Raw genomic sequence first — 48017 nt, 5'->3', positions numbered from 1 at the left:
CTCACCAACAACACCGAATTCGTTGGGTGGCACCCCGGAGTGCATTAGCCGAGTGTCTGCCGCAGGGATGCGGCAGCCAAGTCTCCAGGGATGGATTCACGACGTCTCGGATAAGGCACTCCGGGGTGACACCTTTGCACCGATCCGGTTTTGACCTGTGTGAACACCAGGCCAGCCAGCAACACTGAATTTAACGGGTGGCACCCCGGAGCACGTTAACCGAGTGTCTGCCGCAGGGATGCGGCAGCCAGGTTTGCGCTAATGCCGCGCAATATATCAAAGTTAACATTTCGCACTGCGACGTCCCGGATAGCGTGCTCCGTAGTAACACCTTACCACCGCACCCGCTTTTAATTTTTTATCACGGCTTTGGGACGACGCTTACCGCTGCCCAGCGTTTTGCTTTCCAAAAACAGTCTCCGCATTCATTGCAACCCCTCACTCCCTTTTCACTTTCTTAGCACTAATTTTACGATTTCTCTTATCAAGTCTTCTGCCACACCGACCGATAACCGTACTGGTCTATTACACAGGAGAGAGCGATGACAACAATCAATACCAACTCCACCACTTCAATTGGCTCCGGAAGCTCAGGCGGCGGGTCAACTTCTCAGATCGCCAGCCTTAACAAGCAGATTACTCAGCTACAGAATCAGCTGAAGTCGCTGGGAACGGATGACACGCTGACGACGGAGCAAAAATCTGAACAGCAACAGCTGATAGAAACCCAAATCCAGCTGATTGAGGCGCAGATAGCTCAGATTGAGCAACAGCAGGCTGAGAAAGCGCAGGAGCAGCAGAGTAACAATAAAGCTGAAACGGCCGTCACTGCTAAATCGGGTGACGGCGTTAACCGTCCAACGGCAAGCAATGCGCTGGATGTGTATATTTAAAACGCTGGTGTAATTTCCCGTTGCTGCGTCAGCAGGGCAGCCTGCTGGCGCACTTCCTGCCAGATAGCCTCTGCGGCGGGCGTCAGCGAACGATTTTTCCGTCGTACCAGCATAATAGTTCTGTTGATCTCCGGCACCATTCGCCTGACCAGCAACGCTCTGCCCTGTGGTAAGGGGAGTGCAAGCGCCGGTAAAATACTGATGCCAATCCCCGCTTCCACCATCGGATAGAGCGTGGCGGGATGACCAATTTCCTGCACAATCTCCGCCTGTACCTGCTGCACCCGCAGCGCTTCATCAATCAGTACACGACTGCCGGAAGCGTAATCCTGTAAAACCAGTTGGCGCTTATTAAGCATATTCCAGTGAATTGTCTGTTGTGCCGCCAGCGGGTCATCCTGCCGGCAAAGCAGTAGAAAGGGTTCATCAAGAATGGCTTCACAGGCAAAATCTTCCACCGGCAGCGGCCCGATAACAATGCCGAAATCGACTTCAGCATTGCGGATGCTTTGCAGTACCCACTGTTGCGGGCGGTCTCGCAACATCACTCTGATTTCCGGAAAGTGCACCTGACCTGCGGCCAGACACTGCGGCATAAGATGGGCTGAGATGGTCTGGCTTGCCGCGACACGCACAGTGCCGCTTCTTTGCTGCCCATAGCTGCGTACGTCCAGTAAGGTGGTGTTAAGCTCTTCCAGCAGCCTTTCAAGACGACTGGCAAGTTGCTCGCCCGCTTCAGTCAGCAGCACTTCGCGCGTGGTCCGATCCAGCAGACGAATGCCCATTTCCCCTTCCAGCTCTTTAATACTGTGGCTGACTGCCGACTGGCTAAGCCCAATCAGCTGCCCGGCCTGACTGAAGCTACCCTGATGGGCTACGGCGACAAAAACACGAAGCTGCCTGAGCGTATAATTCATCTGATTTATTCATATATGTATTCAATAAATCAATTTTATTTCTAAACCCACCTGCCGCACAATAGCGATCATTATTTATTTAACCAGGCATTAACAATGGGCATTTTTCGTATTGATCCACTGATGTTGAAACTGATTATCACCGTGCTGCTGGCAACCTTTCTGCCTGCGCGTGGGCACTTTGTGGATTTCTTTGAATGGCTTACAACCGCTGCCATTGCGCTGCTGTTTTTTATGCACGGCGCAAAGCTTTCACGCGAAAAGATTATTGCCGGTGGTGGCCACTGGCGCCTGCACCTCTGGGTGATGTGCAGCACGTTTGTGCTGTTCCCACTTCTCGGCCTGCTGTTTGTATGGTTGCATCCCCTGCCTGTTAGCGCAGAAATTTATACCGGCTTTCTCTACCTTTGTATTTTGCCAGCTACTGTTCAGTCCGCCATTGCCCTGACGTCACTGGCAGGCGGAAACGTTGCCGCTGCCGTATGCAGCGCATCCGCCTCCAGCCTGCTTGGCGTCTTTATTTCCCCTCTGCTGGTTGGTCTGGTGATGAACGTGCATAACGATGCGGCCAGCGGTAACCTGGAGCAGATTGGTAAAATCATGCTGCAACTGCTGGTACCATTTGTGCTGGGGCATATTTCACGCCGCTGGATTGCTGGCTGGGTAGAGAGAAACCGTGGACTGATTGGTAAAACTGACCAGGCTTCGATCCTGCTGGTGGTGTATTCCGCCTTCAGCGAGGCGGTGGTGAACGGCATCTGGCATCGCGTGGGCGCTGCTACTCTGCTCTATATCCTGGTGGGCAGTCTGGGCATCTTGTTTGTGGCTCTGGCTATCAATCTGCTGGTGGCGCGTCTGTTTAAGTTTAACCGTGCGGATGAGATCACCATCCTGTTTTGCGGTTCGAAAAAGAGCCTGGCGAACGGTGTGCCAATGGCGAATATCCTGTTCCCCACCGCATCTGTCGGGATTATTGTGCTGCCGCTGATGATTTTCCATCAGGTACAGTTGATGGTCTGTTCAATGCTGGCACAGCGATATAAAAAAGCGGGTGAGAAGCGGGCGGCAAAACTTCAGGAGGGCAAAGGCCCGGTGGTTGAGTCGCAGAAATCACTTCACTGATTGCTCAGTACCCGCTAACAGAAAACCAGCAAGGAGATCCCTTAGCTGGTTTTCCATTTTATGAAGCGGCGGTTGAGTTTACTTAACGTTTCAACGGTCTGACCAGGCCTTCCAGTCCCTCAACCTTTATTGCCAGGGTGAGCTGTAAAAGCTCACCCAAATGGCCCGCCGGGAATTCACCCTTGCGGGCGAACCAGAGCAGATACTCTTCCGGCAGATCGATCAGCGCCCTGCCCTTGTATTTGCCAAACGGCATCAGGGTGTTGGCAATTTCCAGCAGATTCTCTTTTTCCACTTTAATCGCTCAGCAAACGGATCATCTCCGCTTCATCAATGACCTCAATGCCCAGCTCCTGCGCCTTATCCAGCTTGGAACCCGCCGCCTCGCCCGCTATTACCAGGTCGGTTTTCTTCGAGACGCTGCCGCTGACTTTGGCACCCAGCGCCGTCAGGCGATCTTTGGCTTCATCGCGCGAGAGAATATTCAGCGAACCGGTAAGTACCACCGTTTTACCGGCAAACGGACTGTCGATCTCTTCCGCATTAACCACTTCCACCGCAGGCCAGCTAATGCCCGCCTCTTCCACCAGCTGACGGATAACCTCGCGGTTGCTCTCTTCATCCATAAAGTTTCGGACATGGCTGGCTACCACCTTACCCACATCCTGAACGGCAATAAGCGCATCGAGATCGGCGGCAATAATTTTTTCCAGTGAGCCAAAATGCGCAGCCAGGTTTGCGGCGGTCGCTTCACCTACTTCCGTGATACCCAGTGAGTAGAGGAAACGGGCCAGCGTGGTCTCTTTGGCTTTTGTCAGCGCGTTGACCACATTCTGCGCCGATTTCGGCCCCATGCGATCCAGCCCGGTAAGCTTGCCTGCAGTCAACGTGAACAGGTCTGCCGGCGTTTTGACGTACTCTTTCTCCACCAACTGATCGATAATTTTATCGCCCAGACCATCCACATCCATCGCCCTTCGGGAGACGAAATGCTTAAGCGCCCCTTTCCGTTGCGCGCCGCAGATCAACCCGCCCGTACAGCGAGCCACCACTTCGCCTTCCACGCGTTCAACGTCGGAACCACAGACCGGGCAATGCGTCGGGAAAACCACTTCCCTGGCATCCTGCGGACGTTCAGAAGCCACCACACCGACTACCTGAGGGATAACGTCGCCAGCACGACGGATAACGACCTTGTCGCCAATGCGCAGCCCAAGACGATCGATCTCGTCGGCGTTGTGCAATGTGGCATTACTCACCATCACACCCGCAACCTGAACCGGTTCCAGCCTCGCTACAGGCGTGATAGCGCCGGTGCGTCCCACCTGAAACTCGACATCACGTACTGTGGTCATCTGTTCCTGCGCCGGGAATTTGAAGGCAATCGCCCAGCGTGGCGCTCGTGCCACATAACCGAGCTGCTCCTGGAGATCCTGCGAGTCGACTTTGATCACCACACCATCAATATCAAAGCCCAGCGTGGCGCGATCCTGCTCAACCTGACGGTAGAAAGCCAGCACCTCATCACTGCTGTGACAGAGGCGAATACGGTCGCTTACCGGCAGTCCCCACGCCTTAAACTGCTGCAAACGCGCCATGTGACTGCCTGGCATTTCGCCGCCTTCAAGCAGCCCCACGCCGTAGCAGAAAAAGGTCAGCGGACGTTTAGCGGTGATACGGGGATCGAGCTGGCGAAGCGAACCTGCGGCCGCATTACGGGGATTAGCAAAAACCTTGCTGCCGGTGCGGCGTGCTTCCTCGTTTAATGCTTCAAAGCCAGCCTGCGGCATAAAGACTTCACCACGTACTTCCACGCGAGCAGGAATATTCTCGCCATGCAGGCGAAGAGGAATGGCGCGGATGGTGCGCACGTTAACCGTGATGTTCTCTCCGGTGGTGCCATCGCCGCGCGTCGCCGCCCGGACCAGCAAACCGTTTTCATACAGCAGGCTGACGGCCAGACCATCTAACTTCAGTTCGCAGCAGAAGGTAATGTCGTCGCTGTTTTTCAGGCGGTCCCGCACACGCTTGTAGAAGGCAAGATAACTCTCTTCATCAAAAACGTTATCCAGCGACAGCATCGGCATCTCATGCCGTACCTGCTCAAACGCACCGAGCGGCGCGGCCCCCACCCGCTGGGTAGGCGAGTCCGGCGTAATCAGCTCAGGGTGGGCCGCTTCCAGGTCGCGCAGTTCACGCATCAGCCGATCGTATTCAGCGTCCGGCACCTCAGGGTTGTCCATCACATGGTACTGATATTCATGATGACGAAGCGTGGTCTGCAGCGCAGTAATTTTGTCTTGTAAGGATTCCATAGCGGCACCATAGAGATAAAAAACCCCCGACTGGCGGGGGCATTGAAAGGGGAAGCTTACCTTAAGACTCAACGCGTCAGGCGTTGGCCTCAATGACGTCACGAATACGGTTTTTATAGGTTTCCAGCTTCTGCGGCGTCATCATCCGACGTTCATCATCCAGCACCACGCCGCCGACATCATCCGCGATACGCTGTGCGGATTGCAGCATCAGCTTGAAGTTCTGATTCGCATCGCCATAAGAAGGCACCATCATAAAGATAGAGACGCCAGGCGTGGAGAAATCAGACATCTCGTCCGGGTTGAAGGAGCCAGGCTTGACCATATTTGCCAGGCTGAACAGCACCGGGCCGCTACCGGCAGGACTCAGGTGGCGGTGGAAAATGTTCATCTCACCAAACTGGAAACCCGCCTGAAGCACGCCCTGCAGCAGCGCTTCACCATTCAATACGCCACCTGCATGTGCCCCCACGTGCAGAACCAGCACCGTTTCTTTCGCCCGTTCAGGCTTGGGCGCTACAGGCTGTGCCGCCTCAGGCGCAGGCTCTGGTTTAAATTCAGGAGCTGGAGCAACCTCTGGCTTCACGCCAGCCGCATTTTCTGCAGGCTGACGCGGTGCTTCTGGCTGCGGCTGACTAACCGGTTCCGGTTCCTCATCGAAATCATATTCCGGTTCAGGTGCATGCGGCAGCTCGCCGCCAAACAGCGGATCAAGCTCGGGCTGTTCATCAACCGGATGCTGATGACGCACTGGCTCAGGCTGAGCACGAGGTTTGGTCGGGCGCGGCGGCGCTTCATCAGCCCCAAAAGCAGGCGGAGAAACCGGCTCTTCTGCACGCGAACGTTTCACACGCACTTCACCTACGCCATCATCGGCGTCGTCAAATGCCTCTTCTCTATCCTGTTTTAAACGCTTGTGAGGGCGATCGCGAAAAACGGATGAGCGCTCTTTACGGCTGGTCCACAAGCCGTGAAGTAAAAGCGCTATTATGGCGATCGCGCCAACAACGATTAATATCAGACGCAAATCCTGCATCATTGTATTCTCTGTTGTTCCAATACCTTGCCACCGCGGCAAACTTTATCCTCTAACTGTATTTGCCCTGGATAACAAGTGCAAGTCCGTGCAGTATTTTCTGACAAATAAGCGTGTATCAACACGGTTTTTTGCTGTTTTTTCGTTCAAAAGCACACTGGTACGCGTAAATAGCCATGCTACCGAAGCGTCTGTAAGGAGAAAATCAGGCCATGACCTCTAATTTCAACCCGAAATCCGGCAACGGCATACACTATTTTGCCCAAGGCTGGAAACTGATCCGGCTGCCAGGTATTCGCCGTTTTGTTATCGTGCCGCTGCTGGTTAATTTTTTGCTGATGGGGGGTGCCTTTATCTGGCTTTTCTGGCAACTGGGGCAGTGGCTCCCGGCGCTGATGGCGAAAGTTCCCGACTGGCTGCAATGGTTAAGCTATTTGCTCTGGCCGCTGACGGTGATTTCCATCGTACTGGTCTTCAGCTACTTCTTCTCTACCCTTGCTAACTGGATTGCCGCCCCGTTTTGTGGCCTGCTGGCGGAGCAGCTTGAAGCCCGACTGACGGGAAAACCGCTGCCGGACAGCGGCTGGTCTGCCCTGCTCAGGGACCTGCCCCGCATCATGAAGCGTGAGTGGCAAAAGCTCGCTTACTACCTGCCCCGCGCCCTGATCTTACTGATACTCTACTTTGTGCCTGGGTTTGGTCAGACGGTTGCCCCTGTACTGTGGTTCCTGTTCAGCGCCTGGATGCTCTCCATTCAATACTGCGATTATCCGTTCGATAACCATAAAGTCAGCTTCCAGCAGATGCGGGCCGCACTGCGTCGTAACAAAACTGACAATATGCAGTTTGGGGCGCTGGTCAGCCTGTTTACCATGATCCCTATACTGAATCTGGCGATTATGCCGGTAGCCGTCTGCGGGGCGACAGCGATGTGGGTTGACCGTTATCGCGCCACGCTGGGACGAGTAAAGTAAGGCCTTATGCCTTTTCAGTTGCCCTTATTGCTGCTTAACATATATATATACGATTTCATCACTTCCTTGAGAAACTGAAGCGGGTATGCTCGTAGCGTTTCCCAAATTTCACACAGTTAAGGACGGGCTATGAGCAAGATCTATGAAGACAACTCGTTAACAATCGGCCATACGCCGCTGGTTCGACTGAACCGCATCGGTAACGGACGCATTCTGGCCAAAGTGGAATCCCGTAACCCGAGCTTCAGCGTGAAATGCCGTATCGGTGCCAATATGATATGGGACGCCGAGAAGCGTGGCATATTAAAACCCGGCGTTGAGCTGGTGGAACCTACCAGCGGTAATACCGGCATTGCACTGGCCTATGTCGCTGCGGCACGGGGTTACAAGCTGACCCTGACCATGCCAGAAACCATGAGCGTGGAGCGCCGCAAGCTGCTGAAAGCGCTGGGTGCTAACCTGATCCTGACCGAAGGCGCTAAAGGGATGAAAGGCGCAATTGCCAAAGCGGAAGAGATTGTGGCGGGAAATCCGGACAAATTTGTTCTGCTTCAGCAGTTCAGCAACCCGGCAAACCCGGAGATCCATGAGAAAACCACCGGCCCGGAAATCTGGGAAGATACCGATGGCAACGTAGATGTCTTTATCGCTGGTGTTGGAACAGGCGGAACCCTGACCGGGGTTAGCCGTTATCTGAAAAACACTAAAGGCAAAAAGGATCTGATTTCCGTTGCGGTAGAACCTACCGACTCGCCGGTTATCGCCCAGGCGCTGGCCGGTGAAGAGATCAAGCCCGGCCCGCATAAAATTCAGGGCATCGGCGCTGGCTTTATTCCGGGCAACCTTGAACTGAATCTGATCGATCGCGTAGTCGCTATTACCAACGAAGAATCTATCTCTACCGCCCGTCGCCTGATGGAAGAGGAAGGTATTCTTGCCGGGATCTCCTCCGGTGCTGCCGTTGCCGCCGCGCTGAAGCTGCAGGAAGAAGAAGCATTTGCCAACAAAACGATTGTGGTGATTTTACCCTCTTCCGGCGAGCGTTATCTGAGTACCGCTCTGTTTGCCGATCTCTTTACTGAAAAAGAGTTGCAGCAGTAAGCTTACTGACCCAGATTTGTCTAAAAAAGCACCCAAACGGGTGCTTTTTTGTGGAGCATGTCAAAGTTTTACCACGCTACAGATTGCTTTTACCCGTGGGTGTCTGGTATCAAAGCCACCATTATTTCGATCCGCAAAATTAATCGTACTGTGCGATGGATCAAGCTGAATCGATTTACTCATTTGGCGCGGCAGCGTAATTCGCGGCATAATGGGAAAAGGAAAGCGAGACGAAAGCGGCAAAGTGGCGCGGCCTCCTTTCTGCCCTTAACAGCGCATTTTTTGGCGCGTCTTAGTACGCATGCCAGCGCGACTCATCCAGGCTAAAGTCCTGTCACCAGGCTAGACTTTAGGTCGATAACATCTAACCAAATTAAGTTGGGGAAAAAGAATGTTCCAGCAAGAAGTTACTATCACCGCACCTAATGGCCTCCATACTCGCCCTGCTGCACAGTTCGTGAAAGAAGCGAAAGCTTTTGCATCAGATATCACCGTGACCTCTAACGGCAAATCAGCCAGCGCCAAGAGCCTGTTCAAACTGCAAACCCTGGGTCTGACTCAGGGAACCGTTGTGACTCTTTCTGCTGAAGGTGAAGATGAGCAGAAAGCGGTAGAACATCTGGTTAAGCTGATGGCAGAGCTCGAATAAGCTCCCCTTCTCAGGCTGAGCCAGCCAACTGAATGCAGACATATTGATCGCGGACAGCACGTCCGCGTTGTTGCTTTCGTAGAGTACCTTCCAGTACAGAGTGGGGCAGCCAGCGCGAGACGATGGCAGCTGATAACGCTGGCTCGCTGAGTGGATTAGCCAACAGTTTCTGGGTTGATCGCCTCAGGTGATTACTAGTCATTAAAAAGGTAGGGTTATGATTTCAGGTATTTTAGCATCACCGGGTATCGCTTTTGGCAAAGCGCTTTTGCTGAAAGAAGATGAAATAGTCATCAACCGGAAAAAAATTGCTGCCGACCAGGTTGAGCAGGAAGTTCAGCGTTTTCTTGATGGCCGCACCAAAGCTGCCGCGCAGCTGGAAGCGATCAAAATCAAAGCCGGTGAAACATTCGGTGAAGAGAAAGAAGCGATCTTCGAAGGCCACATTATGTTGCTGGAAGATGAAGAGCTGGAACAGGAAATCATAGCCCTGATTAAAGACGAGCTGGCTTCTGCCGATGCGGCTGCCTTCTCGGTGATTGAAGGTCAGGCTAAAGCTCTGGAAGAGCTGGATGATGAATACCTGAAAGAGCGCGCCGCCGACGTACGTGATATCGGTAAGCGTCTGCTGCAAAATATTCTTGGCCTGCATATTGTTGATCTCAGCGCTATCGCTGACGAAGTGGTGCTGGTGGCGAAGGATTTAACCCCTTCAGAGACCGCGCAGCTGAACCTCAACAAGGTGCTGGGCTTTATTACTGATTTGGGTGGCCGCACCTCGCACACCTCAATTATGGCACGCTCGCTGGAGCTGCCCGCCATCGTTGGCACCGGCAGCGTGACCAGCCAGGTGAAAAACGACGATTACCTGATTCTGGACGGCGTTAACAACCAGGTTTATGTGAACCCGACCCCAGAGCAGATTGAAGAGCTTAAGGCTATTCATAATCAGTATGTGACAGAGAAAAACGATCTCGCGAAGCTGAAAGATCTGCCAGCCATCACGCTGGACGGCCATCAGGTTGAGGTTTGCGCCAACATTGGTACCGTGCGTGATGTTGCCGGTGCAGAGCGTAACGGTGCTGAAGGCGTGGGCCTGTACCGTACCGAGTTCCTGTTTATGGACCGCGAGTCACTGCCAACTGAAGAAGAGCAGTTCCAGGCTTATAAAGCGGTGGCGGAAGCGATGGGCTCTCAGGCCGTTATCGTGCGTACCATGGACATTGGCGGCGATAAAGACCTGCCCTATATGAACCTGCCAAAAGAAGATAACCCGTTCCTCGGCTGGCGAGCGATCCGCATCGCGATGGATCGTCCGGAAATTCTGCATGCCCAGCTGCGCGCTATCCTGCGTGCTTCTGCCTTCGGCAAGCTGCGCATCATGTTCCCGATGATTATCTCCGTTGAGGAAGTGCGTACGTTAAAAGCTGAGCTGGAGACACTGAAAGCGCAGTTGCGTGAAGAGGGCAAAGCCTTTGATGAAACGATTGAAACCGGAATTATGGTGGAAACGCCTGCTTCCGCGGCCATCGCGCATCATCTGGCTAAAGAAGTCGATTTCTTTAGTATCGGTACCAACGACCTGACCCAGTACACGTTGGCGGTAGATCGCGGCAACGATCTGATTTCTCATCTCTACAACCCAATGACCCCTTCCGTGCTGACACTTATCAAGCAAGTTATTGATGCGTCTCATGCTGAAGGCAAATGGACAGGGATGTGTGGTGAGCTGGCTGGCGATGAACGTGCTACACTGTTGTTATTGGGAATGGGGCTGGATGAATTCAGCATGAGTGCCATTTCTATCCCGCGCATCAAGAAAATTATTCGTAATACGAATTTTGAAGATGCGAAGGCATTAGCAGAGCAGGCTATGGCTCAACCCACAGCGGATGAGTTGATGAATCTGGTTAACAAATTCATTGAAGAAAAAACACTTTGCTGAGACCTGGAACGCTGGCCCAATAATACTGCTTAGGAGAAGATCATGGGTTTGTTTTCAAAACTTTTTGGCGATAAGTCAGATACCGCATCTGGAGCCATCGAGATCGTAGCACCGCTGTCTGGTGAAATCGTCAATATCGAAGACGTACCGGACGTGGTGTTTGCAGAGAAAATTGTTGGCGACGGTATCGCTATCAAACCTACTGGCAATAAAATGGTAGCGCCGGTTGATGGCACCATCGGGAAAATTTTCGAAACCAATCATGCATTTTCCATTGAATCCGACAACGGCATTGAGCTGTTTGTCCACTTCGGAATTGATACGGTTGAACTGAAGGGTGAAGGCTTCAAGCGCATCGCGGAAGAAGGCCAGAAAGTGAAAAAAGGCGATGTGGTTATTGAATTCGACCTGCCACTTCTGGAAGAAAAAGCGAAATCTACGCTGACGCCGGTTGTCATCTCTAACATGGATGAGATCAAAGAGCTGGTTAAACTGACAGGTTCTGTGGTTGTGGGTGAAACGCCTGTGATCCGCATCAAAAAGTAACGGCCTGTTGCGTCCATAAAAAAGCCCGCTGAGCAATCAGGGGGCTTTTTTTTCGGCTTAACCGGCTCAGCACAAACCAGCACGCAATTGGTCTCAGGAGGAGAGCGTGAGTGCCTGACGCAGGCTTAAGGGATCCGGTGAAAAGTCATGCAGATCAAGCTGCTGTTCCAGCTCGTTAAGATGGTCATTCATCACTGACTGCGCCCGTATTACATCCCCCTCTTTCAGCGCCTCAACGATAGCGCCATGCTCGTCACACTGACACGAAGGCACATCATTACGCTGATAAAGGGCAACAATCAGTGAACTGCGAACCATCAGGTTAGCCAGAATTTCACTCAGCACTTTATTACCGCTGATTTCACCAAGCAACAGATGGAACCGGCTGAATTCACGAACGATATCGCGGCGATCCTGATGAGCAATGGCCTCTTTTTCCGTTCTCTGCTGCGCTTCAAGCTCGCTGAGATGAACCGCCATCAGCTCCGGAGTGATACAGGCAATAATCGCGCTCTCAATGGCGCGACGGGCAGTGAAAATCTCTCGCGCCTCACGGGCTTCCGGCTTGGCTACCATCGCGCCACGGTTTGGTTCAATGGTGACGATATGCTGTAACGCCAACCGTTGCAAAGCTGACTGAACGTGATTCCGGTTCGCCTCCAGTACCTCAACAATCTGCGCCTCAACCAGCCGCGTTCCCGGTTTTAAACGATGCTGAGCGATGGCGAGGGACAACGCTTCAACAATGCGCTGCACTTCCTGTTGCTTAGTGGTTACTGATTTACTCACCCTTACCTCACGCGCGTGACTGCTGACGATTTTAGCCATCAATCATAGCACTCTGCATCACTATTAAACCACCCAGTGCGGCAGCCGGAGCGTCAGTTCCAGCCCGCCATGCTTGCCGTTAACCGCACTGACGTCGCCCTGATGCGCCAACAGGACTTTGCGCACTATAGAGAGTCCCAGGCCATAGCCTTTGCCAGAAAGCGGGGAATTCACCCGCACGAAAGGATCGAAAATGCTGGAGAGCTTATCCGCATCCACCCCCGGCCCCTGGTCAATAACGGTGATGGTCAGCCAGCCCTGCTCCTGCTTCAAAGAGATCCTGACCTGCTCCCCCTGAAGCGAGAAGCGCAACGCATTACGCACTACGTTCTCAACCGCAGACCTGATCAGCTTGGCATCGCCTTTTACCGTGTAATCTCCCGCCTCGTCAGCGTAGAGCAGGACCTCCACGCCGGGCACCTGCGCTTCATAACGGGCGTCATTGGTGACTGCCTCAAGCAGGCCAAGCAGGTCGAAATATTGCTCATCGGGCAGCGTCTCATGTTCCGCGCGGGAGAGCGTCAGCAGTTCGCCAATCATTTTATCCAGCCGTCTGGCCTCTTCATCAATCCGATCCAGCGACTGGCCCACCGATTCCGGCGTCTGTCTTGCCAGACCCGTAGCCAGTTGCAGACGCGCCAGCGGAGAGCGTAACTCATGCGAGACGTCATGCAGCAGCGCCTCGCGGGCCTGGACCAGCACCGAGAGCCGCTCAACCATCGCATCGAAATCCTGCGCCACTACCGACAGTTCATCATGGCGCCTGCGCATGGTCGGGAACAGCCGTACGGAAAGGTCGCCTTTAGAGACGCGGGTAAATCCTTCACGAAGCTGGCGCATTGGTCGCGTCAGATTCCACGCCAGCAGCAGGCTGAACAGCAGACCGCCGCCGCCAGCAATAAACAGCAGTGGCTCCGGTACGTTAAGGAAATTATGGGGATGACCGCCCATGTTGCTGTCTGCACGCAGCCCCTGCACATCATACCTGAGCTGATATTGCTGCCCGTCAGCACCAGTCACCCACTCGATCACCTCTTTGGGGAAATCTCCAGGCCGTAAATTACGGCTCAGATCTTCTCGTGGGATCTCCTGCGGCGGCTTTGGCATCAGCTGAACCGAGAAAAAGCGTCGGTCGTTATCTGACCAGTCGGCCATCATGTCGTTCAGCGCATCCATGCCGCCACGTTGCAATACGGAAACCGCAGAGGTCATTTGCAGATTGACGATGCGTCGCGCCGCCAGGTTTTCCGGCGGTTCGTGGTGCTTACCGTAAAGCGTGAAGCCCAGCCATAGTAGCTGGCTCATGATCAGAAACGTCAGCCAGAACCCCAGCAGGATTTTCCAGAATAACAGCCCGCTAAAACCGGCTCTCATCGGATACGGTAGCCTATGCTGCGCACCGTTTCGATAGTGATGGTGTCATTGGTCAGAGCCGCCAGTTTCTGGCGAATATTGCTGATATGCACATCCACGCTGCGGTCATAAGCTTCACGAGGACGCCCTAACCCTTTCTCTGACAGTTCATCTTTCGACACCACCCGATCGGGAGAACGCAGCAGCAGATCCAGCAGGTTAAATTCTGAAGCCGTCAGGTCAAAAGGCTGCTTTTTCCACTCGCTGATACGTGTTGCCGGGTTCAGCGTCAGGTCGCCCCAGCTGGCCAGCTCTTTACTTTCTACAATCACCGGCTGCTCTTCCACGCGACGCAGTACGGCACGTAGCCTGGCTACCAGCTCCCGTGGATAACAGGGTTTTGGCACATAATCGTCTGCGCCCATCTCCAGCCCGATGACCCGATCGATGTTGTCGCCTTTAGCAGTCAGCATGATCACCGGCAGGCGGCAGTTCTGGCGAACCTGACGCAGCACGTCGATACCGCTCATATCGGGCAGCATAATGTCCAGGATCATCGCGTTATACTCACCTGACATCGCCCCTTCCACGCCCGCTTTGCCGGTTAATACCAGCGAAGCATCAAATCCTTCAGCAATCAGGTACTGACTGAGCATGGTGCCCAGTTCGAGATCGTCGTCGACCAGTAAAATTTTCATGCAGTCTCTCTCAGTGATCCAGCCGCTATTTTCACCTGTTGCTGCAACAATAGCAGCAGGTTTTACCCAATCCTTACAGTGTATCAGCAGGAAAGAGGGGCGGCAGCGAGAGTGTAAAAGATAAGCTGTTGAAAGCGCAGGCCGCACAACCGGCAACCTGCAGGAAGAGAGAAGCGGGGAAGATTAGTAGACACCAGTGGAGAGATAGCGATCGCCGCGATCGCAGATAATTGCCACCACGACGCTCCCCGGCTGCTCTTGTGCAATTCGCAGCGCTCCGGCAACCGCACCGCCGGAACTTACGCCGCAGAAAACGCCTTCCTGACGCGCCAGTAGCCGCATGGTCTGTTCTGCTTCCTGCTGAGACATATCTATCACGCGGTCTACCAGATCGGGCTGATAGATGCCCGGCAGATAGGCGGAAGACCAGCGCCGGATACCCGGGATACTGCTGCCCTCTTCCGGCTGCAATCCTACAATCTGAACGCGGTCACTTTGCTCTTTCAGGTAACGCCCTACGCCAGTAATGGTGCCGGTGGTACCCATGCTGGAGACGAAATGGGTGAGTCGCCCGGCGGACTGCTGCCAGATTTCCGGCCCGGTAGTGGCATAGTGGGCAAGCGGATTATCGGGATTATTAAACTGATCGAGAACTTTACCCTCGCCTCTGGCCTGCATCTCCGCAGCAAGGTCGCGTGCCCCTTCCATGCCCAGCTCACGGCTGATTAACACCAGCTCCGCGCCATAGGCCCGCATCGCAGCCTGGCGTTCAACGCTCATGTTTTCCGGCATCAGCAGCTTCAGGGCGTAGCCTTTCATGGCGGCGATCATCGCCAGCGCAATGCCGGTATTGCCGCTGGTCGCTTCGATTAGCTGGTCGCCGGGCTTAATTTCACCACGCAGCTCTGCCTGATGGATCATCGAATAAGCGGCGCGATCTTTTACCGAACCGGCTGGATTATTGCCTTCCAGCTTAAGCCAGATTTCACTGCCGTTGTCAGGCCCCAGGCGCTGAAGCCCAATCAGCGGCGTGTTGCCGATGGTATTTTCTAAGGTTGTCACTGTGCGGTCCCAGGGATAGGCCAGAAAAGCTGGCAATAAAAAAGGGCCAGGCTGGCCTGACCCTGTTGTTAATGAAAATATCAGGCGCTTTGTGCAAAGGCAACCTGTCGCAGTGGCGTTTCGCCTTTATAGAGGCGCGCCTGCTGCAGGCCAACAAACAGCTGCTCGCCCCGGACTGGCGCGGTTTGTATTCCTTCAACTACCAGCGTAACCGGCTCCCCTCCCCAGCCAGCAGGCATCGCGGTAACCTGCCAGTAGTGGCCGCGAGGGCTGACTTCCAGAACCTGAACCGGCAGCGGCGTCTCAAGGCTGCTCTGGCGGCTGACGTCAACTTCCCACGGACGCAGGAACAGCTCTACCGCGCCTTGGTGGGCAGGCGCATAACCCAGCGGCCAGTGGTGCGCCCCTACGTGGAACTGCGAGCCGTGCACTTCAGCATCAAAACGGTTCACTTCGCCCAGGAACTCCAGCACAAAGCGGGTTGCGGGATCGCGCCACACTTCATCCGGCGTGCCGACCTGTTCGATGTTGCCCTGGCTCATCACCACAACACGATCGGCCACTTCCATTGCCTCTTCCTGATCGTGGGTCACAAAGACGCTGGTGAATTTCAGCTCTTCATGCAGCTGACGCAGCCAGCGACGAAGCTCTTTACGCACCTGCGCATCCAGCGCGCCAAAAGGTTCATCAAGCAGCAGAATTTCCGGTTCAACCGCCAGCGCACGGGCCAGCGCTACACGCTGTTTCTGGCCGCCGGAGAGCTGAGCGGGGAAACGCCCAGCCAGATGGCTGAGCTGCACCATTTCCAGCAGCTTAGTGACTTTTTGCCTGATAGCCGCTGCGGAAGGACGTTCACGGCGTGGCAGCACGGTCAGCCCAAAAGCAATGTTGTCAAACACCGTCATGTGGCGGAACAGCGCATAATGCTGGAACACAAACCCTACATGGCGGTCACGGGCGTGCAGCTGCGTGACATCTTTACCCTGGAAGCTCAGCCGACCGCTGCTCTGGCTTTCTAGTCCGGCGATAATGCGCAGTAAAGTGGTTTTCCCGGAGCCGGAAGGCCCAAGCAGCGCCACCATCTGACCAGAAGGGATATCCAGTGAAATATCGTTCAGGACCTTAGTACGGCCGAAAGATTTGTTAATTTTGCTGATATCAATGCTCATGGTTCCCCTCCTGTTGCAGGCGCTTCTGCTGTTGCTCTAACCGCCATTGCAGCCCGCTTTTCAGAAACAGCGTAAGAATAGCTATCAGGGTCAACAGGCCCGCCGCCGTAAAGGCTCCCACGGTGTTGTAATCCTGATGCAGTAGTTCAACTTGTAATGGCAGCGTGTAGGTCTCGCCGCGAATCGATCCCGAGACTACCGAGACCGCACCAAACTCGCCAATAGCACGGGCATTGGTTAAAACCAGGCCATAAAGCAGCGCCCAACGAATGTTCGGCAAGGTCACCCGCCAGAACATTTTCCAGCCCGACGCCCCTAACAGCACTGCCGCTTCATCTTCATTGCTTCCCTGACTGAGCATCACCGGCACCAGCTCACGCACCACAAACGGACAGGTCACGAAAATGGTGACCATCGCCATGCCCGGCCAGGAGAACATCAGTGCGATGTTGTGTGCGTCCAGCCAGCCGCCAGCGGGACCGTTCACGCCCCAGAACAGCAGATACATCAGCCCCGCCACCACCGGCGACACGGCAAAAGGAATATCGAACAGCGTCAGCAGCAGCTGACGTCCAGGGAAATCAAAGCGCGTAACCAGCCAGGCGAGCAGCGTACCGAACACCAGGTTAACCGGCACGGTTATCAGCGCCATCAGGATGGTGAGCCAGATGGAGTGCAGCATGTCGCCATTTTGCAGATTGCTGAACACCGCGCCGATGCCTTCCGAAAAGGCGCTGGCGAAGATGGCGGCCATCGGCACTACCAGCAGTGCCAGCGAAATCACAATGCCCAGCGCAATCAGAACCCATTTGCCCCAGTTGGGGCGGCTGCGGCTCATGCCCTTCAAGTCTGTTACATCAGCCATTAATGACCTCCAATACGACGGCCAAAGCGGCTCTGTAAGGTGTTAATCGCAAACAGCAGCAGCAGCGAGGCGGCCAGGATCACTGAAGCAATCGCGCTTGCCGCCGGATAATCGAACTCCTGGAGTCGGACAAAAATCATCAGTGAGGTCACTTCAGTTTTCCATGCGATGTTGCCGGCGATAAAAATCACCGCGCCAAACTCGCCCAGGCTACGGGTAAAAGAGAGCGCCGTGCCCGCCAGCAAGGCTGGTGCGACCTCGGGCAGAACAACGCGGCGGAAGCTCTGCCACGGCGTGGCGCCCAGCGTTTCTGCCGCTTCTTCATATTCTGGTCCCAGCTCTTCAAGCACTGGCTGTACGGTACGCACCACAAACGGAATGCTGGTAAACGCCATCGCTACCGCAATGCCCAGCCAGGTGTAAGAGACCTTGATATCAAACTGTGCCAGCCACTGACCGTACCAGCCGTTAACAGAAAACAGCCCGGCCAACGTCAGGCCCGCCACGGCTGTGGGTAAGGCGAAAGGCAAATCCATCAGGCCATCCAGCAGCGTGCGCCCTGGAAAACGGTAACGGGTCAGGATCCACGCCATCAGCATGCCGAAAAAGGCGTTAAACAGTGAGGCGACACCGGCAGAGAGCAGCGTCACCTTATAGGCCGCCATTACCTGCGGGTTGGTGATCACTTCCCAGTACTGGGAAAGCGTCATCTGCGACAGCTGCATCAGCAGCGCGCTGATCGGCAGCAGCAGGATCAGGCAGGTGAAAAACAGGCTGCTGCCCAGGCTGATACCAAATCCTGGAAGTACACGCTTACTTCTGGTGGCAAACATTACTGATGTCCCGCAGCTAACAATTTATCCAGCTCACCGCCGCTGGCAAACTGCGTTTTCATGACCTGCTCCCAGCCGCCAAACGCCTCTTCAACGCGGAAGAGATCCACCGGCGGGAAGCGCTCTTTCTGCTGCGCCATCAGCTCAGGGTTGTTTACGCGGTAGTAGTACTGCGTAATGATTTTTTGCGCCTGAGGCGTATAGAGATAATTCAGGTAAGCTTTGGCCGCTTTTTCGGTGTCGTTAGCCTTGATGTTTTTATCCACCCAGGCCACCGGGAACTCCGCCAGGATATTGGTTTTGGGGACCACCACTTCATAGCCCTCTTTGGCGTACTGATTGCGGATGTTATTCACTTCTGACTCAAAACTGATCAGCACGTCGCCCTGCCCCCGCTCCACAAAGGTGGTGGTGGCTCCGCGACCGCCGGTATCAAACACTTCGACGTTTTTCAGAAACTGGGTCATAAACTCTGTGGTCTTCGCCTGGCTTTTGCCATCCGCTTTATCGGCGGCTCCACGGGCAGCAAGATAGGTATAGCGACCATTGCCGGAGGTTTTAGGGTTCGGGAACACCAGCTTCACATCACTTTTCACCAGATCGCTCCAGTCGTGGATGTTCTTTGGGTTGCCCTTACGCACCAGGAAAGCCATGGTCGAATAAAACGGGGAGCTGTTATTCGGCAGACGTTTCTGCCAGTCCGCCGGGATCAGGTTGCCGCGATCGTGCAGGATCTCTACGTCAGTCACCTGGTTATAGGTCACCACGTCAGCTTTCAGGCCCTGTAAAATCGCCAGCGCCTGTTTAGAGGAGCCAGCATGGGACTGTTTGATGGTCAGCTTGTCGCCGTTGTTCTGCTCCGCCCACTGTTTCTCAAAAGGGGCATTCAGGGCGACAAACAGCTCGCGAGAGACGTCATAAGAGCTGTTCAGCAGCTCTGTAGCCTGAGCTGACCCGGCCAGCAGCAGCGAAAATGCGGCACTGCTGAAGATTTTTTTCACTGTCGGTAACGTCATGTTGCACCCTGAAAGCGTTCCGGCTTGCGCCCTGAAGAGCACTCAGTTTATCTATAACCCGATGAAAACCAGTAACGGCTTTATATACCGTTTGGTGATTTGGAAGTTTAAAACGCTATAAGCGAGTGGAATTGGTTATGCGAACCACGGGAAAAGGCATATGTATTAGCGGGTGCTGGCTTCAGGGAGAGCCGTTTATGCCGGGCCAATCTCCTCTTAATAGTGTTTCTCGCCATATTTTGCCCGATGCTCTTTAGGCGTCATATCGTAATCTTTACGAAACACAGAATAGAAGTACTGCAAAGAGGGATAGCCGCACATCTGCGAAATCTCATTGATAGAAAGGGAACTAAAGATCAATAAATTTCGTGCCCGATCCAGTTTTTCACTGTGAATAATACCGTGAATGGTCTGCCCGGTTTCATCTTTAAAGCGCTTCTCCAGGTTTGAGCGAGAAAGGCCAATCGCCTCCAGAACCTGCTCCACCTTAATCCCTTTACAGGCATGATGCCGGATATAGTGCATCGCCTGTATTACCGCCGGATCGCGCAGGGAACGGAAATCGGTAGAACGCCGCTCAACCACTTTTACCGGCGGCACCAGGAGCCGTTGCAGCGGCAGTTCACGCTCATTCAGCAACTGATGCAGTAATTTTGCCGCACGGTAGCCCATCTGGCGCGTCCCCTGCACCACAGAGGAGAGCGCTACCCGGGAGAGATAGCGGGTTAACTCTTCATTATCAATCCCTATAACGCAGAGCTTTTCCGGCACGGCAATATCCAGATGTTCGCACACCTGAAGTAAATGGCGCGCGCGGGCATCCGTCACCGCAATAATGCCGGTTTGTTGCGGCAACGTCTGTACCCAGTCAGCCAGGCGATTTTGTGCGTACTGCCAGTTTTCCGGTGCGGTTTCCATCCCCTGATAGACCACGCCCTGATACTGTTCCGCCGCCACCAGATTACGAAACGCCTGTTCACGCTCCTGCGCCCAGCGCTTTCCCCCTTCCGGCGGCAGCCCGTAAAAAGCGAAGCGATGCAGCCCTTTTTCTTTCAGGTGCATAAACGCGGCCTCTACCAGCGCATGATTATCCGTCGCGATATAATGTACGGGCGGATAGTGCTCTGGCTGCAGGTAGGAGCCGCCTACGCCGACAATGGGCACGTTGACATTGTGGAGTGATTTTTCAATAGCACGGTCATCAAAATCAGCGATGACGCCGTCGCCCAGCGAATCGCGGATATTATCGATGCGGCAGCGAAAATCTTCTTCAATAAAGATGTCCCAGTCACACTGCGAGGCCTGAAGATATTCGCCCACCCCTTCCACCACCTGGCGGTCATACACTTTATTGGCATTAAACAACAAGGTAATGCGGAAACGTTTTCTGAGCATTGCGAATCCCCTGTAATCACGCTGCTACTGGATAGCACAGAGATCAAAAGGGCAGGAAAAAGGCCGTCAGTTTTGTGAGGTGCAACAGAACCTTTTGCTTTTCTCCCCGCCGTTATGACGACAGATATTCTGGCGTATTCAGACACGACGCTTGGTTGCAGAGTCCATCCAGACCGCCAGCAGCAGGATTGCCCCTTTAACGATATATTGCCAGAAGGTCGGGACATCCAGCATGCTCATGCCGTTATCCAGCGAGGCCATAATAAAGGCGCCCATTACCGCTCCGGCAACGCTGCCAATGCCCCCGGCAAGACTTGTCCCGCCAATGACGCAGGCGGCTATGGCATCCAGTTCGGCAATATTGCCTGCTGAAGGTGAGCCAGCCCCCAGGCGTGAACTGAGAATTAAGCCTGCGATAGCGACCATTACCCCGTTGATAGCAAACACCGCCAGCTTGGTACGTTCCACATTCACCCCGGAAAGACGGGCTGCATCAATGTTGCCGCCGATAGCATAAATACGCCGGCCAAAAGCAGTACGCGTAGCCATAAATATGCCCGCCAGCATCAGAGCCGTCAGGATCAGCACCGGCGTGGGAACGCCCCGATAATCATTCAGCAGATAGATTGCGCCCAGCACCACGATCGCCATCAGGCTTTGCCGCGTGATATCGCCAGCAGCAGCAGCCACCGGCAGCCCCAGCTGCCCCCGACGCGCACGGCGGCGCCACTGCCAGGCAACAAACAGCATCAGACCTACAGCGCCAATCCCAAACCCCGCGCCACCAGGCAGATAACTTTGGCCAATCTGCGACATCGCATTACTGGTTGGCGCAACGGTAGTCCCGTTGGTGATGCCAATCAGAATGCCGCGAAAGGCGAGCATTCCGGCGAGGGTAACGATAAAGGACGGCACTTTACGGTAAGCGACCCACCAGCCGTTCCAGGCGCCCAGCAGCAGACCTGCCAGCAGCGTAACAACAATAGTGAGCGGCAGGGGCCACCCCAGCCAGACATCAAATATGGCAGCCGCACCGCCTAACAGCCCCATCATCGAGCCGACAGAGAGATCGATTTCTGCAGAAACAATCACAAAAACCATTCCAACCGCCAGGATGCCGGTGATAGCCGTCTGACGCAGCAGGTTCGAAATATTGCGCGCGCTAAGGTAAGCGCCCTCGGTGGTGAAGGCGAAAAAGATCATAATAAAAAGAATGGCGGCCAGCATGACAAAGACCTGCAGATTCAGGGATTTTACCCCTGACCACAGCTTTTTCTGTCCCAAGGGCGCACTTATTTCAGACTGCGTGCTTTTCAACATCGGTGTCACTCCTCAACGCGGCTTCCATTATCTTTTCCTGAGTGAGATCGCGGTTAAGCAAATCCGCTTTGATCCGCCCTTCGTGCATAACCAGTACCCGATCGCTCAGGCCCAGGACTTCCGGTAATTCAGACGAGACAACAATCACAGCAATGCCCTGTTGCACCAGTTGATTGATCAATTTATAGATCTCTGCTTTCGCACCAATATCAATGCCGCGGGTCGGTTCATCGAGGATAAGAATTTGCGGATTGAGCAGCAGACAGCGAGCCAGAATAGCCTTTTGCTGATTACCGCCGCTAAGTCGGCCAATAGCCAGTAAGGATGATGAGGTCTTTACCTTTAACCGTGCCAGCGAGTCCCGAATGGTCGCCTGCTCCTGCGCCTCATCCAGCATCGATAAAGGCCCGCTATATTTCTTCAGCGCAGCAAGGGTAATATTGGCCCCCACTCCCATTACCGACACAATGCCGTCACGCTTACGATCTTCAGGCACCATGGCAATTCCCAGCGCCATCGCATGACGACAATGCTCAATAAGAACGGGTTGATTATTAACGGAGATGCTCCCCTGCCAGCGCCCGGCATAGGCACCAAAAATGCACTGCATCGTCTCGGTTCGCCCCGATCCCACTAATCCTGCCACGCCCAAAATCTCACCCCGCCGCAAGGTAAACGAAACTTCATTTACCCGCCGGATATGGCGATTAACAGGATGCCAGGCCGTGAGGTTATCCACCTGCAGGATGATCTCGCCAATCTGATGGGGTGCCTGCGGATAGAGTTCCGTTAACTCACGCCCGACCATCATAGCGATAATCTCCTCCTCGGTTATTCCCACAGCGGAGCGTGTGGCGATATGCCGCCCGTCGCGGATCACGCAGATCAGATCGGAGATCGCTTTCACCTCATTCAGCTTGTGCGAGATATAGATGCAGGCGATGCCGTGATCGCGCAGATCGCTGATTATCTCCAGCAGCGTGTCGGTCTCACTCTCCGTCAGAGAGGCAGTCGGCTCATCCAGCACCAGCAGCCGGACCTGTTTATTCAGCGCCCTGGCAATTTCAACCAGCTGTTGCTGGCCCAGCCCCAGCTCTCCTACCCGCGTATTGGGGTCAATATTCAGCTTCACCTGTGCCAGCATTTTCCGGCAACGCAGATACATCGCTTCATAATCCATCAGCCCATAGCGGCCCCATTCATTACCGAGAAACATGTTTTCCAGCACGCTCATCTGTTTCACCAGCGCCAGTTCCTGATGAATAATAGCAATGCCCTTTTGTTCTGTTTCACGGATATTTTTTGCCGTAATCAGATCGCCGCTAAAATAAATATCGCCCTGCCAGGTGCCGTGTGGATATATTCCACACAGCACTTTCATTAAAGTTGATTTCCCTGAACCATTTTCTCCACAGAGTGACAGCACCTGTCCCGCCTCTACTTTAAGGCTGACATTATCCACAGCTTTAACAACACCAAATTGCATGGTGATATTTTTCATCTCTAATAAACAGGGCATAACTTCCTCCATTCATTGAAATGAGATAATTTAATTAATATCAGATTTTTTATGGAAGCCGTCCGCCACAATTGTGCTGTCAATATTGGATTTATCTACCTGAATCGGCGTTAACAGCCAGGACTTCACCTCTTTAGTTCCATTATTTAATGTGGCATTGGATTCAGGTTGTTTGCCCGATCCTAATTCCACCGCAATTTTCGCTGCTTCATCAGCCAGTTTGCTGATCGGCTTATAGACTGTCATGGTTTGCGTACCGGCAATGATGCGTTTTACCGCAGCAAGATCGGCATCCTGTCCGGAAATAGCGACTTTACCTGCCAGACCCTGTGCGGCTAATGCCTGGATCGCGCCGCCGGCGGTGGCATCATTGGAAGCGACAACCGCATCAATATGATTATTATTAGCCGTCAGCGCATTCTCCATAATCTTAAGCGCATTCTCTGGCAGCCAGCCATCTGCCCACTGATCGCCTACCACCTTGATTTTGCCACTCTCAATAAGCGGTTTCAGTACGGTCATCTGCCCCTGACGGAAAAGCCTGGCGTTGTTATCTACCGGCGAGCCGCCCATCAGGAAGTAGTTGCCCTGCGGCACGCGTTCCACAAGGCTTTTTGCCTGGAGTTCCCCGACTTTTTCGTTATCGAAAGAGATATAAAAATCGATGTCCGCATTGTTAATCATCCGGTCGTAGGCCAGCACTTTGATCCCTTCACGCTTCGCTTCACTAATCACATTACTGAGTACCTGGCCGTTATAAGGAATGATGACCAGTACATCCACGCCACGATTGATCATATTTTCTATCTGCGCCATCTGCGTTTCTTCATTGCCGTTTGCGGATTGCACAAAAACATCCGCGCCAAGGGATTTGGCTTTTTTAACAAAAATATCGCGATCTTTTTGCCAGCGTTCCAGGCGTAAATCATCAATCGCCATGCCGATTTTAATTTCTTTGCTGAATCCAGGCTGAGTGGCCAGCACTAACACTGCGCAGGCTGAGAGAAAGAGGTGCTTGAATTTCATCTTATATACCTATTTTCACGGTGTAGGGATAATATAATTCACCAAACGTCCAGTCGATTGTTGTCAATTGCCTGACGTTGAGCAATTACTGATTCTTACCCGTGCATTACGATTTTTGGTTTAGTTTTTGTTTTATGACAACGATCATGTTTTTACCCGGCCGAAAAAACCTGCGGCATAAACGCGACATTATCTCTTTCATTGTGCTCAATAAGCTTAATTTATGAGAGATAGCGCACATTTAATAATTCTCTGAGTTTGAGTGTGAAATATCGTAATTGAGTCTTCCGGTTGCAACTCCGAAGATGGCGCTATCCCGCCAGCCGGGCCTCACTATCAGGGAGTCAACCATGCAATCCTATTTTGATCAGCTTGAACAAGTTCGCTACGAAGGAACCGGCAGTACTAATCCGCTGGCTTTTCGTCATTACAATCCGGATGAGATGATCCTCGGCAAACGCATGGAGGAGCATTTACGTTTTGCCGCCTGCTACTGGCATACCTTCTGCTGGACCGGGGCAGATATGTTTGGCGTGGGCGCCTTTGAGCGTCCCTGGCAGCAGGCGGGAGATGAGCTGGCGCTGGCAAAACGTAAAGCGGAAGTGGCGTTCGAATTTTTCCAGAAGCTCAACGTGCCTTACTACTGCTTCCATGATGTGGACGTTTCACCTGAAGGTCAGTCGCTGAAAGAGTATCTGAATAATTTTGCCGTCATGAGCGATCTGCTGGCGGAGAAACAGCAGGCCACAGGCGTTAAGCTGCTCTGGGGCACGGCAAACTGTTTTACCCACCCGCGTTATGGCGCAGGCGCTGCCACCAGCCCCAATCCTGAGGTGTTCAGCTGGGCAGCCACGCAGGTTTACACCGCCATGAATGCCACCCAAAAGCTGGGTGGTGAGAATTACGTTCTCTGGGGTGGCCGTGAAGGGTATGAAACGCTGCTCAATACGGACCTGCGTCAGGAGCGCGAGCAAATTGGCCGGTTTATGCAGATGGTTGTGGAACATAAGCACAAAACTGGTTTTCAGGGTTCTCTGCTGATTGAACCCAAACCGCAGGAGCCTACCAAGCATCAGTATGACTACGACGTGGCAACTGTGTACGGTTTCCTGAAACAGTTTGGTCTGGAAAAAGAGATCAAAGTAAATATTGAAGCCAACCACGCCACGCTCGGCGGGCACTCTTTCCACCACGAGATTGCCAGCGCGATCGCCCTGGGCATTTTTGGCTCTGTGGATGCAAACCGTGGCGATCCGCAGCTCGGCTGGGATACCGATCAGTTCCCTAACAGCGTGGAAGAGAACGCCTTAGTGATGTTTGAAATTCTGAAAGCGGGCGGCTTTACCACCGGCGGCCTGAACTTTGATGCCAAAGTCCGGAGGCAGAGCACGGATAAATATGATCTCTTCTATGGTCATATTGGGGGGATGGACACAATGGCGCTGGCGCTGAAGGTCGCGGCCAGAATGATTGAGGAAGGCGGCCTGCAACAGGTAGTAGCTAAGCGTTATGCTAGCTGGAATGGCGATTTGGGTCAGCAGATCCTGCAGGGAAAACTCTCGCTGGAGGCAGTCGCTCACCATGCTGAGCAGCATAATCTGGCACCTCAGCACCAGAGCGGGCAGCAGGAAAAGCTGGAGAATCTGGTTAATCGCTACCTGTTCGGTTAATTCATTACCACGGCGCGGCCACCGCTGCGCCTTCTGCCCGTCCAGTTTTTACCCTGCGAGAAAGGATAAACTCACATGTATATCGGCATCGATCTCGGCACCTCTGGCGTCAAGGCCATCTTACTCAGCGAAAGCGGAGAGTTGCTTGCTACCCATAGCGAACCGCTGACGATTTCACGTCCTCAGCCGGTTTGGTCAGAACAGTCACCGCAAGCCTGGTGGCAGGCTACCGATGATGCCATGCTGGCGCTGGCCGCAAAAGAGGATTTGCGCCAGGTCAGGGCGATCGGTCTGAGCGGACAAATGCACGGCGCGGTGCTGCTGGATGCGCAGCATCAGGTGCTGCGTCCAGCCATTCTGTGGAATGATGGGCGCAGCGCGGCGCAATGTCAGGCGCTGGAGAAGGCGGTTCCAGACTGCCGGGCCATTACCGGCAATATCATGATGCCCGGCTTTACTGCGCCAAAATTGCTGTGGGTTAAAGAGCATGAACCTGAAATTTTCAGTCAGACAGAGAGGGTCTTACTGCCAAAGGATTATCTTCGCTGGCGCATGACCGGTAACTTTGCCAGCGAGATGTCAGATGCTGCGGGCACGATGTGGCTGAACGTAGCCCAACGCGACTGGAGTGAAGAGATGTTGGCTGCCTGCGCGCTTACGCGTCAGCAAATGCCTGAGCTTTTTGAAGGGAACGAAATAACAGGCGAGCTGAAAGCCAGTCTGGCGCAGCGCTGGGGTCTGCCTGTAGTACCGGTGGTGGCTGGGGGTGGCGATAACGCCGCAGGCGCCATTGGTGCAGGACTTTATCAGCCGGGACAGGCGATGCTTTCTCTTGGCACTTCTGGCGTCTACTTCGTGGTCAGCGACGGCTTCAGAAGTAATCCCGACAGCGCGGTGCACAGTTTTTGTCACGCTTTACCCGACAGCTGGCATCTGATGTCGGTGATGCTGAGCGCTGCGTCCTGTCTGGAGTGGGCATGTAAACTTACTAATCTCACGGATGTTGCTGCGCTGCTGAAGCTTGCGGAACAGACCCCTCCGGCAGAGAGCAAAATCTGGTTCCTGCCCTATCTCTCCGGCGAACGCACCCCGCATAATAATCCGCACGCGAAAGGCGCTTTCTGGGGGTTGACGCATCAGCACAGCAGCGGCCATCTTGCCCGGGCGGTGCTGGAAGGGGTGGGTTTTGCGCTGGCTGAGGGTATGGATGCCATCCATGCCAGCGGAGCAGAGCCGCAGAGTATCATTCTGCTCGGCGGCGGCGCCCGAAGCGCCTGGTGGCGACAGATGCTGGCAGATATCTGCGGACAACCGCTGGAATACCGTACTGGTGGCGAGGTTGGACCGGCGCTGGGGGCGGCAAGGCTGGCACAGATTGCTCTTAATCCAGAGAGGCCGCTTAATGAGATGCTGCCCGAACTGCCCCTTGAACAGCGACATATTCCCAACCCAACGCTGCATCAGGACTATCTGGCTAGCAGAGAAACATTCCGTCAGCTTTATCGGGCCCTGTTGCCCTTTATGACTCAAGAGTGAGGTGAGGCCAGACGCGAACCTGTCAGGCCAGGGGCCGCCCGCACGAGGCCCCTGTCACTTTGCGGCTGCGGTTAATGCTTACAGCGCAGCAAGCTGTTGCAGAGAAGGCGCATAAAAATAGCTGCCGCTGACCGGCTTGGTGAAGCGCAGCATGGCATCAAACTTATTATCCTTTTCGCCAAACATACTCAGCAGCTGTTGCTCAATATTATAGAGCGTGGCGCAGTAGGCGAGGAAGAAAAGCCCGTTGGTGCCGCTTGCGGTGCCATACGGCAGACTTTGACGAAGAATTTTCAGGCCTTTGCCCTCTTCTTTCAGGTCTACGCGGCTGACGTGCGAGGTGACGGGACGGTCTTCCCCTTCCAGCTCTTCATTGCTCACTTTAGTCCGGCCAATAATCTGCTCCTGCTTGTTTACCGCCAGGCGGTTAAACATCTTCAGATTATGTTCCCAGCGCTGGCTGAAGACGTAACTACCGCCAGCGTTTTCGCCCTCGCCTATCAGTGCCACCAACGGCCGCTGCTCGCCCTGGGGGTTTTCCGTGCCGTCAACAAATCCGCTTAAATCCCGATCTTCCACCCAGCGGAAGCCGTGCGTCTCTTCCACTATCTGGATCGCCTGGCCAAAAGCGGCAACGGCTGCCTGAGCAAGGGTAAAATTCACATCGTGGCGAAAGGAGTGAATATGGATCAGCAGATCACGCTGCGTGGCGGGCGCCATCTCTTTGCCGAGCGGCTGGAAATCCTTCAGCTCTGGGGTGCTATGGCCCGGATTGAGGTCGTGCCATACTGCCGGTCCGAATGCGATAACCGCACCCAGCCCTGCGTCAGGCCAGGCCTGCTGCAACTGCTCAAGCTGCTGAAGAAAGAGCGGAATGCCCTGGCTAAGGGCAGTTAAGTCGCCCTGCACCATAGCTTCAAGGTAAATAGCAAAACGGCGGTGTTCTGACAAAATGCCGCTCTGAGGCTGAGACATCGGGCGTTCTCCTGAAAAGGCTGATATCCGAAGTGGAATTTTCCGGCTTATCATACCCGATGTTTTCAGAGGCATCTTGTCTGATAACAAGGAAGCGGCAGAGAGTGAAAACGGGCCGCCTGAAGGCAGCCCGGAGAGGTTATTTTCGCCAGATAATCTTGCTGATAGTCCAGTTCTGTAGCGTTTCGTCCGGAGGCATCAATCCTTCAGGACCGTGCCATTCCCCGGTGAAGAGATAGCTGATGTGCTGACTGCCCGGTGCTGCACACTCGACGCCCTCGCTGTCTGCGCCGGTGCCTTTGTCACAAGCACCAAAGGCTTTCCTGAAAATGTCCCGGAACGGCGTACCGATCTTGTTGCCGTCGGCGGAGATGATAGCGCGATCCGTCACGTCAATGCGTTCCACCGTGGACTGACCGGTCACTTCAACTTTTACCTGCTTTTCACTCACCGCCTGGAAAAAGGTTACTACACCGCCGTTTTCGCTACGCATCCCTTTGCGGATCTGATAGTTGCCGCCTAATGCCTCGCCGATGGCGGTTTCGTTCATTGCGGTGCTGGCGGTGAGTTCACCTACTCCCTGCTCATTCACCGCCAGAGAAGAACCAAACCAGTTCCATGGGGCCAGGCTGGACCAGGAGTAGGTCAGCGGGTTCCACCAGGTGGCTCCGCTACCGGACTCGGTCTGGGGAGCGGAACTGGCACAGCCAGCCAGCAGCAAAGCGACGGCAATCAGTGCCGGGCGAACAAATTTCATTGCAACTCCTGTCTTGATAAGCAAACACTTCTGAACTGATTGGAGTGTTAATCCGGGAAAAAGTTTTATCCGATGTTTTTTGCCGGATAAAAACCCGTCTGCTGGAGGCGAGCGTTTATCCAATGCGCTTTGCCGGACGTTTTATCCGGCGTTGTGGGCGGGATCAAAACAGGCGCGAAGGTGGCGGTTGAAGCTGAGCCAGGCCAGCGCCAGCAGATCGAATCCGGTAAACAGAATGACTAACGGAGAAACGCTCTCCTCGCCCTGATACAGAGTAAAAGCTAGCAGCGTGAGCATCGCTACCAGCGTCAGCATCAGTACCCAACGCCACCTCTGCCAGAGCCGGGGAAAACGCTGTCGATAGCCGGTCAACAACAGCCCCAGCGCGGCCGGCACGCCCAGCGCCAGTCCCAGCCAGAAGGCCTGCTTATCGGGATAAAATAGCGCCAGAAGCGAGGTGCCCTGCTGCCGGGAGGCGCCAGCCATCACAAACAGAACCCAGGTGCGCGCCTGTAAAAGCAAAATAGCCCAAAAGGCCAGCGGCAACCTTAGCTGGCCTTTTGCATCATAATCGTCGGGAGAAAATATCAGGTTCATCACATCACTGGCGGGGGTGGAACTGCGCCACCCAGCTGATTAATATTCGCGGTCTTCAATTAAACGCTTGCCGAGCAGCAGACTGTCCTGCGTGTCGTAATCAAGCTTTTCATAAAACCCCAGGACCGCATCATTTTCTTCCCGCACCATCACGTTAATTTTTGGACAGCCGCGAGCAATAAGCTTTTTCTCGAGGCGATTAATTAACGCATTAGCAAACCCACGCCCCTGATAATCGGGGTGAACGCCCAGATAGTAGGCCGAGCCACGATGTCCGTCATAGCCGCCCATCAAGGTGCCGACAATGACGCCGCTGACCACGGCGACCAGAAACAGGTCCGGGTCATGATTTAGCTTACGCTCGATATCCATTTCCGGATCGTTCCACGGACGTAACAAATCGCAACGCTCCCAGAGCGTGATCACTTCTTCAAAATCGTCCTGGCTGAATACGCGGATTTCCATACCGTTGCCCCAGATGTTAACCATAATTTGCTGATTATCACGCTTTCTTTCACGGGCGCAAGTCTCAAGCTGTGCAAACCGTAAAAAAGCGGCGTGAGTTTGCTGAAATAGAAAGTAAAAGGTTGAAATAGTTCCCTTCTCGCGCTGGCACTATTGTTACGATATAACACTAAGCACGTTATGCTCAGAGGATGGAATGATGAAAAAGTTTGGCCAGATGACCCCGTTAACGACCCGCCGCCAGTTGCTGATTTCCGGCATGGCGCTGGCTTTACTGGCCAATAAATCGGTGCTGGCAAAAGAAGAAGTGGCCGCGCTTAAGGCAACCCGCAGCACCACCCATACCCCCCCGCGCCCTTCAGCGAGCGGCAGGAAGATAGTGATGATTGATCCGGGTCACGGCGGGATCGATTCGGGTGCGGTTGGCGAAGAAGGTTCAGAAGAGAAGCATGTGGTACTGGAGATCGCCAACCATATCCGCGAGATGCTGAGCGGGCATCCGCATATTGAAGCCCGGCTGACCCGTGAATCGGACCACTTTATCCCGCTGGGTGAACGCGTGGAAATTGCCCATCAGCATGGCGCTAACCTGTTTATGTCAATTCATGCGGATGGCTTCACCAGCCCGGATGCTAATGGTGCCTCGGTGTTCGCCCTCTCCAATCGCGGTGCCAGCAGCAGTATGGCGCGTTATCTCTCCAGACGTGAAAATGCGGCGGATGACGTTGGCGGCGTGAAGGCTGCGCAAAAGGATCACTATCTTCAGCAGGTTTTATTCGATCTGGTGCAGACCGATACCATCAAAAACAGCCTGACACTGGGCAGGCATGTGCTGAACCAGATCCGTCCGGTGCATCATCTGCACAGCCAGCACACGGAGCAGGCCGCCTTTGCCGTGCTGAAATCTCCCTCTATTCCTTCCGTGCTGGTTGAGACCTCGTTTATTACCAATCCTTCCGAAGAGCGCCTGTTAGGCACCACCGCCTTTCGCCAGAAGATTGCCACGGCAATTGTCGGCGGCATCGTCAGCTATTTTGATGAGTATGATGCTAATAACAGACGCCCCAGCTAAGCTGCCGCATCCCTCTGCCCTGGCGGAGGCTTTTTGTCGTATACTGCGCGCGTGATTTGACGACATAGGTAAGCCATGAACGCACCCAACCTCGCCCTGGTGAAGCAGTTTTTGCTCACCCTACAGGAGACTATTTGCCAGCAGTTAGCCCAGGCTGACGGCAAAGCGAACTTTGAAGAAGAGAGCTGGCATCGCGAAGGCGGCGGCGGCGGTCGCAGCCGCGTGCTGAGAGGCGGCGCAATTTTCGAACAGGCTGGCGTTAATTTTTCCCACGTTCATGGCGATCGGATGCCCGCCTCCGCGACTGCGCACCGCCCGGAGCTGGCGGGCCGCAGTTTTGAAGCGATGGGCGTGTCGCTGGTGATCCATCCGGAAAGCCCCTATCTGCCCACCAGTCACGCCAACGTGCGTTTCTTTATTGCTGAAAAACCGGGGGCCGATCCGGTCTGGTGGTTCGGCGGCGGGTTCGACATGACGCCCTATTACGGCTTCACGGAGGATGCGGTGCACTGGCACCAGACGGCTTCCGATCTCTGTCAGCCCTTTGGCGAGGACGTTTATCCGCGCTATAAAAAGTGGTGTGATGATTACTTCTTTATCAAACACCGCAACGAGCAGCGCGGCATTGGCGGCCTCTTCTTTGACGATCTGAACACGCCAGACTTTGACTATTGCTTCCGCTTTACCCAGGCGGTAGGAGAAGGTTTTCTGAAAGCCTATCTGCCGATTATTGAGCGGCGCAAAGCGCTCACCTGGGGCCAGCGCGAGCGTGACTTCCAACTCTATCGCCGTGGGCGCTACGTGGAGTTCAACCTGGTGTGGGATCGTGGGACGCTGTTTGGTCTGCAAACCGGTGGACGTACCGAATCTATTTTGATGTCGATGCCGCCGCTGGTGCGCTGGGAGTATAATTACGCTCCCGAACCGGGCACGCCGGAAGCGGCGCTGTACAGCGATTTTCTGCCCGTGAAGGCGTGGATTTGAGGATTCACTGAAAAGTGCGGCAGGCCAGTGGGCTTGCCGCGTTACGCTGGCGCTCATCAACCGTTTTCGACTTCGCCTCTGATGCCATAAGTACACAACTTATTTAGTCATATTCAACAGCGTGCGGATATTTTGCGCCGAGCTGGCGATGATATCGATAGCGCCCGTGCTGAACGCGCTCGTAAAAGTAACAACGCGCAGATCATGACCTTAGGCGCACGCGTTGTGGGGCCTGAACTGGCTCGTTCGATCGTTAACAGCTGGCTGGAATCAGAATTTGAAGGCGGCGGTTCACTGGCGAAAGTGGATAAAATCAGCCATTACGAGCAGAGCGTTTGCGCTAAATAGAAGATGCCGGAGCGCTTCAGCGTGCGCGCCATCACGAAATTTCACAGAAGTGCTACACTTAAGAGTGCGGCACTTTTTTAATGTACGCAATGAACTCATTGGGTCAACCCATTGCAACAATCAGAGAAAACGCATTTCTATTACAGAACGTCTGATGCAATGTTTGGCCTGAGAACAGACTTCCGTGTCGGGTAGATCCGATGTTAGCCCCTGAAAATTCCCCCTCAGAGAAGATTCAAGGCTGCCTCGTTGGCCTGAAGCCCCATTGCCCGTCATGGTAAATCGTAATGCAGATTGCACATCAAGGAGCCAAGAGATGAACCAGCTAGAAGCACTGAAACAATTCACCACCGTGGTGGCGGACAGTGGCGATATTGAATCCATTCGTGATTTCCATCCGGAAGATGCTACAACCAATCCCTCTCTGATCCTTAAAGCCTCCGCCCTCGATTCCTACAAGCACCTGATTACCGATGCTATCGACTACGCTAAAAAGCAGGGCGGCAGCAAAGAAACTCAGATTATCAACGCCAGTGACAAAGTTGCGGTTAATCTGGGGATGGAAATTCTGAAAAGCGTTCCCGGCCGTGTTTCTACTGAAGTAGACGCACGTCTCTCGTTTGATCGCGGCATGTGTGTGACCAAAGCAGAGAAGCTGGTAAGAATGTACGAAGATAACGGTATTGACCGTTCACGTATTCTGATCAAACTCGCTTCAACCTGGGAAGGTATTCGCGCAGCAGAAGAGCTGGAGAAAAACGGCATCAACTGTAACCTGACGCTGCTGTTCTCTTTTGCCCAGGCACGTGCCTGTGCTGAAGCCGGTGTCTTCCTGATCTCCCCATTTGTGGGCCGTATCTATGACTGGTACAACACCCGTAAGCCAATGGACCCGTACGTAGTAGATGAAGATCCGGGCGTCGTTTCCGTTCGCAATATCTACGAATACTACAAACAGCATCGTTACAACACGGTGATCATGGGTGCCAGCTTCCGTAAAACCGAGCAGATCCTGGCGCTGGCTGGCTGTGACCGCCTGACCATTTCTGCCGATCTGCTGAAACAGCTGCAGGCAAGCGACGCGCCGGTTGAGCGCAAACTTACGCCTCCTACTGAAGCCTTCCATCAGCCTGCCTCGCTCTCTGAAGCGGAGTTCCGCTGGGAGCACAATCAGGATCCGATGGCGGTTGAGAAACTGTCTGAAGGCATCCGTCAGTTTGCCGTTGACCAGCAGCATCTGGAAGACGTGCTTGCCGCTAAGCTGTAACCAAAATCAAAATGGGTGGAACGTCCCGCTAACCGATCTTCTCGGCAATGCAGGGCCTTCGCCCTTTAGCGTTTTATCCGCCCATTTTGTCCCATAAAACAATCAGGGAGAAAAACATGTCTTCACGTAGAGAGCTGGCTAATGCCATCCGTGCCCTCAGTATGGATGCCGTTCAGAAAGCCAATTCCGGTCATCCGGGCGCCCCAATGGGCATGGCAGATATCGCTGAAGTGTTGTGGCGTGATTTTATGCACCACAATCCGACAAACCCAGCCTGGGCCGATCGTGACCGTTTCATTCTGTCTAACGGCCATGGTTCCATGCTGCTGTACAGCCTGCTGCACCTCACCGGTTACGACTTACCGATTGAAGAGCTGAAAAACTTCCGTCAGCTGCACTCCAAAACGCCGGGTCACCCGGAAATCGGCTATACGCCAGGCGTGGAAACTACCACCGGCCCGCTGGGTCAGGGTCTGGCGAATGCGGTGGGTCTGGCGATTGCAGAACGCACGCTGGGTGCGCAGTTTAACCGTCCGGGCCACGATATTGTCGACCACCACACCTATGTATTTATGGGTGACGGCTGCCTGATGGAAGGGATTTCTCATGAAGTCTGCTCGCTGGCGGGTACGCTGGGTCTGGGCAAACTGATCGGTTTCTATGACCACAACGGCATCTCAATTGATGGTGAAGTGGAAGGTTGGTTCAGCGATGACACCGCCAAGCGCTTTGAAGCCTATAACTGGCATGTGATCAATATTGATGGTCACGATTCAGAGGCTGTTGCTGGCGCTATTAAAGAAGCACAGAGCGTTACCGACAAGCCTTCGCTTATCATCTGTAAAACTATTATCGGTTTTGGTTCACCGAACAAAGCGGGTAAAGAAGAATCTCACGGCGCAGCGCTGGGTGCAGATGAAGTTGAGCTGACCCGTAAGCAGCTGGGCTGGAACTACCCTGCCTTTGAAATCCCTGAGGATATCTATGCTCAGTGGGATGCCAAAGAAGCGGGCAGCAAGTATGAGAAAGAGTGGAACGAGAAGTTTGCCGCTTATCAAGCCGCCCACCCGGAACTGGCTAAAGAGTATAGCCGCCGTATGGAAGGTGGTATGCCGGAGAACTGGGAGCAGGAAACGCAGAAGTTTATTGCGCATCTGCAGGCCAACCCGCAGAAGATCGCCAGCCGTAAAGCCTCACAAAATACCCTGGAAGCCTGGGGTAAGCTGCTGCCTGAATTCTTAGGCGGATCGGCTGACCTGGCACCAAGTAACCTCACCATCTGGTCTGGCTCTAAGTCGATCAAAGAGGATCTTGCGGGTAACTATATTCACTATGGCGTACGTGAATTTGGTATGACTGCCATCGCTAACGGCATCGCACACCACGGCGGCTTCGTGCCCTATACCGCGACTTTCCTGATGTTTGTGGAATATGCGCGTAACGCTGTGCGTATGGCGGCGCTGATGAAAGCCCGTCAGATCATGGTCTATACCCACGACTCCATCGGTCTGGGTGAAGATGGCCCGACGCACCAGCCGGTTGAACAGCTTGCCAGCCTGCGCGTCACGCCGAATATGAGCGTCTGGCGTCCGTGTGATCAGGTAGAAACTGCCGTGGCGTGGAAGCATGCGATTGAGCGCCATCATGGCCCGACCGCTCTGATCCTCTCCCGTCAGAACCTGTTGCAGCCTGAGCGTACCAAAGAGCAGCTGGAGAATATCTCCCGCGGCGCTTATGTGCTGTCAGATTGCGAAGGAACGCCTGAGGTGATCCTGATTGCCACCGGTTCCGAGGTGGAGATCACGCTGGGCGCGGCTGAGAAGCTGACCCGCAGCGGCCACAAGGTGCGGGTAGTTTCCATGCCTTCTACTGATATGTTTGACAAGCAGGACGTGGCGTACCGTGAATCCGTGCTGCCGTCTGGCGTCACAGCGCGCGTCGCTGTTGAAGCGGGCATTGCAGATTACTGGTTCAAATACGTTGGTCTGAATGGCGCGATTGTTGGTATGACTACCTTTGGTGAGTCTGCACCAGCCGATAAGCTGTTTAACGAGTTTGGTTTCACGGTTGAAAACATTGTCAGCCATGCTGAATCCCTGCTGAAGCCTCACTGAGGCCGCTAAGCAGAGGCTTCTGCTTTCTGCTTTAATCAAAAAAGCCCGGCACTCTTTGCCGGGCTTTTTTATGGCTGACGACCGGGAGCTGTACCGGACTTTATGGTGTCGTCATCTCGACATCGGCAGCGGGCGGCGCTACTTTCTGACTGGCCCACAGCGTCGGCCAGTCGTCGCTGCCATGCCAGGCATCGCAGGTTTCTTCCTGGGCAAATTCAGCCAGTACAAATTCCCGGCCATTATATTGCCAGCGTGATGCTGTACCGCAATCCCCTAATCCGCGCCCTTTACCAAAGGTCAACAACTCACCGGTGTTAGCATCATACTCTGCATTGATCAGCTCCAGCTGCTTGTCGCTGCGGCCAGGAGGGACAAACGGCAGGCTAAGGGAAACGCCTTTCGCCACAAAAGGCTCGGTGCGGCTGACTTCAAAAGCCAGATCGATGACGTTATAGGCTCCCATTTCACAGGTTACCAGCAGCAGCGCTTTCTCATCTGACAGCGGTGCCACGCTGACCTCACGTCGCTGGGGATCCAGTGAACATTCATCGGTATTTATCCGCCAGGTACCGAAATCGATCAGGCCAGTAGTTTCGTCCCGCGTCAGGGGTAAAGGCGGCCGACGCGGCGGCACAATCTGCGGAGTAGCGGGCTGCGGCGGGACGTCCATCGCCACGCGATCGCCCCGCTTCACCCAGGCGCTCATGCCATTCACCCGGCCCTGAATCTCATCCATCAGCAACAGCGCCGCTTTCAAACCATGCAGCGAGATAGTGGCCTCAGGTCGGTAGAGCAGCTGAATATTACCCGCATTCATGATCTGCCCCAGAAATTCATCGATGGAGATAATATGTGCTGTGGCAAGATGATGAGGCTCTACTTCCCAGTGTTTCAAATCTGGTTTCAGCCGCTGACCATCCAGTAATAAATTGTCTTTCAGTGGTGCGCCCTTAAGCTCTCCGGTATAGCGATTACCATAATCAATACGCAGTAAAGGCCGATCGTTAATGCCCGCATTACGGGTAAGCGTCATTACCAGACCATTATCGCCGGGGAAATTACGCACCACACAACTATTAAGGTTATTACAGGTTATCTGCCAGTTATAAAAAACTTTCTGCAGCGGTTCAGCCTGGAGCGAAGCAGCGAACAGCAGCAGCAAGGCAAAAGGGAATTTCATCCAGTAAAACATTGATAATGGGTATCCCAGGGTGACGAGAAGGCTGCCGCAAAGCGCGAATAAAAAGTTATTACCATCATGCCGCCTGCCCCTGGTCAGCTCAATCGGATTAGTCGGACAAGCCTGTAGTGATGATTCATCCGCAATATCGCACGGTTCCTTGTCAGAGCTACTATTTTAATTCATTGATTTTAAAAAGGGTCTGCCAAATCGGGACTCTTTGTAGCCAATCTGAAATAATGTGACGTACTTCAAATTTAATAATGAAAAGTAAGGCAGCAGAAAATGGGAGAGGCGACAGAGATCGCTTATTTCCTTTAGTTTCAGGCGTACAAAAGCGTATGGGTAGCTTCATTACCCGCTTTTATTAAAAATATTCTGCCCCGACCAGCGGTTTCTTTCCGGAGAAAGTTTTAAACCAGGAACCAGGGTAACCTTAGAAAGTAAATTAAATAGAGAGAGAAAATTCAGCTTATTTGACTTAAAAAAGAGTCTTATTAAGACTGTCTTTTTGTTTTGAAAAGGTGGTGAAGGGTCGCAGAAGGGCTAAATGACTCTTTTCACCAGTAGTGGTGGCGAAGTCCGGGAGAAATACTCCTCCCGGCCCAGGAGGCTGGTAGCGTTATCCGCAGAGATTAAAGCTTCAGCCAGCCTTCAATCAGCGCATGCTGAAGCAGCATTACCGTCTTGCCATCTTTAATGCGACCCTCTTTAATCATTGCCCACGCCTGGGGGAAGGAGATCTCCATGACATCAATATCTTCATCTTCTACTCCGCCACCCGCATTGGCACGCAGGGAGTCGTTGTATTCTGCCGCAAAGAAGTGGATCAGCTCGGTGACGCCGCCAGGAGACATGTACATCTCGTACACTTTTTCCACCTGCCCCACCGCGTAACCTGTCTCCTCAACGGCTTCCTTACGGATGCAATCTTCCGGCGAGTCGTCATCCAACAGTCCGGCACAGGTTTCAATCAGCATCCCACTTTCGTTACCGTTTACCCAAGTGGCAATACGGAACTGGCGGGTCAGGATCACGCTATTTTTTTCACGGTTATAGAGCAGGATGGTTGCGCCGTTGCCGCGGTCATAGACCTCGCGTTTGTGGCGGATTGTGGCGCCATCTTTGGCGGTTAAATCGTAGGTAAAGTTACGCAGAACGAACCAGTTTTCTGACAGGACTTTGTTCTTAATCACTTCAATTTTTGCTGACATACAGGCTCCGGTGCGTTTTTCAGGAGCCTGCCATCATAAGATGCTACAGGTGAGAAAACTATCCTAAATCTGGCGGGGTAATGCCCCGCTCTTTCGAGGCTCGCAGCAAAAAAAAACGGCCCCGCAGGGCCGTCTTGTTATTCCGCCCTCGTTCAGGCCTCTTCTTTTACCGCAGCTGGCTCGGTCTGCGCGACACTCTTCACGCGCTTACGCACGCCAAACCAGCCCAGAACCAGAATCACGGCGATAAAAGGCACTGCCGCAATGGTGTAAGTGCCGTTAGGGTAGTCAAAGGCCATCAGCACCAGCACGCTGGCCAAAAACAGCAGCGTCAGCCATGAGGTAAACGGCGCCCAGGGCATTTTAAAACCTACCTCTTCCGCTTTGCCTTCTTTAATCGCCTTACGCAGACGCATCTGGCAGACCACGATAAAGCCCCAGGAGGAGATAATCCCCAGCGACGCCACGTTCAGCACGATCTCAAACACGCGCGAAGGCACAATGTAGTTAAGGTAAACGCCGACGATATAGACGCCCACGGTGACCAGAATGCCCATATAAGGCACCTGCTGACGGCTCATTTTAGACATGAACTTCGGTGCCGAGCCGCCCATCGACATCGAGCGCAGAATACGGCCTGTAGAATAGAGGCCAGAGTTCAGGCTGGAGAGCGCTGCACTCAATACCACGATATTCATGATGCTGCCCACATAGGGCACGCCCAGTTTAGAGAAGAAGGTCACAAACGGACTCTGCCCTGCCTGGTAAGCGTTCCAGGGCAACAGCAGCACCAGCAGCACTACGGAGCCGACATAGAACAGACCAATACGCCAGATCACGCTGTTGATCGCTTTTGGCAGCATGGTTTTCGGGTCTTTACACTCCCCTGCCGCCGTCCCTACCAGTTCGATAGAAGCAAAGGCGAAGACAACACCCTGTACCAGTACCAGAGCCGGTAACAGGCCGTGCGGGAAGAAGCCGCCGTTATCGCTGATCAGGTGGAAGCCGGTTGCATTGCCATCCAGTGGTTTGCCGGAGCCAAGGAATACCACCCCCACAATCAGGAAAATGGCGATCGCCAGCACTTTGACCAACGCGAACCAGAACTCCATTTCGGCAAACCACTTTACGCCGATCATGTTCATGGTGCCGACAATGGCCAGCGCACCCATCGCAAAGACCCACTGAGGAACGTCACCAAAGGCACCCCAGTAGTGCATATAGAGCGCGACGGCAGTGATATCCACGATGCCGGTCATCGCCCAGTTAACGAAGTACATCCAGCCCGCCACATAGGAGGCTTTCTCACCGAGGAATTCACGGGCGTAAGAGACAAAGCTGCCGCTGGAGGGACGGTGAAGAACCAGTTCGCCCAGCGCACGCAGGATAAAGAAGGAGAAAATACCACACACTAAATACACGATAGCCAGGGCCGGACCTGCAATCTGCAGACGAGCACCCGCACCAAGAAACAGTCCCGTACCTATTGCTCCGCCAATTGCAATCATCTGTACGTGACGATTATCCATGGCCTTATGATAGCCGGAGTCATGAGAATTTAACCAACGTCTTCTTGCGGCGCGCTTGTCTGCAACCGCTGTTTTATCAGCTTTCATTTTCTTTCCTATTAACCTGTCCACAGTTTTATGGATACCTGTCCCGGGCGTCCCGATCTCCGCCATCCAAACGATTGCGTCAACAGCACAAACGTCTGTGCAAAACCCGACTTCCTGTAATTTTGTTCTTAGCGGAAGCGGGAAAATTGCGGCGATGCATCCTAACCGTTCTCGAAAGCTGACGCAAAAATTACCCTCATCAAATCGTGAGCTTTTGTAATTTTTGCCGGATGGCGCATAAAAAAACCGACCGCAAAGGGCGGTCGGTTCAGTGAGATCACTAAGGCTACACAGGGGTGGATAATAAGCGATAAAACTTAGCGGTAAATCTCAGCGTTTCCGCTCCAGAGACTTGAATCACCGGGAGTATCAGCGCGAATAACGCGATAGTGCGATGCGCCCATTTCCTGCGCTTTCTGTGAAAGCTGGCGGGTAGCATCATCTAAGGAACCGTTGACGCCGGAGATGGAAACAGTTCCCATCGCCTGCATGTTCTGACTCTGTGCTTCATCGATCTGCGTGGCGGCCAGCGCAGAGAATGAGGTCGCAGCGAAAAGGGTGGCGGCAAGCAGAGCAGGTAATTTTATTTTCATTGTCATTTCCTCGTCGAAAGTTATCATTCGTTAGAAGATTTCGTTACGGGATTAATTATGACCAGGCTAATGAAAATCAGAGTGAGTCTCAGGTAAAGGTGGTTAAGCATTGTTGAAGGAATGCCGGGCTTTCCAAAGAAGTGTCAGTGAAAGTTACATTTTACGCAGGCTGTAAGGGGATGTGTCAAAGTAAAGCAATCGACACGTTTCAAGGCGGTTTTTTTATGCGGTAAGTTACTGTAACGGGGATGTCGCAGCGCTTCAAGCGATATACCGCACGTTTTGAACATTATTGTTCTGATGGTCCAGGTCAGTTTCTTGCCGGAAGGTTGAGGTTATACTCTCCGCCATACTTTATAAGGAAGCGCTGGATGTTTACCCGTTCTGTTACCGGCACTTTTGCCCGGACCCTGTTCGCTATTGTGCTGCTCTCTGTGCTCTCATCCGGACTGGCGTTATTAACTCTCTCCACCAGCCTGCGCGATGCCGAAGCGGTGAATATCGCCGGATCGCTGCGTATGCAAAGCTACCGTCTGGCTCTGGATGCTACCAGCCGTTCTTCAGCGCTACCGAAAGATATCCTTGCCTACCAGCAATCGGTAGAGGCACCCGCCTTAAGAGCGCTTGACCGGGCCTATGTCCCGGAGAGCGTCAGGGCGCGCTATCAGGCACTATTGCTGGCCTGGCACGCCTTACAACCCGATCTGCTGGCAGGCAACACGCATCACTATCAGCAAAACGTCTCCTCTTATGTTGCACAGATAGATCTGTTCGTGCTGGCGCTTCAGCACTGGGCTGAACTGAAAATGAAGCTGGTGGCTGGCGTCAGCCTGCTGGGATTTATCGCCATTGCCGTTCTGGTGTTCTGGACGCTGCGCCAGGTAAAACGTCAGATAGTGATGCCGTTGAATAAGCTGGTGGGGGCGAGTAACGACATTGAGCATGGCCATTTCCATCACGCTCCGCTGGATACCGGTTTGCCAAATGAACTTGGCGTGCTCGGCAGAGCCTTTACCCGCATGTCTGTGGAACTTGAAAAGCAGTACGCCCGCCTTGAACAGGCGGTAAAAGAGAAGACCAGCGATCTGCGCCAGGCGAACCGTCGCCTTGCCCTGCTTTACCAGTGCTCCGAAACGCTTAATCACCATCTTGAACCTCTGAAAGCCTGGCCTGAGGTGCTGGAAAAGGTGACGCAACATGAAAATTTTGCTGCCATTGAGCTTATCGCTCCGCCGCACGGAAAGATTAGCTGTGGAGAGGCTGACGCTGCGCTGCCGTGGTTAGCCCTGCCGCTGGAACCGGGTACAGAACAGCCAGTGGCCGAACTGCGCTGGCAAGCGGCGGCCAGCGAACCTCAGCTTATGCAGGGCGTAGCAACCATGCTTGCCCGTTCATTACAGCTGGACCGCGCACAGCAGAAAGTTCGTCACCTGTTGGTGATGGAGGAGCGGGCCACCATCGCGCGTGAACTGCACGACTCGCTTGCCCAATCCCTGGCCTATCTTCGCATTCAACTGGCACGCCTGAAGCGAGTAATTGAGGCTTCTGCCACGCCAGCTCATGGGATCGTCAATGAGATCGATCGGGCACTGACCGAAGCCAACGTTCAGCTTCGCGAGCTACTGACCACTTTCCGGTTATCTATTGAGCCAGCAGACCTGAGCACCGCCCTGCAACAGGTTATCGCCACGCTTCAGGGGCAAACCGAAGCAGCCATCGAACTGCAAAGTCCGGCAGAGATGCCTCGTCTGGAAGCGCAAAAGCAGGTTCACGTCCTGCAGATTGTCCGCGAAGCTTTACTGAATGCTGTTCGTCATGCTGAGGCGTCAAGGATAACGCTCCGCTGTCGCCCTCTTGCCTGCGGGGAGATCCTGATTGAAATTGAGGATAATGGTACCGGTATCGATAAGACGGCTTCACCGCCGGGGCATTATGGCCTTTCTATTATGCAGGAGCGGGCCAGCTCGCTTCAGGGCAGGCTGACTATTGCAGCGGGAGCCGAAACAGGAACGGTTGTCTCATTGCAGTTTCCTGTATAAACCAGGTGAAGAAGAGCTAACAGAAAGAGATGAAAGCAACCAGCTATCCGGCGCAGCGCCATGGACGAATTAGCACGATAATTTACACTTTCTCCTCAATTTCTCCACGATTCTTCACAAGGCGGAGGGTAAAGTGAAGAGAGGCCAAAGCATGTTGAATAACTTATAAAAATTTGCAGCGGCCCGGACGACAATTTTCGCGCGCCAGGGACAAGGCAGGCGCATGACCCTTCCTGATGACTTGCCTGGAGCGCGCTTTAATGGCGAATTTTTTTATCGATCGCCCGATCTTTGCCTGGGTGATAGCGATTTTGCTTTGCCTGACCGGCACGCTGGCTATTTTTTCGCTTCCTGTTGAGCAATATCCCGAACTTGCTCCCCCTAACGTCCGCATCACTGCCAACTATCCGGGCGCTTCTGCTGAAACGCTGGAAAATACCGTCACCCAGGTTATTGAACAGAACATGACCGGCATCGATAACCTGATGTATATGTCTTCGCAAAGCAGTAACACCGGCCAGGCCACGATTACACTGACTTTCGTTGCCGGTACGAATCCGGACGAGGCGCGCCAGCAGGTGCAGAACCAGCTGCAAAGCGCGCTGCGTAAGCTACCGCAGGATGTGCAGTCTCAGGGCGTCACGGTGACAAAAACCGGCGACACCAATATCCTGATGGTGGCGTTTGTCTCCACAGACGGCAGTATGGATAAGCAGGATATCTCCGACTACGTTGCCAGTAACGTGCAGGACCCGTTAAGCCGTATTGACGGGGTGGGACAGGTAGATGCCTACGGCTCGCAGTATGCGATGCGCATCTGGCTCGATCCCAACAAGATGATTAACTACGCTCTGACCACCTCAGATATCGTCACCGCCATTGAGTCGCAAAACAGTCAGGTGGCGGTTGGGCAGCTGGGTGGATTACCTTCAGTGGAGCGTCAGGCGCTAAACGCGACCATCAATTCGCAGTCGTTGCTCAATACGCCGGAACAGTTCCGCAATATCACCCTGCGGGTTAACCAGAATGGTTCAGAAGTGCGGCTGGGCGACGTAGCAGAGGTCGCGCTGGGCGCCGAGAAGTATGATTTCCTGAGTCAGTACAACGGTCAGCCCGCTTCAGGCTTAGGGGTTAAGCTGGCTTCAGGCGCAAATGAGCTGCAAACCGATGAGCTGGTTCGCGCGCGCATTGAAGAGCTTTCCCACTATTTTCCGCATGGCCTGAAAGCAGAAATCGCCTATGAGACCACGCCATTTGTCCGGGCATCAATTGAGGACGTGGTTAAGACGCTGATAGAAGCTGTAGTGCTGGTATTCGTTGTGATGTATCTCTTTATGCAGAACTTCCGCGCCACGCTCATTCCTACTATCGCCGTTCCGGTGGTTCTGCTCGGCACTTTCACAGTACTTTCCGCCTGCGGTTTCAGTATCAATACGCTGACCATGTTCGCGATGGTGCTGGCTATCGGGCTGCTGGTGGATGATGCCATCGTCGTCGTGGAAAACGTCGAGCGAATAATGAGCGAGGAAGGGCTTTCCCCCCGCGATGCAACGCGCAAATCGATGGGGCAAATCCAGGGCGCTCTGGTGGGTATTGCGCTGGTGCTCTCCGCCGTGTTTATCCCGATGGCCTTCTTTGGCGGCACCACAGGGGCTATCTATCGCCAGTTTTCCATCACTATTGTTTCCGCGATGGTGCTGTCGGTGCTGGTCGCGATGATCCTGACCCCTGCCCTGTGTGCCACGCTGCTGAAACCTATTCCTCAGGGAGAGCATCATGGCCGCCGGGGCTTTTTCGGCTGGTTCAACCGTATGTTTAACCGCAACGCTGAACGTTATGAACGCGGCGTGGGTAAGATCCTGGCTAAAGCAGGACGCTGGCTGTTGCTCTATATGCTGCTGATTGCGGGTATGGCGTTTCTTTTCCTGCGGTTGCCAACCTCTTTCCTGCCGCTGGAAGACCGTGGCGTCTTTACTACCCAGATCCAGCTTCCGCCCGGCTCGACGCTGCAGGAAACAAACAAAGTGGTCAATAAGGTTGAGCAATACTATCTGACCCAGGAGAAGGAGAACGTGCTGTCGGTGTTCTCCACCATCGGCGCGGGTCCGGGCGGTAATGGCCAGAACGTGGCCCGTATGTTCGTGAGACTCAAGGATTGGCAGGATCGCACTGGCGCGGATAACACCTCATTCGCCATCATCGAAAGAGCGACCAAAGCCTTCCGCAAGATCAGAGAAGGTCGGGTGATTGCCAGCAGTCCGCCTGCCATAACAGGTATGGGGAACTCAGCCGGCTTTGATATGGAGCTACAGGATCATGCTGGCCTGGGTCACGATGCGTTAATGAAGGCGCGGGATCTGTTGATCTCAGCAGCAGAGGGAAATAGCGCTCTGACGCGCGTACGTCATAACGGCCTGGACGATACTCCGCAGTTAAGGATTAATGTCGATCAGCATAAAGCGCAGGCGCTGGGCGTTTCCATTGACGATATCAACAACACGTTACAGACCGGCTGGGGTTCAACCTACGTCAATGATTTCCTTGATCGGGGGCGCGTGAAGAAGGTTTACGTTCAGGCAGCGGCAAAATACCGCATGCTGCCGGATGACATCAGTAAATGGTATGTGCGCAACAGCAGCGGCAGCATGGTGCCGTTTACCGCTTTCGCCACCACCAGTTGGGAAACCGGCTCGCCGCGGCTGGAGCGTTACAACGGTTATTCTGCCGTAGAAATTGTAGGAGAATCGGCTGAGGGAGTCAGTACCGGCACGGCGATGGACGTCATGGAGAAACTGGTCAGCGAATTGCCCACAGGCTTTGGCCTGCAATGGACTGGCGCTTCTTATCAGGAGCGGCTGAGCGGCTCGCAAGCGCCCGCGCTTTACGCTATTTCGCTGCTGGTCGTGTTCCTCTGTCTGGCAGCGCTCTATGAGAGCTGGTCAATTCCCTTCTCGGTCATGCTGGTGGTGCCGCTGGGCGTTGTGGGTGCGCTGATCGCCACCTGGGCGCGCGGCCTGGAAAATGATGTCTATTTCCAGGTTGGTCTGCTCACGGTGATTGGGCTTGCGGCTAAGAATGCCATTCTGATTGTGGAGTTCGCTAACGAGATGAATACCAGAGGCCGGGATCTGCTGGAAGCCACGCTGGAGGCTTCACGGCAGCGTCTTCGTCCGATTCTGATGACCTCGCTGGCCTTTATCTTTGGCGTGCTGCCGATGGTCATCAGTAACGGCGCAGGATCGGGCAGTCAGCATGCGGTGGGGACGGGCGTAATGGGGGGCATGATCTCCGCCACCGTTCTGGCTATTTTCTTTGTCCCGCTCTTCTTTGTGCTGGTCAGACAACGCTTTCCGCTACAGGAGAAGCCGGGGAAATAATGAAAGAAGGCAGCCTTTTGGGCTGCCTTCTGCTGTTCTGAGTTCTGTCGGTTACGCCTGCTGGTGCGCGACTTAAAGAAGGTGTTATTTACGAGATAACATCGCTTCGATAAAATCTTTCCAGTTCCCCAATTCTAAGTCAATCATAAATCACCTCGCTTTTCGTTGTGGCTCCATTATAGGATTAATCCTAAGGAAAAGTGAAGGGTTTTCGATCCGCAAAAACAGAGAGAGTTTCGATCAAAATCGTAATTTGCGTGGCAGGCCACAGTTCAGGCGTGATGATACCCAGAGTAATCACTAGCCTGATTATCATTCGATAACGTAAGGGATCCGCATGCCTCAGATGGTACTAAGCACCAACGCCCGCGAACCAGAAATTAACTGGCAGGAACTGGCCGCATTAATTGAACGTGCTGGCTTGAGCCAGCGTGACCCTGACGTGCTTAAACGCGCCTACCAGCATTCGCAATTTGTCTGGTTTGGTTATGTCGGGGGCAAACTGATGGCGACCGCTCATGCCATTAGCGACCTGACCTATGCTTCTTATCTCTCTGACGTGATTGTCGATGCCCCCTGGCAGGGGCAGGGCTATGGCGGGCAGCTTATGGATGCCATCATGAAAACGCTGGCACCCTGCGGTAAAGTGTTTATCTACTCTATGCCGGATAAGATCGGCTTTTATCAGCAGCTCGGTTACGCTTCACTGACCACGGGGATGATTTACGCTGAAGGGCAGGCGCTACTGAGATTGCAGGAAAAAGGATTTGTGAGCAGCTAAGCCTTGGGGGGCATTGCGCCCCCCGGAGGCATCCACTGTTACTTCAGCACAATCACTTTATCGTATCCGCCACTGTCACTGTCGATATGCGTTTTGGCATCCGGATGTTCCGCCAGCACTGCTTCCACAATGTGATTAAACTCATCACAGCGGCTGGTTTTCTTCCTGGCGATCACGATCATCGATTGAGTCTCTTCAACCGTATGGGCGGAAGACGCTTTTAAATAGTTCATATTGTCCCTCCTTATGCTAAGTCTCTGTCTGGATAATGAAATTCCGGCCTTCCCTGCTGCCTTGAAGGCGTATCCGTTGTAGACTAACCGCCTGAACCATATCGAATATAGTTGAAACCCCCAGAAAAAAGAAGGGAACGGGTCATGCTAACGATGTACGGCATTAAAAATTGCGACACCATTAAGAAAGCGCGAAAGTATCTGGAAGCGAACGGCGTGGCGTACCAGTTTCATGACTATCGTGCAGAGGGGCTGGATCGCGCAAGGCTGCAACAATTTATCGACACTCTGGGCTGGGAAGCCCTGCTGAACACGCGCGGAACGACCTGGCGCAAGCTCAGCGAAGAGCAGCGTAATGAGGTGAATAATGCTGCAACTGCGTTGGATCTGATGCTGGAACAGCCAGCAATGATTAAACGCCCGTTGCTCTGCAGCGCAGACGGCTCTATGCTGCTGGGGTTCAGTGAAACCACTTATCAGCCCTTTATTTCGGAGAAATCCTGATTATGTTTTGTCCGGTCATTGAGCTGACGCAGCAGCTTATTCGTCGCCCTTCCCTCAGCCCGGATGATGCCGGTTGTCAGGCTATTATGATCGAACGCCTGAAGGCGCTGGGC

44 protein-coding genes and 1 pseudogene (1 of these 45 running past the window's edge) are annotated in these 48017 nt (G+C 53.8%); 19 read left to right on the top strand and 26 right to left on the bottom strand.

What is annotated here, in order from left to right; all coding sequences use genetic code 11:
• The first annotated feature begins 542 nt into the window (after positions 1 to 542).
• Positions 543 to 893 (top strand): FlxA-like family protein, encoded by a 351-nt coding sequence (locus SD961_RS14995; protein ID WP_318791140.1) that lies wholly within the window; start codon positions 543 to 545, stop codon positions 891 to 893.
• On the opposite strand, the gene SD961_RS14990 is transcribed toward SD961_RS14995, so the two are convergent.
• A complete protein-coding gene (locus SD961_RS14990; RefSeq protein WP_318791139.1) occupies positions 890 to 1810 on the bottom strand; it encodes a LysR family transcriptional regulator in 921 nt (306 codons plus the stop codon). The two genes, SD961_RS14995 and SD961_RS14990, sit on opposite strands and share 4 nt — an antisense overlap.
• A gap of 96 nt (positions 1811 to 1906) precedes the next feature.
• On the opposite strand from SD961_RS14990, the gene SD961_RS14985 reads away from it, so the two are divergent.
• Positions 1907 to 2932: a bile acid:sodium symporter family protein gene (locus SD961_RS14985; protein ID WP_318791138.1), complete on the top strand. Its 1026-nt coding sequence runs from the start codon at positions 1907 to 1909 to the stop codon at positions 2930 to 2932.
• A gap of 82 nt (positions 2933 to 3014) precedes the next feature.
• Here the strand turns inward: SD961_RS14985 and SD961_RS14980 are convergent, their stop codons facing one another.
• From SD961_RS14980 to zipA, 3 genes are all read right to left on the bottom strand, one after another.
• Positions 3015 to 3227: a DUF3820 family protein gene (locus tag SD961_RS14980; RefSeq protein ID WP_318791137.1), complete on the bottom strand. Its 213-nt coding sequence runs from the start codon at positions 3225 to 3227 to the stop codon at positions 3015 to 3017.
• Position 3228: 1 nt separating this feature from the next.
• A complete protein-coding gene (gene ligA / locus SD961_RS14975) occupies positions 3229 to 5247 on the bottom strand; it encodes an NAD-dependent DNA ligase LigA (protein ID WP_318791136.1) in 2019 nt (672 codons plus the stop codon).
• 76 nt (positions 5248 to 5323) lie between these two features.
• On the bottom strand, positions 5324 to 6286 hold the full coding sequence (zipA, locus tag SD961_RS14970; protein WP_318791135.1) for a cell division protein ZipA: 963 nt from the start codon (positions 6284 to 6286) through the stop codon (positions 5324 to 5326).
• 209 nt (positions 6287 to 6495) lie between these two features.
• Between zipA and cysZ the strand changes: the two genes are divergently transcribed.
• The 5 genes from cysZ to crr all read left to right on the top strand — a co-directional run bounded on the left by cysZ (position 6496) and on the right by crr (position 11498).
• A complete protein-coding gene (gene cysZ / locus SD961_RS14965; RefSeq protein ID WP_318791134.1) occupies positions 6496 to 7257 on the top strand; it encodes a sulfate transporter CysZ in 762 nt (253 codons plus the stop codon).
• A gap of 129 nt (positions 7258 to 7386) precedes the next feature.
• The gene (gene cysK, locus SD961_RS14960) at positions 7387 to 8358 is read left to right on the top strand and encodes a cysteine synthase A (protein WP_318791133.1); all 972 of its coding nucleotides are present in this window, start codon (positions 7387 to 7389) and stop codon (positions 8356 to 8358) included.
• Between the two features lie 391 nt (positions 8359 to 8749).
• On the top strand, positions 8750 to 9007 hold the full coding sequence (gene ptsH / locus SD961_RS14955; protein WP_004158914.1) for a phosphocarrier protein Hpr: 258 nt from the start codon (positions 8750 to 8752) through the stop codon (positions 9005 to 9007).
• Between the two features lie 217 nt (positions 9008 to 9224).
• Entirely contained in the window at positions 9225 to 10952 is a 1728-nt protein-coding gene (gene ptsI, locus SD961_RS14950) for a phosphoenolpyruvate-protein phosphotransferase PtsI (protein ID WP_318791132.1), read from the top strand.
• A 42-nt stretch (positions 10953 to 10994) separates the two neighbouring features.
• Positions 10995 to 11498, top strand: coding sequence for a PTS glucose transporter subunit IIA (gene crr / locus SD961_RS14945; protein WP_306211410.1), 504 nt, complete (start codon positions 10995 to 10997; stop codon positions 11496 to 11498).
• 93 nt (positions 11499 to 11591) lie between these two features.
• Here crr and SD961_RS14940 read toward each other — a convergent pair whose 3' ends face one another.
• From SD961_RS14940 to xylF, 12 genes are all read right to left on the bottom strand, one after another.
• Positions 11592 to 12287 (bottom strand): GntR family transcriptional regulator, encoded by a 696-nt coding sequence (locus SD961_RS14940; protein WP_318791131.1) that lies wholly within the window; start codon positions 12285 to 12287, stop codon positions 11592 to 11594.
• Positions 12288 to 12350: 63 nt separating this feature from the next.
• Positions 12351 to 13700 carry an ATP-binding protein gene (locus SD961_RS14935; protein ID WP_318791130.1) on the bottom strand — a complete coding sequence of 450 codons (1350 nt, stop codon included), beginning with the start codon at positions 13698 to 13700 and terminating at the stop codon, positions 12351 to 12353.
• Positions 13697 to 14377, bottom strand: a complete 681-nt coding sequence (locus SD961_RS14930) for a response regulator transcription factor (RefSeq protein ID WP_318791129.1) — start codon at positions 14375 to 14377, stop codon at positions 13697 to 13699. Before SD961_RS14930 ends, SD961_RS14935 begins: the two co-directional genes overlap by 4 nt.
• A 183-nt stretch (positions 14378 to 14560) precedes the next feature.
• Positions 14561 to 15439, bottom strand: coding sequence for a cysteine synthase CysM (gene cysM, locus SD961_RS14925; RefSeq protein ID WP_318791128.1), 879 nt, complete (start codon positions 15437 to 15439; stop codon positions 14561 to 14563).
• Between the two features lie 80 nt (positions 15440 to 15519).
• The gene (cysA, locus tag SD961_RS14920; protein WP_318791127.1) at positions 15520 to 16608 is read right to left on the bottom strand and encodes a sulfate/thiosulfate ABC transporter ATP-binding protein CysA; all 1089 of its coding nucleotides are present in this window, start codon (positions 16606 to 16608) and stop codon (positions 15520 to 15522) included.
• Positions 16598 to 17473 carry a sulfate/thiosulfate ABC transporter permease CysW gene (gene cysW / locus SD961_RS14915; RefSeq protein ID WP_318791126.1) on the bottom strand — a complete coding sequence of 292 codons (876 nt, stop codon included), beginning with the start codon at positions 17471 to 17473 and terminating at the stop codon, positions 16598 to 16600. Before cysW ends, cysA begins: the two co-directional genes overlap by 11 nt.
• The gene (gene cysT / locus SD961_RS14910; RefSeq protein ID WP_306211403.1) at positions 17473 to 18306 is read right to left on the bottom strand and encodes a sulfate/thiosulfate ABC transporter permease CysT; all 834 of its coding nucleotides are present in this window, start codon (positions 18304 to 18306) and stop codon (positions 17473 to 17475) included. Before cysT ends, cysW begins: the two co-directional genes overlap by 1 nt.
• Positions 18306 to 19322 (bottom strand): sulfate ABC transporter substrate-binding protein, encoded by a 1017-nt coding sequence (locus SD961_RS14905; protein ID WP_318791125.1) that lies wholly within the window; start codon positions 19320 to 19322, stop codon positions 18306 to 18308. Before SD961_RS14905 ends, cysT begins: the two co-directional genes overlap by 1 nt.
• A 216-nt stretch (positions 19323 to 19538) precedes the next feature.
• Positions 19539 to 20717 carry a D-xylose utilization transcriptional activator XylR gene (xylR, locus tag SD961_RS14900; RefSeq protein ID WP_318791124.1) on the bottom strand — a complete coding sequence of 393 codons (1179 nt, stop codon included), beginning with the start codon at positions 20715 to 20717 and terminating at the stop codon, positions 19539 to 19541.
• Positions 20718 to 20855: 138 nt separating this feature from the next.
• Positions 20856 to 22037 carry a xylose ABC transporter permease XylH gene (xylH, locus tag SD961_RS14895; RefSeq protein WP_318791123.1) on the bottom strand — a complete coding sequence of 394 codons (1182 nt, stop codon included), beginning with the start codon at positions 22035 to 22037 and terminating at the stop codon, positions 20856 to 20858.
• Positions 22015 to 23556: a xylose ABC transporter ATP-binding protein gene (locus tag SD961_RS14890; protein WP_318791122.1), complete on the bottom strand. Its 1542-nt coding sequence runs from the start codon at positions 23554 to 23556 to the stop codon at positions 22015 to 22017. The genes xylH and SD961_RS14890 overlap by 23 nt, the downstream gene beginning before the upstream one ends.
• 30 nt (positions 23557 to 23586) lie before the next feature.
• Positions 23587 to 24582: a D-xylose ABC transporter substrate-binding protein gene (xylF, locus tag SD961_RS14885; RefSeq protein ID WP_318791121.1), complete on the bottom strand. Its 996-nt coding sequence runs from the start codon at positions 24580 to 24582 to the stop codon at positions 23587 to 23589.
• A 350-nt stretch (positions 24583 to 24932) separates the two neighbouring features.
• On the opposite strand from xylF, the gene xylA reads away from it, so the two are divergent.
• Together xylA and xylB are read left to right on the top strand one after the other, a co-directional pair.
• A complete protein-coding gene (gene xylA, locus SD961_RS14880) occupies positions 24933 to 26252 on the top strand; it encodes a xylose isomerase (protein WP_318791120.1) in 1320 nt (439 codons plus the stop codon).
• A 75-nt stretch (positions 26253 to 26327) separates the two neighbouring features.
• Positions 26328 to 27788: a xylulokinase gene (gene xylB, locus SD961_RS14875; RefSeq protein ID WP_318791119.1), complete on the top strand. Its 1461-nt coding sequence runs from the start codon at positions 26328 to 26330 to the stop codon at positions 27786 to 27788.
• Between the two features lie 78 nt (positions 27789 to 27866).
• Here the strand turns inward: xylB and SD961_RS14870 are convergent, their stop codons facing one another.
• From SD961_RS14870 to SD961_RS14855, 4 genes are all read right to left on the bottom strand, one after another.
• The gene (locus SD961_RS14870) at positions 27867 to 28763 is read right to left on the bottom strand and encodes a Dyp-type peroxidase (protein ID WP_318791118.1); all 897 of its coding nucleotides are present in this window, start codon (positions 28761 to 28763) and stop codon (positions 27867 to 27869) included.
• Positions 28764 to 28902: 139 nt separating this feature from the next.
• Complete coding sequence (locus tag SD961_RS14865; RefSeq protein WP_318791117.1) at positions 28903 to 29520, bottom strand: RpoE-regulated lipoprotein; 618 nt, start codon at positions 29518 to 29520, stop codon at positions 28903 to 28905.
• Between the two features lie 141 nt (positions 29521 to 29661).
• Positions 29662 to 30117 (bottom strand): DUF2919 domain-containing protein, encoded by a 456-nt coding sequence (locus tag SD961_RS14860; protein ID WP_318791116.1) that lies wholly within the window; start codon positions 30115 to 30117, stop codon positions 29662 to 29664.
• Between the two features lie 39 nt (positions 30118 to 30156).
• Positions 30157 to 30582: a GNAT family acetyltransferase gene (locus SD961_RS14855; RefSeq protein WP_306213105.1), complete on the bottom strand. Its 426-nt coding sequence runs from the start codon at positions 30580 to 30582 to the stop codon at positions 30157 to 30159.
• 199 nt (positions 30583 to 30781) lie between these two features.
• On the opposite strand from SD961_RS14855, the gene amiA reads away from it, so the two are divergent.
• The 5 genes and pseudogenes from amiA (at position 30782) to tkt (ending at position 36367) form a co-directional block, all read left to right on the top strand.
• The gene (gene amiA, locus SD961_RS14850; protein ID WP_318791147.1) at positions 30782 to 31654 is read left to right on the top strand and encodes an N-acetylmuramoyl-L-alanine amidase AmiA; all 873 of its coding nucleotides are present in this window, start codon (positions 30782 to 30784) and stop codon (positions 31652 to 31654) included.
• 75 nt (positions 31655 to 31729) lie between these two features.
• Positions 31730 to 32638: an oxygen-dependent coproporphyrinogen oxidase gene (hemF, locus tag SD961_RS14845; protein ID WP_318791115.1), complete on the top strand. Its 909-nt coding sequence runs from the start codon at positions 31730 to 31732 to the stop codon at positions 32636 to 32638.
• 162 nt (positions 32639 to 32800) lie between these two features.
• Positions 32801 to 32986 (top strand): annotated as a pseudogene (locus tag SD961_RS14840) (RpiB/LacA/LacB family sugar-phosphate isomerase); the annotation flags it as partial.
• Between the two features lie 316 nt (positions 32987 to 33302).
• Positions 33303 to 34253 (top strand): transaldolase, encoded by a 951-nt coding sequence (tal, locus tag SD961_RS14835; protein WP_318791114.1) that lies wholly within the window; start codon positions 33303 to 33305, stop codon positions 34251 to 34253.
• A gap of 116 nt (positions 34254 to 34369) precedes the next feature.
• Complete coding sequence (tkt, locus tag SD961_RS14830; protein WP_318791113.1) at positions 34370 to 36367, top strand: transketolase; 1998 nt, start codon at positions 34370 to 34372, stop codon at positions 36365 to 36367.
• 100 nt (positions 36368 to 36467) lie between these two features.
• On the opposite strand, the gene SD961_RS14825 is transcribed toward tkt, so the two are convergent.
• The 4 genes from SD961_RS14825 to SD961_RS14810 all read right to left on the bottom strand — a co-directional run bounded on the left by SD961_RS14825 (position 36468) and on the right by SD961_RS14810 (position 40970).
• Entirely contained in the window at positions 36468 to 37559 is a 1092-nt protein-coding gene (locus SD961_RS14825) for a DUF1176 domain-containing protein (protein WP_318791112.1), read from the bottom strand.
• Between the two features lie 623 nt (positions 37560 to 38182).
• A complete protein-coding gene (gene nudK / locus SD961_RS14820; protein WP_318791111.1) occupies positions 38183 to 38761 on the bottom strand; it encodes a GDP-mannose pyrophosphatase NudK in 579 nt (192 codons plus the stop codon).
• Positions 38762 to 38913: 152 nt separating this feature from the next.
• On the bottom strand, positions 38914 to 40377 hold the full coding sequence (ansP, locus tag SD961_RS14815; protein WP_318791110.1) for an L-asparagine permease: 1464 nt from the start codon (positions 40375 to 40377) through the stop codon (positions 38914 to 38916).
• A gap of 317 nt (positions 40378 to 40694) precedes the next feature.
• Positions 40695 to 40970 carry a DUF1471 domain-containing protein gene (locus SD961_RS14810; protein WP_318791109.1) on the bottom strand — a complete coding sequence of 92 codons (276 nt, stop codon included), beginning with the start codon at positions 40968 to 40970 and terminating at the stop codon, positions 40695 to 40697.
• 371 nt (positions 40971 to 41341) lie between these two features.
• Between SD961_RS14810 and narQ the strand changes: the two genes are divergently transcribed.
• Together narQ and acrD are read left to right on the top strand one after the other, a co-directional pair.
• The gene (gene narQ / locus SD961_RS14805) at positions 41342 to 43009 is read left to right on the top strand and encodes a nitrate/nitrite two-component system sensor histidine kinase NarQ (protein WP_318791108.1); all 1668 of its coding nucleotides are present in this window, start codon (positions 41342 to 41344) and stop codon (positions 43007 to 43009) included.
• A gap of 260 nt (positions 43010 to 43269) precedes the next feature.
• The gene (gene acrD, locus SD961_RS14800) at positions 43270 to 46386 is read left to right on the top strand and encodes a multidrug efflux RND transporter permease AcrD (protein ID WP_318791107.1); all 3117 of its coding nucleotides are present in this window, start codon (positions 43270 to 43272) and stop codon (positions 46384 to 46386) included.
• Between the two features lie 84 nt (positions 46387 to 46470).
• On the opposite strand, the gene ypfM is transcribed toward acrD, so the two are convergent.
• Positions 46471 to 46533, bottom strand: coding sequence for a protein YpfM (ypfM, locus tag SD961_RS14795; protein ID WP_157032631.1), 63 nt, complete (start codon positions 46531 to 46533; stop codon positions 46471 to 46473).
• A gap of 199 nt (positions 46534 to 46732) precedes the next feature.
• Between ypfM and SD961_RS14790 the strand changes: the two genes are divergently transcribed.
• Positions 46733 to 47167 carry a GNAT family N-acetyltransferase gene (locus SD961_RS14790; RefSeq protein WP_412916687.1) on the top strand — a complete coding sequence of 145 codons (435 nt, stop codon included), beginning with the start codon at positions 46733 to 46735 and terminating at the stop codon, positions 47165 to 47167.
• Positions 47168 to 47205: 38 nt separating this feature from the next.
• Here the strand turns inward: SD961_RS14790 and SD961_RS14785 are convergent, their stop codons facing one another.
• A complete protein-coding gene (locus tag SD961_RS14785) occupies positions 47206 to 47400 on the bottom strand; it encodes a hypothetical protein (protein WP_318791104.1) in 195 nt (64 codons plus the stop codon).
• Between the two features lie 144 nt (positions 47401 to 47544).
• Here SD961_RS14785 and SD961_RS14780 point away from each other — a divergent pair, with 144 nt between their 5' ends.
• Entirely contained in the window at positions 47545 to 47904 is a 360-nt protein-coding gene (locus SD961_RS14780) for an ArsC family reductase (protein WP_318791103.1), read from the top strand.
• Positions 47905 to 47906: 2 nt separating this feature from the next.
• Positions 47907 to 48017 carry the 5' end (the start) of a succinyl-diaminopimelate desuccinylase gene (gene dapE / locus SD961_RS14775; protein WP_318791102.1) on the top strand. The gene runs 1017 nt beyond the window's last position, so the window shows 111 of its 1128 coding nt (coding positions 1-111); it begins with the start codon at positions 47907 to 47909; the stop codon falls past the right edge of the window.

Source organism: Erwinia sp. MMLR14_017 (assembly GCF_033657285.1).
Classification (GTDB): Bacteria; Pseudomonadota; Gammaproteobacteria; order Enterobacterales; family Enterobacteriaceae; genus Erwinia.
The sequence above is the reverse complement of the archived record's forward strand: the minus strand, read 5'-3'. Positions and strand labels throughout refer to the sequence as shown.

What these genes read in the sequence shown, in the direction of transcription:
- zipA (WP_318791135.1), bottom strand. Translation starts at nt 6,286, where the DNA reads ATGATGCAGGATTTGCGTCTGATATTAATCGTTGTTGGCGCGATCGCC.
- ptsH (WP_004158914.1), top strand. Translation starts at nt 8,750, where the DNA reads ATGTTCCAGCAAGAAGTTACTATCACCGCACCTAATGGCCTCCATACT.
- narQ (WP_318791108.1), top strand. Translation starts at nt 41,342, where the DNA reads ATGTTTACCCGTTCTGTTACCGGCACTTTTGCCCGGACCCTGTTCGCT.
- SD961_RS14780 (WP_318791103.1), top strand. Translation starts at nt 47,545, where the DNA reads ATGCTAACGATGTACGGCATTAAAAATTGCGACACCATTAAGAAAGCG.
- ptsI (WP_318791132.1), top strand. Translation starts at nt 9,225, where the DNA reads ATGATTTCAGGTATTTTAGCATCACCGGGTATCGCTTTTGGCAAAGCG.
- SD961_RS14785 (WP_318791104.1), bottom strand. Translation starts at nt 47,400, where the DNA reads ATGAACTATTTAAAAGCGTCTTCCGCCCATACGGTTGAAGAGACTCAA.
- crr (WP_306211410.1), top strand. Translation starts at nt 10,995, where the DNA reads ATGGGTTTGTTTTCAAAACTTTTTGGCGATAAGTCAGATACCGCATCT.
- ligA (WP_318791136.1), bottom strand. Translation starts at nt 5,247, where the DNA reads ATGGAATCCTTACAAGACAAAATTACTGCGCTGCAGACCACGCTTCGT.
- hemF (WP_318791115.1), top strand. Translation starts at nt 31,730, where the DNA reads ATGAACGCACCCAACCTCGCCCTGGTGAAGCAGTTTTTGCTCACCCTA.
- SD961_RS14855 (WP_306213105.1), bottom strand. Translation starts at nt 30,582, where the DNA reads ATGGAAATCCGCGTATTCAGCCAGGACGATTTTGAAGAAGTGATCACG.
- acrD (WP_318791107.1), top strand. Translation starts at nt 43,270, where the DNA reads ATGGCGAATTTTTTTATCGATCGCCCGATCTTTGCCTGGGTGATAGCG.
- SD961_RS14870 (WP_318791118.1), bottom strand. Translation starts at nt 28,763, where the DNA reads ATGTCTCAGCCTCAGAGCGGCATTTTGTCAGAACACCGCCGTTTTGCT.
- SD961_RS14985 (WP_318791138.1), top strand. Translation starts at nt 1,907, where the DNA reads ATGGGCATTTTTCGTATTGATCCACTGATGTTGAAACTGATTATCACC.
- xylA (WP_318791120.1), top strand. Translation starts at nt 24,933, where the DNA reads ATGCAATCCTATTTTGATCAGCTTGAACAAGTTCGCTACGAAGGAACC.
- xylR (WP_318791124.1), bottom strand. Translation starts at nt 20,717, where the DNA reads ATGCTCAGAAAACGTTTCCGCATTACCTTGTTGTTTAATGCCAATAAA.
- SD961_RS14905 (WP_318791125.1), bottom strand. Translation starts at nt 19,322, where the DNA reads ATGACGTTACCGACAGTGAAAAAAATCTTCAGCAGTGCCGCATTTTCG.
- SD961_RS14865 (WP_318791117.1), bottom strand. Translation starts at nt 29,520, where the DNA reads ATGAAATTTGTTCGCCCGGCACTGATTGCCGTCGCTTTGCTGCTGGCT.
- xylB (WP_318791119.1), top strand. Translation starts at nt 26,328, where the DNA reads ATGTATATCGGCATCGATCTCGGCACCTCTGGCGTCAAGGCCATCTTA.
- SD961_RS14860 (WP_318791116.1), bottom strand. Translation starts at nt 30,117, where the DNA reads ATGAACCTGATATTTTCTCCCGACGATTATGATGCAAAAGGCCAGCTA.
- SD961_RS14990 (WP_318791139.1), bottom strand. Translation starts at nt 1,810, where the DNA reads ATGAATTATACGCTCAGGCAGCTTCGTGTTTTTGTCGCCGTAGCCCAT.
- cysA (WP_318791127.1), bottom strand. Translation starts at nt 16,608, where the DNA reads ATGAGCATTGATATCAGCAAAATTAACAAATCTTTCGGCCGTACTAAG.
- tal (WP_318791114.1), top strand. Translation starts at nt 33,303, where the DNA reads ATGAACCAGCTAGAAGCACTGAAACAATTCACCACCGTGGTGGCGGAC.
- SD961_RS14790 (WP_412916687.1), top strand. Translation starts at nt 46,733, where the DNA reads ATGGTACTAAGCACCAACGCCCGCGAACCAGAAATTAACTGGCAGGAA.
- tkt (WP_318791113.1), top strand. Translation starts at nt 34,370, where the DNA reads ATGTCTTCACGTAGAGAGCTGGCTAATGCCATCCGTGCCCTCAGTATG.
- xylF (WP_318791121.1), bottom strand. Translation starts at nt 24,582, where the DNA reads ATGAAATTCAAGCACCTCTTTCTCTCAGCCTGCGCAGTGTTAGTGCTG.
- cysT (WP_306211403.1), bottom strand. Translation starts at nt 18,306, where the DNA reads ATGTTTGCCACCAGAAGTAAGCGTGTACTTCCAGGATTTGGTATCAGC.
- cysW (WP_318791126.1), bottom strand. Translation starts at nt 17,473, where the DNA reads ATGGCTGATGTAACAGACTTGAAGGGCATGAGCCGCAGCCGCCCCAAC.
- nudK (WP_318791111.1), bottom strand. Translation starts at nt 38,761, where the DNA reads ATGTCAGCAAAAATTGAAGTGATTAAGAACAAAGTCCTGTCAGAAAAC.
- xylH (WP_318791123.1), bottom strand. Translation starts at nt 22,037, where the DNA reads ATGTTGAAAAGCACGCAGTCTGAAATAAGTGCGCCCTTGGGACAGAAA.
- SD961_RS14890 (WP_318791122.1), bottom strand. Translation starts at nt 23,556, where the DNA reads ATGCCCTGTTTATTAGAGATGAAAAATATCACCATGCAATTTGGTGTT.
- SD961_RS14930 (WP_318791129.1), bottom strand. Translation starts at nt 14,377, where the DNA reads ATGAAAATTTTACTGGTCGACGACGATCTCGAACTGGGCACCATGCTC.
- SD961_RS14825 (WP_318791112.1), bottom strand. Translation starts at nt 37,559, where the DNA reads ATGTTTTACTGGATGAAATTCCCTTTTGCCTTGCTGCTGCTGTTCGCT.
- amiA (WP_318791147.1), top strand. Translation starts at nt 30,782, where the DNA reads ATGAAAAAGTTTGGCCAGATGACCCCGTTAACGACCCGCCGCCAGTTG.
- cysK (WP_318791133.1), top strand. Translation starts at nt 7,387, where the DNA reads ATGAGCAAGATCTATGAAGACAACTCGTTAACAATCGGCCATACGCCG.
- SD961_RS14935 (WP_318791130.1), bottom strand. Translation starts at nt 13,700, where the DNA reads ATGAGAGCCGGTTTTAGCGGGCTGTTATTCTGGAAAATCCTGCTGGGG.
- SD961_RS14810 (WP_318791109.1), bottom strand. Translation starts at nt 40,970, where the DNA reads ATGAAAATAAAATTACCTGCTCTGCTTGCCGCCACCCTTTTCGCTGCG.
- cysZ (WP_318791134.1), top strand. Translation starts at nt 6,496, where the DNA reads ATGACCTCTAATTTCAACCCGAAATCCGGCAACGGCATACACTATTTT.
- ansP (WP_318791110.1), bottom strand. Translation starts at nt 40,377, where the DNA reads ATGAAAGCTGATAAAACAGCGGTTGCAGACAAGCGCGCCGCAAGAAGA.
- SD961_RS14995 (WP_318791140.1), top strand. Translation starts at nt 543, where the DNA reads ATGACAACAATCAATACCAACTCCACCACTTCAATTGGCTCCGGAAGC.